The sequence below is a fragment of the Pontibacter sp. LHS2 genome (genome assembly GCF_058932845.1).
In genome coordinates, this window is sequence record NZ_JBZYWG010000001.1 from 230686 (window position 1) to 288356 (window position 57671).

Genomic DNA, 57671 nt, shown 5'->3' on the forward strand with positions numbered 1-57671 from the left:
TTGCTGTCGGAGGCCAGCCAGGTCTGGTAGTCGGCTTCGTAATGACCTGCCCCAACAATGAAAACTTTGCTGTTTGATCTTTTGGTTGGAAGCGCTAATGTAAGCAAGCCGGTCAGCTTACCATCTGTTCTCTCCTGTATCAGGATAGGGAGGTAGGACTTTTGGTAGAGACTGTACCAGGTGACTACAAATTCAGGACATTGAAAGACAGTAGCCCAATGGCAGGAATTATACAGCGACTCCCATTCAGATAAAAACGTGCTTTCTTCAATTAGGTGCAGTACTGCTTCACCGGCCAATAACTCAACTCTACTTTGGCTTTGGCCGATTTTTACATTCTCGTAGGTGATTTCTTCAATCATGATCTAGCTGGTCAAGGTCAGGGGATACTATATCATTGAAGTCGGTAGATCGGGCCACTGCCTGTTAGTACAGTAATTGCCCTATCTACCGTAGGCTGTTTATTTTTCGGTGAGCGATACGTTTGCAAAGCTCTGGGCTGGAACGGGCTCTACGTTCGGGTTATAGCGAAGTACCTGGTTAATCATAAAATCTGTTGTATCGATACACTCCGCTACAATTTGATTGCGCACCTGTTTGAATTTTTGCTGACTGGTTTCGTCCTTTAATATTTCAACTGCCTTGCGGATGGCACTTTGCTGATCACCTTCGCTTTCGCTGAAGTTGAACACAATGCCATACCTGCTCTCCTCTTCATCTGTATAGCCCCTGCCATCATTATCCATGAAAATGGAAGGGGTACCCAAAACCGCTGCCTCAGAGGCCATGGTGGCACTCTCTCCAAATAGCAGGCTGCTGTAATATATGGCGTCATGCATCTTGTCAACAGGTATGGAGATACGGTACTGCTCCAGGTCTTCCGGAAGCACCCCTTCGGATGTGATGAATACCCGAGCCAGCTTCGAAAGCTCCTGAACGGCTTTCCGTTTGTTGGCAAGTGACATACCTGTGTGGTCAAAGTCATGTGCGGCAGCCCAGGATACAAAGCGCACAATCACATATTTCTCACCCGCTGCAACCTGAAGTAATTCCAGTATGTCCGGGTTAGGGGTGAAGTAGGCAGGGTGTAGGTATGCCAACTCCATGTATCCCCTGAATCGCACTTGTTTTTCACCCAGGTCCGTGCGATAGCAAGCCGGTGTGAATACCCTGGTGGCAAATGGAACAGTTAGTTGGTGATGCAGGGTGGCGTGCTCGGTGTCACTGAATACCAGAGAGGGTTTACCCAATAATGCAGCTACCTGAGATGGGTACGGATGCAAAAAATTAAGAAATACATCGGGCTTAAATGATGCCGCAATTTGCAGCAGCCTATAGTCTGCATAGAGCAGGTATAGGAATTTACCGATTTTGCCATCCCTGCCTTTGCCTCTGTTGATGAATGGAATTTGATAGAGGTTCAACAGTTTCTGGGCCATTTCCTTGTCTCTCGAAACGAACAGTACAGCATGGCCATTTCCTTCCATGATCTTCGTGAAGTTTCGGAAATAATGCACGTGGGCAGGGTGGTTTATGTCGATTAGAACCTTCATATCAAGGGCGTTTTATCAAATGGATCGGGTGGATGTTACAGCCTGTGTATTGATGTTTCGGCTGATTGCAGGAGTAGGGTTGGTTAATGCTGCTTTGGGTAGTGGCACATGTTTTCTATAAATACTGATCACCTTCTGGGCGATTGTGTCTGCGTCAAGGCCTAATTCCTCAATGCGCTGTGCGCCAGCTGTTCTTCCTTTGTTCTGCGAAAATTCAAGAGCCAGACGAATTTTTTCTGCAAAGTCCTCCACTTCGAAGGAGGCCAGGAAGCAGCCTTCCGTATCGCCCATCACCCATTTTATATCTCCTACATCAGTAGCCACAATGGGGCAGTTACAGGCCATTGCCTCTTTGATCACGTTAGGCGAGCCTTCCATAAATGAGGGCACTACCAGCACGTCTGCTGAATTCATGTATTTAGGTATAGCATCGTGCGGAATAGGGAATGGGTTGATCAACTGAACATTTGGTAAGTTGAGTCGCTCCACGGCTTGTTGTGCCAGTGGAAAGTTCTTGCCAACTCTTTCCTGACTTCCCAGAAACAGGACCAGTTTTTTTGAAGTATCTAATCCAAGCTCTCTCCGGTAACCGTCGGGGTTATATGTGAAAGTACTGGTATCTATACCATTTGGTATGATGTAGGATTTGTGCTTTTGGTACACATACTTTTCAAGATTTGCAGATTTGGAAATAATGGCTTTGACGAAGGGTTGGATCAGAATAGAAGACAGAATAAAGAACCGACTGCTAAATCTGATCTTGTTCACACCTATGTAATCTCCCTGGGCGTCATCTCCCATGAGCGAAAGTATGACAGGTGTGTCACCGGCACCCAATACAGCGGACCATCCTGAAAGAGAGAAATGAGCGTGTATTAGATCGTAGCGGTTATGCTTCAGGTGCTGCCGTAACTGTCCACCAGCTTTTAAGTAACCACGCAGGCCTTTGCCCCGGATCGGGAAGTACTCTACGTTTATACCAGCTTTTTGCAATGACTCACCCTGCGCCTTTATAAAGGGCGCTATCTCAAAATTTTTAGAATTGCCGCTGCATACAAATAGTACTTTCATAAAATTGTAAGGAGGTAAAAAGAGCATTGGCATAATAGGCCATCACCCTTCTGGTTGAGTAATCAGTATAGTATTTCTGCCCGTCTGAGCTTAGGCGTTAAGTTCCAGCAGTGTCTCCTGCTCTACTGTTTCTTTTTCTTGAATTTCCGGTTCATCCGCGGGTCGGTAATACTTTATAGCGGAGAGCAGTAGCATCAGCAGCGGAGCATAAGTAAATGTGCCAATAAAGCGCCCTGGAATGAGCACCATGACAAACATGGCCAGGAGCGGATAATAGGCCTTCCGGTTTTCGGGTGTGATGCGGCCAATGCCTAGCAGGAAATAGCGAACAAAAAATAAGGTGAACAGCAGTAGCCCGAAAAAACCCGTGCTGTAAAATATCATATTGATGTCGCTGTGTATCGGTCGTTCCCTGCCAAAGTACTTAATGCCGAAGCTATGCGTGTCCCACAGCTTCACTCCAAATAGGAGTTCCAGTGCGTCCTCCCGCTTATCGTGATAATCTATGATGAAGAGGGTCTCCAGGTAGCGGCCTTCTTCTTCGTAGGTTTCCAGGTCCTGGATGCGTTCTCGCTTTTCGAGTTGTGCTGCTAATTTTGCCTCGTAAAGGGGATAGCTGAAAATGAGTGCGGCAACCAGGCAAAACACCAGAATCACCATTTTAAAAATCAACTGCCGGTTCAGCAGCATATAGACAAACAGCGCTCCGACTATCATGACAAGTGAAGTTCGTCTGGTAATCACGATCAGCAGCGCTATATTGAACAGGATCAAGCCAATATCAAATAGCTTGATCATAGCCCCTCTGTTCTTATTCGTGAATATGTAATGTACTCCCAAGAAAATCAGGATAGGAGCAATGTACATACGAGAAGTGCTTAGAAATCCTGTTGTAAAGGACTCCGCATAGGAGCGTCCAACGTTGAAAATGTTCGCATAAATAATATAGAGCGGAATCAGGATAAGCAGGTACCGGTTATACTTTTCAAACTCTTGCAAGAAATTTCTGTTTTCACCGATTTCTCTCCCGATTGGGATCATCAGTAAGGCGATAAGGATTGCCAGCGTTGTTTTGGCGGAAAGAATGATTTCACCCGGAATGTAGATAAGGAGTAACCCCAGGTATGCAATAAGTATGAGAAAAATACTGTCTGATTTGCGAAGGCCGCCATGCGCGAACAGATAGACGAGCATAAGCGAAAGCGGGATGAAATAGCGGATCGCAGCAAAGATCTGATCGTCTTTGTAAAAGCCATCAAACATATCAAACAAAAGAAAAAATACTGCCAGGCTAATAGGAAATAGCTTTTGGTTCACCAAAAAGACTAGTATCAGCAATATGCCCAGTGCGATCAGTATCATAATCAGATAGAAAAATAGCGTGGTCCAAAAAACCGGATAGTAACCAGCTTCTTATAGAGAAGCAGGATGTTCACGGCAAACTGAGGCGTTCTATTCAGGAAGAACAGGCGTATGAATCGCTTGTTGAAGTATTGGTCATTTAATCGCCTGGCAAAGTTCAGTTGACGCTCGATAAGCATGCTCTTACGCTTTTGTCCGGCCCAGGCATGGCGCAAACCGTTTTCTACGGCTTTATAGGCGATGAACTTATTCAGGTATGGGTCATGGTCACTGTACAGGTCCGACCAGGACTCTTTGCACGAATCAGGCTTTGCAATTCTGCTGTAGGCACCACTCATCATCATGTTATAAGTCGCCATGATCTTATGGGTATAAGCTACCGGATAGTGCATAGCGACCTTACACCACATAAACGAGTCCTCTCCACTGATCATGCCGACAGGGAACATGCCTGCAACTGCTGTGACCTCCTTCTTAATGATCGTGGCTGAAGTCCAGGAGATCATGTTGTCTAGCGTGAGCGTGGTTTTGAAATAATTCTGGATAACTCCATCAGGTATATTAGGACTCTCAATAATGATTCTGTCTCCTTTTACGCCTCTGTAGGCACAATTGTACATGCCGCATTCAGGGTATCGCTTGATGAGTTTGCTCATCTCTTCGAGGTAGTTACTGTCCCAGGCGTCATCTGCATCCAGAAAAGCGATGTATTCGTTGTTTGCTCTTTCAATACCATAATTGCGAGCATGGGATACCCCCCCGTTCTTCTTGGTGTATACTTTTATTCTGGTATCAGTGAAAGTCTGTACAATGGAAAGACTCCTGTCAGTTGAGCCGTCATCCACTACGATCACTTCAAAAGCCTTAAAGGTCTGAGCCAGCACAGTGTTCAACGTTTCAGCAACACTGGCCTCTTTATTATAGAGCGGTATGATGATGCTAAACATTTTGCTTGCTAGTAGTGACAAAGTGAGATAAAACAGCATTGTATTTTTCTATCTGCTGAACCGGTACCAAGGTTGTTTTGGTAAACTGTCTGGCCTCACCATAGATTCTATTGAGCGTGTAGATCATCCTGAGGAGGGTGGGTTCGGTATCCAGTCTTTCAGCCAGGGTGTAGAGATATTCCTGATCTCTGAGGATGGAAACTGTCCAACTTTCATTGTTCTTAATTGCTTCGGAAAAGTTGTGAAAATGGATGTAATCGGTGATGAAGCTACCATTACGATTATACATAGACCAGTCAATTATGTTGATCTGCTGATCGACCAGAATGATGTTCTCAATATGCAGGTCACCATGTGCACTGGTAATCGGCAACTTTAGGGGCCGCAACAGATCATGACACTGCTCAAGCAATCGCAGATCCAAGCCCTGTTTCCTAAGCTTTTGCAGCTTCATTAGTTTGTAGGTCATGTGGCACTGGTGCCGCTCCAATGTCAATGCCTCCTCCAGCTTGGAAGAAATATAATCTTCTACCAAGGCCAGGTTGGAGACAGGCACGGGTAAACCTTTCACCATCGCCAGACTAAGCGGATATGAATTCACCTGCATCACATTGCCAGACCAGAAGTTGGTCTTCAGGGCTTTTCGGTTGCCTTTTAGTTCCGCATTCTTTATAGTGCGGCCTAAAGGCGAGAAAAGTTTGTAGGTCGTGTCATTCCAGTGGAAAATGTAAGAGTAGCATCTCAATATCCGGGAAATTGAGTTCAAAGAGAATCGCATAGATTGTGTGGTTATAGAAGGAAGTTCTGATAGGAAGCCATACCAGTTCTGGCAGGTTCGTTGGATGTAGGAAAAGGCGAAGAATCCCCAATCCAATGAGTCGTTTATTCCCTCTTCCTGTTTCTTAAAGTTTGTCATTTAGTAAGGGTGAAATGTGTGGTCGGATCCTGCTTGTATAGCCTCCAGCTGGTAAGTGCCTCTGGATGTATGACACCTAGTTGGGCAGGTATACTGCTTAGCTGTAATACTTTGGCTATGGCCAGTCTGTGAATACCTCCTCCGCCGAATATTAATTGGTTTTGCCTTCCTATATGAATAAATATGCCACCCTCTTCATTGTAGCAGCGCGGGTTGAGCTCACGTTGGGTCTTCAGTTTGCCCGCTACCTTTGTGTCTTCAAACAGTTTGTCCAGTCGCTCATACCTCGCCAGAATATCGTCCAGCGTACTGCATTTGTCGACAGGTGCTTTGCGCTGCAGAATGAAGTCGAGCATAAACTCATATATGCCGGTTTCTGCCCAGGTCTTGTTCAGCTTCCAGCGCTCCATGCAGGCATTGTACTTGAAGCGAGAGTCTAGCAAGGTCAGATTCTCCTCTTGGTCCCAATCTCCTCCAACTATACGACCGGAGTCTCGCTGTTTCCAGGCAAACGAGTAATGGCTGACCTGCATAGGGTCGATATAGATCAGCTCTGCAAATGCCGGAGCGTCAGCTCCATACCTGATCTTGTTCAAAGCACTTCGTATGTATTTTTTCACCATGCTATAGGAGATAAGAACATATAGGTACTTTTCAGTACTTTTTGATCAGTTTTATGCCTTGCTTTAAATCATTTAAAAAGAAAAGTAAATAAACCAGCCCACCGATTATACCTGCCACAAGCAGCTCCACCAGCACGGCCATACCTGCCAGTGTGATCAGGTAAATGATAGCCAGCATGACGAGCGCTGCCAAGGTCGGATCTTTGAGCGCATAGAGCACTTCCCGGTCAGTTATATGAATATATTTTTTCATGAAGTGATGGAAGGCAATGCGGGAGGTAGTGTAATGTATACACACTGCGTATGCTACGCCTTCTATACCAAAGTACCTTTGGCCTATGTAAATGAGCGGTAAGGCTATCACGAAAGTATTGATGGTGTTGAGGTAAAAACTCACTGAAGGTTTCCCGATCCCTTTGAGTACTTCAGCAGGTGTACCGGAGATGGCAAAGATCATAGCAGCTACCGATAAAATACGCAGAGGAGCTGCCGCCTCCAGCCATTTGGCACCGAAAAAGAACAAAATGATTTCTTCAGCAAGCCCAATAAAAAGGACAGAAATTGGGAATGTGATGATCGCTGTCATACGCATGGTTTGCAGGTAATACATTTTTATCTTCTCTGGATCATCCTGGAGCTTGCTGTACACCGGAAAAAATACCTTGTTGAAGATCGAGTAAAGCTGCGACTTTAGCGTCAGGCTCAGCATAAAAGCCAAGGTATAGATACCAAGCAAATGGGGGCTTACCAGTTTACCAATGATCAGGTAATCCAGGTTTTTTCTCAAAAAATGAAGGATGTTGTTTAACTGTGTGTAGATGCTGTAGCCAGCAAGTTCCATCAGCACATCTTTGCGAAAAACCAATTTAGGTACCCAACCCACTTTCACCCAATAGGAAACCAGAATTACGCCGGAACCGGCAATGTATTTCGTAACCAGGCTCCACACTCCGAAACCCAGTAAAGCCATGATGGCTGCAGCCACTGAACTGAGGGCCGTACCCAGAAAGGTAATTGTAACCAGGGACTTGAAATTCAGTTTCCTTGTCAGAATGACCCGTGGTATGATCGATGAAATACTAAAGAACAGGTAGATGCTAAGTGCATTCAGTATGGGTACCAGTCGGGGTTCTTTGTAAAAAGCTGCTCCTGCCGGTGCAATGAATTGAAAAAAACAGAATACAAGTAATAGCGAAACAATAAAGAGGAACCACAGTGCGCTTGAATACCGAACATCTGTCAGTTCGTCTTCCTTTTTCTGGATAAGGGCATTATAGAGGCCCATATCCGATACCACCTCCAAAATACCAACCACTAACATAGCCATCCCTACAATGCCATACGCCTCGGGAACCAGGAGCCTGGCCAGGATCAGCATCACCAGAAAGTCAGTGCTCTTGGTTGCAATCACGCTAATCGTGTTCCACTTCAATCCGGATAGTACTTTCCCCCTCATGCCAGCAAATGCCATAGTCTAGTTGAATTGCGCTGTTAACAGATTGTCGTATACCTTGCGACTTTTATAAATTTCAGCAACGATCTTATCTGTCGCCTCACTGATAGAGAGCGTAGAGGTGTCGATGCCGATATACTGCCCTGCTGAAACGAGGTCAGCCACTTTTCTGAATTTTTCTATATCAATCCGACTTCTTTCCAGTGTGTTTTCAGTTGGTTTGCGCTGTACCAGTACCTCTGGTGAGGCATATAGAAAAAACACAAGGTCTGGTGTGGGTAGGATGGACCGGTAGAGCAGGTTTTTTCCGAATTTTTTGTCCATCAGAAAAGCCCCCGGCATTCGGTCTATCAGCACAATGCTATACCTGGATCTCAGTTTTACCGGTACCTGGCGCAGTATTAGTTCGGTAGGCATCACAACATAGGACTTCAGAAAGCTGAAAGCTTTATCAAGCACCTTGGGGCGTAGCCGCTGCTGGAAGATGGTCTTAACCCAGGGTGAACTCCAGCCGTTTTCACCCATCCCCAGGTATAGCTTGTTTGTTTTAAGGGTAAGTTTCTGCTCCACCGCTTCGATCAAAGTTGATTTACCTGCCCCATCTGTTCCCAGAAAAAGTACCTTCATGCCATATCCGTAGCGTCTGAATTTCACATCCCGCACCATTTTGTAACGCTGAGGTGTGAAAAAAGGCTTTATCAGCGCTTGGAGTTGATCCATGGCATCGGGGAATCTCTGATTTAGCCATTCCTGCAGAGCTGCTATTGTGTCTCTCTGCTGCTCCTGGAGCTCAACTTTGTATAAGCTTATGTACCGGCTCAGGTATACCTTATGCTTTGGTTCCAGCTTGCCTCTTTCTTTAAAAGCAAGATGAGCCGCATAGAGGACAATCGCGTTAATACCAGCTGGTCGATTAACTCCCTTTGCATTTAAGACAGCCTTTGCCTGCGCCTGGCTGGAATCAGAATAGGTATAGCACTGGTCGTGACCATCGGCAAAGGTTAAGGCATACTTTACATCCAGGTATAAATCAGATTGTGGGGAGAAGTAAAAATGGTGATTTGTGTGATAGCTCGGCTCCTTTCTTTTGAACCAGCCCAGTGTGCGCAATCTACTCTCAAAATCACTTTTGCTATCAGGCGCTACAAACAGATCGATATCACCTGATTCAAAGTCAGACTCAAAATCTGTAAGCAGAAAATAGCTGATGCCATCTTCGTGCAGCGTACGGAATAAAGTCTGTAAACTTGAGTTCATGGGATAAGAAGTGTTTTGAATAATTAAAATCGATTGATGTCAGACAAGTACTTTTGTGACGCTCGATTTTTCAAGGTCTGCATACATGACATAACCCAAAGAGGGGAGTGCCACACGCACTGTGTTGTTCTTGATAGCGACTACTGTGCCCTCTTTGTCCTGCAGAAAACCTTTGGAAACTTTTACAGCATCATTAATAGATAGCGATACTTTCTCAAGCTGGACGTTGCTATGGGCGTTTAGGAAGTCTCTGATGGCTTCTATTTCCGCATCCTTGATGATAGCAGGCTTCCCCAACCAGTGGACCAGGTTGATCACCCCGTCCAGTTTCTTCACTTCCCGAATCTGCTTGTCGGTAATATGTACAAAAACATAGGAGGTGAATAGTGGTTCGTGCAGCACTTTTTTTCTGTCGCTCCACTGACGTATCACTTTATTCAAAGGGCAGTAGCTCTGTATTTCGCGAAGCGTAAGCAATTCAGCTACTTTTTTCTCCCAACGAGGCTTGGTGTAAACAGCATACCATCTTTCTTCCATCGCAGCTTCTTCTTTTGAAATTTTCGATTTGGATACGGCTTCGCCTACCTCAGTCCCATTCGAGTGACCGGGAAAAATATTAAGCCATACTCTTATATCCAGGAGATGCTCTCCTTTATAAGATTGTTGTGCTTTAGATTATCAGTTTCCTGACAACCTTTATCGTTTTAGGCTTTAGTGCCGATAGATCTTGTTCTGTATACCTTGTCGCCGTACCTGTTTTCGTAGCCATAACCGTAGCCGTAGCCGTACTGGCCTTTCACGAATCCTCTGGCTTTCACTCCATTGAACACGATGGCGACATTGTGCAGTGTGCTTAGTTTGTTGTTCTGGGCCATACGCTGCACCAGGCTCTTAGGCGTATAGGCATGCCGCATTACCAGCAGTGTGATATCACAATACTGAGACAGCAGATAGGCATCTGAAACCAGGTCAACAGGCGGCGTGTCGATGATCACATAGTCGAATGCTTCTTCCAGATAAGAGAAAAAGAGCTCCAGTTTACCATTCAGCAAGTGCTCTGTGTGATCGCCCACATCTATACCTGCTGGCACGATGCTCAGGTTATCGATTGAAGTGCTTTTGATAATATCACCTGGCTTTAAGTCACTGATCAGATACTCAATGATGCCCGGATGCTTATAAGTGTCAAATAGCGCTGAAGTGGTGGGGTTTCTTAGGTCAAAGTCCAGGAGGGCTACCTTCTTGCCTGATGATGCCAGGCTGGAGGCCAGATTCGTACTCACAAAGCTTTTGCCTTCGCCCGGAATGCTGGACGTCACCATGATCTTTTTCTTAGTAAACGTTCTGCCGTAGAGCCCCATGGTAACCCGCATCTGACGGAATTGCTCTACATCGGCTGCTTCGGTAGGTTCGATGAACATCCCGTTGTGCTGCTGCTTCACACTTGACAGCTCAGCCACGATCGGTACACTGGTATATGCCTCGATCTCAGATCTGAATAATAGTTTGCTGTTGAGTATTTCTCTGCTGGCAACGATGCCGATTCCAATGATTAATGATAGCACAAAAGCCGACAGATAAGCTAATAATGGTCTGGGACTGATAGGGCCTCTGGAGGATTGTGCTAAGTCAACTATTCTGATATCTTCTGATGTAGGAGCGTAGGAGAGCACTGTTTCCTCGCGCTTTTGCAAGAGGAAACTATACGCATTATTCTTGATCAACTGCTGCCTGCTGATCTCAAGCAACTCCCTTTCCTGGTGTGGGATCGTCTGTAAAACCGAATTGTAGTTGTTATTGGTTGCCACCAGCCTCGCACGGCTTGTGATCAGGTTATCGCGCTGGTTGCGCAGGTTCTCCAGTATACCTGGTCTCAGGCTTGCTATTTCTTCCCTTACAGTAATGAGCATAGGGTTGTTTTCAGCGGTTGTTCTGCTAAGCTGCTGGTATTGAGTTTCCGCTACTTGCAATTTCTGAAGCAATTGTGACAGCACAGGATCGTTCACACCAAGTGTAGATGGTACAACTCCGGATATACCTTCCTTGGAAATCACGTATTGCTCAACCTTATCGAGTACTGCTAATTGTATGTTGATTTCGGAAATTCTCTTGTCATTATCGCCCACGCTTTGCAGAAACAGTCGTCCTTGCTCAGTCAGGTCAATGGCTCCTTTTGAGGAGCGGTACTTCACGATGCTGTTCTCCAGTTCTTCCAACTCACTTTCGATCAGACGGATCCTGTTTTCAACAAAATCAAGTGTTTGCGAAGCGAGCTTATTACGATCAGTCATAATGGCCTGCTGATAGGCATGGATAAGGGAGTTCAGAATGTCTTCTCCTCTTTCTGGGACTTCATCCTCAATGTAGAGCGTGATCACACTGGACATTTTGCCAGGAGTTTCAATGCTTACGGTTCTGAGCAGCTTGCTTACTTCTTTTTTGGGGCTTGTGATGGAGAAATAGAGCGGCGAACTTGCCACATCATTCTTTTTCTCATTCTCAGTGAAGAGCATCTCGCCATAAGGTGTTTTCACCCACTTATTGAGTGGATAGTCTACGTTTTCGATGTTCACCAGCGCTTTAGAATAGTCAAATGTGAAATATACAGCGGGCTGTTCGACTATATCATTTGGTGACTTAAGCTTGATAGTGATAGGGGAAGTAGTGTAAGCGGAAGTCGATTTAAATTTTCCCTCCTCATAAATAGAGGCATAGAGGTTCAGGTCTTTTACGACTTCATGCATCAACGCATGCGAGCTTAGGACGTTTATTTCGTTTTCAACAATTTTGTTGGTGGTAAAGGCATCGATAGATTCTGTCATCTTGGAGTCATTCACCCCTTTTTTCTCGTCCTTCACGATAACAGACGCAGATATTGCATAAGTAGGAACGGCATAGTAGCGCAGGTAAGCCCATGCCCCCAGAGAGCATACCACAAATAGCACCACGAATAATGGCCAGAATGGTAAGAACTTAAATACTAGGGCCGCCCCCAGGTTATCTTCATTATTTGACTTTTTATTCTCCATAAACAAGTTTTACAAATTACCTCGTTAAGCGATCGATACTCACTACTACAAAAGTCAGAGAACTAAGTACAAGCGGAAGCCACTGTCTGGTAGCGCTTGCACTCGCTATTTTTGCTCTGTTCGGCTCCACATAAATAATGTCGTTTGACCGGAGGTAATAGTAGGGGGACTTGAAGATTTCGTCTGATGTAAGGTCAAGCCTCACCAGTTTTTTTACACCCGCTTCTTCTCTGATCAACAGCACATTATGACGGCTCGCGAATATGGTTAGGTCACCGGCTAGACCGAGTGCCTCCAATAGTGTCAATTTCTCGTTTGGTACCGTAAGCACCGAAGGACGTGATACTTCTCCAAGGACTGATACCTTGTAGTTCAGGTACCTCACATCTACAATAGGGTCCTTCAGCAGTTTGCGGTCTTCTATCTCTTTTCTTATACCTTCCTGAAACTCCTTTTTTGTTAAGCCCGCAGCTTTGACCCTGCCTAGAAAGGGGAATTGTATATAACCCTCTGGATCTACCAGGTAGCCGGGTGACTGAGCAATGGTGTTTGTTGCGCTGGAAGCCCTGAAGTTATTTTCAGAAGAAGCATTGAATATTTCAGAAGCGGTCGGGTTGAGGCTACTGACAGAAATGTTAAGTAGGTCATTGGGCTGTAGAATGGGCTCCAAATTCTCTGCTTTACTTACGATCTCTGAAGTGGAAACATTATCAAAATACACAGCATGGTTTGTTCTGGCGCAGGATGAGAAAAACACACAGCATATCAAGATAAAAACAAATGCTTTTACTTTATAAGACTTCATAAGGGTTTATGGTGAAAAAGGGTGGTATTAAAGCTTCATGTACAGAAATATGTTTATTCTTTTGTTTTGATTGAAATAATTAAATTAAATAGTGTTCAATTACAATACGCAATCATTTAAACCAAGTTGCTAACTTGTGAAATTTGGTGAAAAAAATGTTTTTAATGGTTAACAGCCATATTTTGATGGTAATAATTATGGTTTATATTATATATTAAAATAATTATAATATTGAGTTTTGTATTACTTAAAATAATTTAAGTGATAATGTATATAGAATGTATTACGGTTAGCATTAGAAAAAAGCTATTTTATTTGCTTGATTTTAGTGAAAGTTTTTAATCGAAATTTAATATTGGGTTTGGTGTTAACCGATTGAAGCTTAAAGCACCCATAGTATGCTACAAGCTGTGGTCAAAGAAAAGCTAATTGACCCGGTGAGGGTGAGGCATGAAGTTTAGAAGCTAGCTGAAGGCTGAATATTCAATAGCCTGCCTGTTGGATACAGGTAGGCTATGTTCTGACGATGGTTTTTGTTTGATCATTTAGAAAGCATACGGCCCATACCTGATGCTGCTGCTTTTCCATTCTCTCGCACTACGTTCCCATTCACCAATATATACCTAAACCCGCTTGCCTCTTGGTGTGGATTTTCATAAGTAGCATTTTCACGGATTTCTTCAGGTCTGAAAAGCAGTAAGTCGGCTTTATAGCCTTGCTGTACAAATCCGCGGTCGCGAAGGCCAATAGTTTTGGCAGTCAGACCAGTCATTTTATGAACGGCTTGCTCAAAGGGCAATAATTGTTTCTGTACTACATAAGTCTCCAGTACGCGGGCAAAAGCACCATAGCTGCGGGGGTGCCGCATGGAGGGACTACCGTCTGTGCAAACCATAACATGGGGTGCTTTCAGGAAAGTCTCTTGCAGGGTTTCATCCATAATGAAATAAGCGCCATCTGCTCCGTAGGGACCAATGTCCTCCATCAATGCCAGTTCAAAAGGCTTATTGAGCTCCTCGGCTATCTGCTTCAGGTTTTTGCCTTTGTAAGGACCAGAACCCACTAGGGTCGCTTCCGGACCGTTGCGCTGAATGATCTTATTGCGCAGGAAAGTGGCAAGTTCCTGACGTCGGGTTTTCAACACTTCCTGATAGTCATAAGGCTTTTTGGCCCAGTCAGGAAACAGAATGGCGATGCCGGTATAGCTGGCAGTATAAGGATAAAAGTCGGCTGTCACCTGTATACCTTGCTGGCGGGCGGAGTCCAGCAGCTGCAGTACACGATTGGCCCGCTCTTCTCCTTTGCCATACACCACTTTAATGTGTGACACGTGTACCGGACAGTATTTGCCCTGCTCCAGTAGTTCCCTAATAGAGGCTTCTACAAAGGCATCGTCTTCGTTGCGCATGTGACTCATGATGATGCCTCCTTTTTTACCTACGATCTGAGCTAGTCTGTTTAGCTCGTCGCGGCGGGCATAATAACCTGGATTGTATTCAAGACCTGTAGTCATGCCAAAGCAGCCGGCATCGAGTGCGTCAGTAAGGAGTTGTTCCATGTTGGCCATACCCTGCGCAGATGGGATGGAGTCGTATTCTATACCGGAAAGCATGCGGACCGTATTGTGTCCGGCAAACATGGCCACGTTGACACCAAGCTCTTTCTGGCTCACTTCCTGCATCCATTGTTTCATATCCGCACGCTGCGGGCTAAAACCGTCCTGGCCCAGGCAGATCGTCGTGATGCCCATCGAAAGGAAATTGGAAAAAGCAGGCGTTTCCAGTGGATCACCGTGTGCGTGGGCGTCTATAAAGCCAGGAGTCAGGTATAAGCTGGAAGCATTTATTGTTCGATCTGCTGTATATGTTTTGGTGGTATCCCTATCGATCAATGCTATGGAGTCGCCGTTTATAAGGACCTGTGCTGCGTAGGCGGCGTCGCCTGTACCATCGACTACCATGGCATTGCGGATCAGTAGTTCGTATCGGGTCTGATCAGTAGCAACTTGTTGGCAAGAGGCGAATAAGATTAACGCAACTACAAACTTAGCAAGCAGGGCGGCGGGACGATACAGTTTTTCCATTCTTAAAGATAATTTATTAGCCCTAAAAAGCAATACAAGGTATTTTTACTTGCACCTTTTGCTCACCAAATGCCTACCATTTTAATTTTTTTTTAACACACCGATAATATTTTTTTGAAAGTTATCCTGTGATTGTATGTTATTGTATGTCAGTGTTTTGGATTTTGTGATACTTTTAGTTTTGAGTGGTTTTAATAGTTTTTATGTGAGCCAGTACGAATGAATTTTATTGCACTGGCACGCAACTTGTAAATAGTCCTGTCAAGAGTTTAATGTTTTTAACAAAACTGAAAGAGTTATGAAAAAGGTAAGCTATATCATGAGCCTGGCACTGATGGCATCAGTTGCTTTCGGTGGATCAGCTGAGGCGCAGGAAAAAAGAACAGGCTGGAGCCCTCAGGCGAAAGGCGCTGTAATCGGTGCCGGTACAGGTGCCGCAGCAGGTGCCATTATACATAAGCGTAACCGCGTAGTAGGCGGGGTAGTAGGTGGTGTTGCTGGTGGCGCAGTAGGTTACGGCGTAGGCAAGGTCATCGACAATAAGCAGAAGGAGCGCGAGGCCGAAGCGGCTCGTATTGCAGCTGCCGAGAGAGCAGCGGCGGCCCAGCGTGCAGCGGCAGCTGAGCGTGCGTCTGCTGCCAACAGAGCGACAGTCGCTAAAAACACACCGGCCCCAGCGCCAGCTAAGAGAGCATCTGCTCCACAGACAAGTCTTGTAGCAGCTACTCCGGCAGAAACTTCTGCAGCTAACTCATTGGCAATGATGTATGCCGCTGAAGATGGACCAACACCACAGATGGTATACGCTAACTTCCTGCCTAACCTTGATTATGGTGACCGCACGAAGCCTTACTATACTTCTGAGGTTCGCAGAAAAAGCTGGTAACACATTTACCCTTTACGCTCTCCTGGCCCGGTGCCGGGGAAGCGTATAAATCCAGCAGTGTTACTTTCACGTATTGCGACGTGATTTACTCACTAAATTTTAGAAATCATGAAAAACATACTTTATACCCTGTTTGCCCTGTTCTTCCTGGCTTCCTGTGCGAAGACGGAAGGTGAGTCAGTGGATGTGCGCGAATTAAACCAGGAGTTTATCAGTGCCTGGAACGCGCGGGATTCTGACAAAGCGATCGCTATGATGGCGGACGATGTGCAGTTTCTGCAGGGCGAAGTCATTTACAGAGGCAAGTCCGAAGTATCGGATAAGTGGGTACGCGAAACCATGGGTACCATCGCCGACCTGAAAACTTACCCTGTTAGCATCGGTACTGACACCCATATCGCCTACGAGGCCGGTACGTTTTCAGTAGATGTGTTACCAGTTAGTCCCGGTGAACCTCGTGGGCTTGGCGAAGGTAACTTTATGCTACTTTGGAAGAAGGACAGCGATGGTAACTGGAAGTTAAGTTATGCCCAGCTGGAAGGTCATCCAGTAGTTGCCCGCAACTAAACTATAATCAGATAAATGAAAAAAGCGGCTACTCTGGAAGGGGTAGCCGCTTTTTTGTATAGGTATGGCCAGTTCTAATGGAAGAACAGATAGGCAATAAAGATGGCGGCAATGGCTCCGGCTAAGTCAGCGAGCAGGCCGCAGGTAAGGGCATAGCGGGAACGCTTAATGCCGACAGAACCAAAGTATACCGCCAGAATGTAGAACGTCGTTTCAGTGGAGCCCTGGAAAGCGGAGGCCATGCGCCCTACAAAAGAGTCTACACCATAAGTGGTCATGGCTTCCACCATCAGACCGCGGGCACCGCTACCACTGAGCGGTTTCATAAAGGCTACTGGCAGGGCAGGAACAAAGTCTGTATTTACGCCGGTGAGAGCAATCAGGTAACCGATGCTATCTACGATCATATCCAAAGCACCCGAAGTACGAAACACGCCTATGGCCACCAGTATCGCTACCAAGTAAGGTATAATGGTAATAGCCACTGTAAAACCCTCTTTGGCACCTTCAATAAAAGCCTCGTACACATTCACTTTTCGGATGAGCGCCAGACCAACAAACGAAATGATGATCGAGAAAAGCATAACGTTACTAGCCACCTGTGAGATTACGCTGACCTGCTCCTGGGAAATGGTGCTGAAGTAGTAGATCAATCCGCCAATAAGCAACAGCAAAGTGCCTATATAAGCCATGATCACAGGGTTGAACAGGTTGATGCGCTGGTACAGGGCCACGGCGATCAGACCGACCATGGTTGAGAAGAATGTGGCCAGCAGGATAGGTATAAAAATGTCAGATGGATCAGCCGCACCCAGTTGCGCCCGGAATACCATGATGCTGATCGGGATGATGGTGAGGCCTGAGGTATTGAGAACCAGGAACATGATCTGTGCATTGGAAGCCCGGTCTTTGATCGGGTTGAGCTCCTGCATTTCTTTCATGGCTTTCAGTCCCAGCGGCGTAGCGGCATTGTCAAGTCCGAGCATGTTCGCCGAGAAGTTCATCAGAATCGATCCGAACACGGGGTGGTTTTTCGGAATCTCGGGGAAAAGCCGGTTAAAGAAAGGAGCCACTAATCGGGAAAAGATGGCGATGATACCGCCTCGTTCACCTACTTTCATCAAACCCAGCCAGAGTGTCATCACACCGGTCAGGCCGAGTGATATCTCAAAGCCGAGCTTGGCGTTGTCGAAGGTACTGGCTACTAGTTTCTGAAAAATCTCGACATCGCGAAAAACGATGAGTTGGAACAAGGCAATGGCAAAGGCGATCAGGAAGAAAGCCGCCCAAAGATAATTTAATACCATGAAGCTAAGGTTGGTCTGGAATCAGTCTGTAAGATACAAACTGATTCCAAAAGGGAGGACTTTGACAAATAAAATTATGCTCCCGCTTAATGCAGCAGCCCATGAAACAGTGTCGGTCGGTCACCATGAAGGTCGTATACGAAACCATTGAGTATAGCATACCTGGCTTGCCCCTGCTTATCTTTCAAAATGAAGTTAGCCGGCTCATCGAGCAGTAGCTGGTGATTGACGATGCTGGCTATACCTGTCACGTTGAGTGGGAGCGAAGTAGGGTCTGGCAGTACGCCAGGCAGGTGGCGCACCCGGATGGTGGTATAGCCCTGGCGCAGCAAGTCGGCTCCAAGTTGGTCAGTCAGTTCGTCCAGACTTTCGATGGAGGACTCGTATACCTTGCCCGGCATCAGGGTAAGGCCGTTAGCGTCGAGCTCTTCATAGCCATGGAACACACTCATGTCACCGATTTCCTCTACCGCACTGCTGTGGTAAAAGCCCAGGTGATTGGGGGCATCAACTTCCAGTCGGTTAATGCCGATATCCAGCATCGTGTTTCGGCCATTTTCGGTATAGCGTACGTTGCGCAGCACCAGATCAAATAGATGACGTTGGTTTTCAGGTATACGGTTATAGCCTTCCAATTCAAAAGCTTTGTAAGCTTCCTCTGCAATCAGGTATAGCCCCGAAAGAATCGCGGTGAAGTTGAGCTGGCGGATGTGCTGCTTTTCAGGATCTCCATGCTGTCCGCCTGACTCTAACAGAATCACACTGGTGCCCCATTTCTGGATGTTGTCGCCAAAAGCACGGGGCTCGTGTTCGTCGTTAAACTTGGCTACCTGCCCGGGTATAAACTGCTGCAGCACATGATCCATACCAGCGATGGTGCGCATGGCCCGCTCACGAACCGGGTTGATGTTGCGGTCAAAGTCATAGGCTGGGGCCAGAAAAGAAATAGTGGCTGGCCGTGCGGTATAGCCCGCCGTGTAGTAACGACTCTGGTCGTGCAGGTTGAAGCCAAAGGCAGGCTCCAACTGGTCACGCAGCTGTTTCAGCAACTCAGACTCCGGACTCTGCAGACGCAGCGCATCGCGGTTCATGTCTATACCTAGCGCATTGCGACGGGTATACATCTCGGCACCGTCCGGGTTGAGCATCGGCACCATGTAGAGTGTCAGGTGCTGGAGGATATGCTCCCGTATCGCATCCAGCTCGTCGGACTGGTTGAGAAAGTGCAGCAGGTCAAAAAGTGCCATGGTCGCAGTGGGCTCGTCGCCGTGCATCTGTGACCAGAGCATTACTTTTGTTTTGCCTGTACCTGCTTTTATCAAGTAGATGGAACGGCCCTGCACAGAATGGCCCGCCACCTGTACGTCAAATGAAGAGTGCTCCTGCAGCTTTTCGATAAGCGGCACAATGTCGCGGTGACGGAAACGCCGGTGCTGAAGGGCGGGTTCCTTATACCGGTTGTGACTGTTATAGAGTTGCCGGCCCAGTTCCTGCATAGCGGCGGCTGTGTCGCCGGTTGAATATGTCGTATCCATAATACTGATTTAAAAACTTCTCTAAAAAAAGTGCCTCCCGCTTCAGGGCTATACCTGAAAGGGGAGGCGCTGCCCGTTGCAGGGCTATACCTTGGTAGACTTAGTTACCAGGCCATGCACCCCACGGAATGCGAGCTAGCACCAGGATCAAAGCGATGGTATAGAAAATAGCAATGCTACTGAAACGCTTCTTGTTATCCTGCAGACGCTTGGCACGGGCATAACCCACCGTGATCAGTACAACAGCAATGATCATGGTAAGCGGATGCTCCAGCACATAAAGTCTGGAGGTCGAATCTTTCATGAAACCCTCCGTGGCCAGACTTAATCCCAGTGGTGATAAAAAGTAAAGTATCACACCGATCACCCACTGCAAGTGGGCAGGTATAAGACCCAGCAGACCCATCTTTCTGTCTTTGTCAGTAAATGGTTTGTTGCCAGACATGCCCATAAAGGCAAAAACGATACTGATAACAAGGCCTATTATTACCAGGTAGGCCATAAATGAATGAAGATGTTGTAATCCTGTATACATTTCAGAGATTGTGGTTAGTGTCAGCTGTAAATATAGGGATTTAATTATCAATCCAGATGCTGGAGCCCTATTTTAGGTGCTTAGGGAGCCCACAAAAGAAAACCCCGTACACACGAAGTGCACGGGGTTTTTTATCAGGTATAGAGGCAATTAGCGGCCTTTTCCTATTTTCTTATTTTCTGGAACAGTCCACAAATAGATTGTAGAACCATCAATTACTTGTGTCTCTTCCGGCTCCCAGTCGCCCATATCGAAGGCATGCGACACGATGCGTGTGCCAGGCTTTAACTGCTCCAGCAGCACCGGGCGAAGCTTCATGTTCACATTCGGCAGCAGGTATAGCGTCACCACAGAAGCTGGTCGGTAGTCCACTTTAAACAGATTCTGCTCAACAAACTTCACCTTATTAGTAACACCAGCCTCTTTTGCATTTTCATTGGCTTCTTTGATGCGCTCCGGGTTGATGTCAAAACCAGTACCAGTGGCTCCGTGTTCTTTCGCCGCTGTGATCACTATGCGACCATCGCCACATCCCAGATCATATACTACATCTCCATCCGACACATTGGCCAGCTTCAGCATGGCATCTACAACTTTCTGAGGAGTAGGAACATAAGGTACGTCCAGCTTAGGCGCAGTAGTGGTTTGGGCAAATGCTGCTGTTGCAACTAGTGTCAGTACGAGTGTACAAAGCGAATTTCTGATTGCTCTCATCTTGTTTTCATTAAGTTAGTAATCTGTTAAAGAAGGATATAAGGTATAAGGTGAGCAATGATGTAATGGCGTACCCGGATAAAGAGAGACGCGCACAGGCAGTATTTACGTGCAGTCAGGAGTAGTAGTTTTTATTTTTGGCATTATATAGATATTTTAGTAGGATTCATTTAAGTGTAGCGGTTTATTATGCCGCTCTTTCCTTTGGTTTGTGAATACGTGGCAATGCTAACAGTACCAACACCCCGATAACCAGCACTCCTATACCTACCAAGGCTCCCAGGCCGGTATACATCAGACTGGAGTAGAAAAGGTAAGCGCTTGTTAGACAGAATATCAGGGGTAGAACAGGGTATAGCGGCACTTTAAAAGGTCTTGGGCGCTCCGGCTCTTTGCGGCGGAGAACGAACAAGGCTATACCTACCAGTAACAGAAAAAACCAGAAAACCGGCGCTGTATACTCCACCATAGTCTCAAAACCACTTCGGGTGAACAGTGCCAATCCGACCAATGCCAGCGCAATGACTCCTTGCACTACATAGGCGTTGACTGGAGAGGATGACCTGGTATTCCACTGACCCAGGAAACTAAAGACCGGAAAGTCACGGCCGAGAGCATAATTGGTGCGGGCACCGGTAAGGATGGTAGCATTGGCAGAAGTAAGGGCGGCAAGTGTCACGATGATGCCAATCAGCACCATGCCCGTGTCCCCGAGTGTTACCCGCACGAGGTCGGCGGCTATTGCATCAGAGGCGGCCATACCCTCAAGTCCCAGCACACGCAGGTATGCCAGATTAATCAGCAGGTAGATCAGGGTGATGACGGCTATGCTGGCGATCAGGGCTGTGGCCATACCTCGACGCCCGCTCTTCAGCTCGGCCGAAATATAGGCAGCTTCGTTCCAGCCGCCAAAAGTGAGCAGCACAAACACCATGGCCAGTCCCATGGAAGTACCGTTGCCTGTACCTGCATTGCCTGCTGCTACTGCCTCATTCGGTGTGAACAAGAAGGCGGCTCCCAGCACGATCAGGATACCCAGCACTTCCAGAATGATTAGAAAGCGTTGCACACCTGTCCCGAAACTGACACCCACAATATTGATCATTGTCAGCAATGTGACGACCAGTGCGGCGTAGATGACAGAGGATAGTTCGCCGATGCTGTAAATCTGGGCCATGTAATCACCGATGATAAAAGAAAGCAAGGCGATCGAGCCTGTTTGGATAACACTCATGCGAGCCCAGGCAAACAGGAAAGCCAGCTTTTTGCCGAATGCTCTTGTCAGAAAGTGATAGTCGCCTCCGGCATGCGGAAAGGTGGTGGTAAGTTCTGCGTAGCAAAGAGCACCGATCAGCGATACCAATCCGCCCAGCACCCAGGTGGTCAGAAACATGGTGCCACTTTCGACGTTGGCAGCCACTAACGAAGGCGTTCTGAAAATACCGGCACCTACTACCACACCCACGATCACGGCGATGGCATCGAACATACTCAGGGCGGGCCTGGGCTCTGCCTTAAGTTTTTCTTCTGTTGGAACGGTGGTTTCGGTAGTAGCTAGGGTCGCATCTGTGGCAGGATAGTCTTCATTCAGGTTGCTCATAGTTTATTAGCTAGGTATAGGCTTAGAGGTCTTTGACCCACTGTTTACGTAAGGTGACAGGATTAAAGTCATAAACCATGTGCTTTTTTAAGGAGTATGGATAATTGAGAATGGCTTGATGCTATACCAGGTATAGCCTGACCATAAATGATTTACTCCCTTATTAAAAAAGCTATTATGGACTCAAATTCACCTTTCAGCCAACCCCATCGCATTTTTATCGGTAAAGCAAGTGATAAAGCAACTATATATATGGGAAAAGCTGTCGGCACCTTTTTGATCGCCCTTCTTTCCGCCGTGCTTGCCATTGTAGGGTATAGATTCTTCGAAAGCAGCCCGCAACAGCATGGGGACTCCAACAATCTCAATCAAGCGGCCGGACCGGTAGCCTCGTCAGTGGGCAACCCGGATTTTGTGCCGGCCTCTGCTAGCGTGACTCCAGCCGTCGTGCACATCAAAACGCTCTATAACGTCAACCAAGCCAGCCGCAACCCGATCTACGAGTTGTTCGGCATGCCGCAGCAATCCACGCCGGCAAGGGGATCGGGGTCGGGTGTATTGATTTCTAAAGACGGCTATATTGTGACCAATAACCACGTGATCGACCGTGCCTCAGGTATAGAGGTGGTGTTGCCTGACCGCCGTACCTTCGAGGCAAAGCTCATCGGGACGGACCCAAGCACGGATTTGGCGCTACTTAAAGTAGAGGCAAATAACCTGCCGATGGTGCCACTTGGTGACTCTGACAAGGTACAGGTAGGAGAATGGGTACTCGCTGTAGGTTATCCGCTTTCACTTAACTCAACTGTTACAGCCGGTATTGTCAGTGCCAAGGGCCGCAGCATCGGCATCCTCAACCGACCAGGGCAGGGTGGTTACGTTGATCCGGCACAGGTGGCCAATACCGCCATCGAATCTTTCATTCAGACGGATGCTGCCATCAACCCGGGTAACTCAGGTGGTGCCTTGGTGAACACCTCAGGACAATTGATCGGCATTAACACCGCCATCGCTTCACAAACGGGCAGCTATGCGGGCTATGGCTTTGCTATACCTGTCAACCTGATGCAGAAAGTGGTGGGTGATATACGGAAGTATGGCGAGGTGCGCCGTGGCTTTTTGGGGGTAAGCTTCCCGGTTCCGGCAGTGGAAGATCAGATGCTGCGGGCACGTGGTATTGATCCGGGGGAGGTGAGTGGTGTATATATTATGGGAGTACAGCCGGGTAGCGGGGCCGAAAAAGCCGGGCTAAAAGAAGGAGATATCATACAAGGTATAGACGGCATCGAAGTGAACACTTCTGCGGAACTCTCCGAACGCATTGCCCGCTATTACCCGGGTGATAAAGTTGAGCTGTCGCTGCTGCGGGATGGCAAACAACGTAAAGCTACCGTTACTTTGCAAGGCGAAGAAGAAGAGATGGTGACAGAAGGTGCTGCCAAAGGGTTGGAGGCCAGACTAGGTGCCACTTTTGCGCCGATCACCGACCGCATGAAGCAGCGGTACGGCCTGAGCGAGGGTGTATATGTCACCAAGATCCAGCCTGGCGGTTTCTTTGACTCAGCAGGTATACCGGAGGGCACTGTGATCGCGCGCGTGAATGGACGCCCTGTCAACAGTCTGGCCGACATCAGCAAATCGCTGGCCGCCTCCAGAAGTGGCATGGTGCGGTTGGATGGTATCACGCCGGATGGAACTGCCTTTGTGTTTAACTTCCCGCTGGGTGCCTGATCCGCTTTTATATCCGTACCAGGTCAGATGACACCTATTCCAAACTTATACATCGGCACGTCAGGGTGGAGCTACCGCTGGCGGGAAGTGCTGTATCCACCCGAGTTGAAATCGGCGGACTTTCTGCCCCACTATGCGACCCGTTTTAACTGCACGGAAATCAACAGTAGCTTTTACCATTTCACCATGGCCAAAACCATTGAGAAGTGGCTGGCACAGACGCCAGCCACTTTCCGGTTTGCCCCCAAACTGCACCAGGAAATTACCCACAAACGGAAGTTTCAGGATATAGAGGAACCATTGCAGAAGTTTATGTCACGCTATCAACTGATGGGGGAGCGGCTCGGCCCTGTGCTGGTGCAGATAGCCGGCAGCTTTCGTTTCGATAAAGGTATAGCCGGAGACTTTTACCATACCTTGCGGGAGCTATATCCGGAGCAACCCTTTGCGCTGGAGGCCCGCCATGTGTCCTGGTTTACAGAGGATTCCTTTGACTTGATGCGCGAGTTCAACATCACCACTGTTAATGCCAGTGCCGGCAAGCGCTTCCCTGGCACCGAAGTCACCACCACCGATATCGCCTACCTGCGGCTACACGGCGATGAAAAAATGTACTCCTCATCCTACTCTGACGAGAAGCTGGAGCGCTATGCCTATATGGTGAAAGACTGGCTGGAAGACGGCAAGGAGGTATGGGTGTTCTTTAATAATACCATTGTAGGCAATGCCGTGCTTAATGCAGACAGGCTGCGGGAGTTGGTGACCGAGCTGTAAGCCATATCAAAAGAAAATAAACCTAAGTGTTTAAACATCAATGAATTGGATTTGATGCTAACTCACTGAGAATGTATGCACTAAAAATATATAGTGATTTCAAAACATTTCAGATAAAAGAGTGTAATACTTGCGATATGATTTAGCCTTTCAACCATGCGCTTGCTCTTCTTTCTCTTATTGCTTTTGCCAACACTCAGCTTCGCTCAATCGGGTGTGATAACAGGTACCGTGCGTGATGCCAATACCAAGGAGGCCCTGATCGGGGTTTCGGTACAGGTAATGGGTGCGCAGTTGGGTACCGTCACCAACGAAAATGGGGCCTACCGGATCGATAACATTCCGCTGGGCAGCTATACCTTACAGAGTTCTTACATTGGCTATCAGCCCTTGAGTAAATTCAATGTGAACGTGACGTCGGGCAATGCCCAGATCATCAACTTTGAGCTGTTACCTGCTTCGAGTCAGTTAGGAGAGGTGGAAGTGGTGGCGAGGCGCCGGCAGAGCGCTGCCATCGCTGATATTGTGACGCCGCTATCGGTCCAGAGTTTGACTACAGAAGAGATTCGCAGCAACCCGGGAGGTAACTTCGACATCTCGAAAGTGGTGCAGGTGCTACCGGGGGTGGCTTCCAACGGCGGGGGTGGAGGAGGACGCAACGACCTGATCATACGGGGTGGGGCTCCGAGCGAAAACGTGTATTACCTTGATGGAATTGAGATTCCACTGATCAACCATTTCACCACACAGGGCAGTGCCGGAGGTGCGACAGGTATACTCAACGTGTCGTTTATCGAGGATCTGAAACTGAGCTCTTCTGCTTTCGACGCCCGTTATGACAATGCCCTGGCCTCGGTATTTGAATTCAGGCAGCGCTATGGCAATCCAGAGCGTTTTTCGGGCAACGTGCGCCTGAGCGGTTCAGAATTTGCCACCACACTGGAGGGGCCGCTTTCCTCTAAAACAACTTACCTTGTTTCAGCCCGTCGTAGTTATCTGCAGTTTCTGTTTAAACTGCTCGATCTGCCTATACGTCCTAATTACTGGGATTTCCAGTACAAAGTAGATCACAGGATCAACAGTAAAACGTCCCTTTCCTTTATCGGGGTAGGGGCCATTGATGAGTTTGCTTTTGGGGTGCCGCGTGAGAGCACGCCTGAAAGTGAGTACATCCTGCGCTCTATACCTTCCAATAACCAGTGGAACTACACGACCGGTGTAGCAATGAAACGACTGGTACAAGATGGCTATGTGAACCTGGCATTGAGCCGTAACGCTTTTAACATTGATCTGGAAAAGAAAGAGGCAGCACAGGAGGGGGGCGCTTCACAGCTTACGCTCAAATCGACTTCCCGTGAAACCGAAAACAAGCTGCGACTGGACGTGAACAAATACCAGAACGGTTTCAAGTATGCCTATGGTGTATCCGGCCAGTATGTCCAGTTCACGAACGACATCTTCAGCCTGATCCGAAGCGAGGTGCGCGACGGGAACGGCAATCTGGTGCAGCCTGCTATAACAGTTGACTATGATACCAACCTTGACTTTTTCAGGTATGGCGCCTTCGGGCAGGTGTCACGTACGGTGCTGAACAACCGGCTTGGTCTCTCGTTTGGCTTGCGCACCGACATGAATACCTTTACCGACGAAGGCCGAAATCCGCTCAAAACACTTTCTCCGCGCTTAGCTGCCTCTTACCTGCTCACCGACAAGTGGACGATCAACGGCTCGTGGGGTACTTATTATAAACTGCCTACCTATACCGTGCTGGGCTATCAGGAGAATAATAATTTCCTGAACCGCTCGGCTGACTACATTCAGTCCATCCATTATGTACTCGGTACTGAGTTTCTGCCACGTGAAGATCTGCGCTTTACGGTGGAGGGTTTCTACAAAGATTACAATAACTACCCGGTTTCCTTGCGTGACGGCATTTCCCTGGCCAATCAGGGAGGGGATTTCGGATCGATTGGCAACGAGGCTGTGAGTACCACTGGAAAGGGCAGAGCCTACGGAGCAGAGTTCTATGTGCAGAAAAAACTGACCGGAACGACCTTTGGCGTGCTTTCCTATACCTATGTGATCAGTGAGTTTGCAGGTACGGATGGTCGCTATGTGGCCAGTGCCTGGGACTACCGTCATCTGGCCTCAGGTTTGCTGGGCAAGAAGCTGCCCCGCAACTGGGAGTTTGGAGCCAAGTACCGCTTCGCCGGCGGAGCACCCACGACACCTTTCGATCTGGCGGCCTCACAACGCAACTATGCCTCGCTGGGCGTAGGTATACTGGACTTTAGCCGCCTCAACACAGAACGTCTGCAGCCGCTCAGCCAGTTGGATGTGCGCATCGACAAGAAATGGAATTTCAACCGTATCACACTTGATCTGTTTCTGGACATAGCCAATGTGCTGGCCAGTAAGACACCGGGCTTCGACCGCTATACCTTCCAGCGCAACGAGGATAATACTGGCTTTGCCACTACCGACGGTAACCCACTGCGCAACGATGGGGGCAATGCTATACCTGTCATTCTCAAAAACGACGATGGCAACCTGGTGCCTACCCTTGGGTTTATCGTGGAGTTCTAGTCAAGGAAATAAGACTTGCTGCTATGGCTTATCTCTAAAAAGCGTATCTTTGATATGTATGTCGTAACATCATAGCAAGAGCCAGCATGAGCCAGAAAAATTCCGCTTTATACAGCATCATCTTTAACAGGTGTCCGCGATGCCGCGAGGGCAAAATGTTTAAAAGTGGTCTCTATACCACTAAGTTTGCTGATATGCACCACAATTGCCCCTGCTGTGGTCAGGAGTTTGAGCCGGAACCCGGTTTTTACTACGGAGCCATGTATGTGAGTTTTGCTTTTAATGTGGCCATCTTCATAGTGTGCCTTTTTATCCTCTACCAGTTCGTGGAAGAGATTACCATGGCTATGATGATCGGCGTGGTGGCTGCCGTGGTGATTGGCTTGTTGCCTGTGATCTTCAGATGGTCTCGTTCACTTTACATCCACATATTTGTGCGCTACGAGGGGCCTTGCAGCCAGATACCGAAGAAGGTACGTTCCTAGCATTGCCAGTCTACCTTAGACGGCAACATTATCCTTGCTTATACCTTAAAATAACAAGAGCACCCTGGACGAACCAGGGTGCTCTTGTTGTCTACTGAATTGATGTCTTATCTGACAGAGAAGCCTTGCATGGTGTAGAGGATACCGAGGCCGAGTGACTGGTTGTACTGTACATCACTGTCCTGATCATAGTCATAAATGAAGTTGGCCATGATGTTCACATTAATATAGCGGTTTACTTTGGCTGACAGTGTCGAGTTAAGCATGTGGTCTATGCGCTTAGCAGTCAGTTCCTGGTAATTGATGTACGACATGTAGTTTAGCCTCAGGTTCACATTTGTGAAAATATCCCGGTTATAGCTTGCCTGCACCATGGCAGCTAGCCACTCTGTTCGCACACTTTTGCCTTCCGGCACACCGTATCGTTCATTAACTGCCACTGCATCATCCGCCAGAAATGTAAAACGAGGAGCAAAGGGGCTCAGGCGAAGTGAGAAATAGGGGTTCGGCTTATATTCCGCACCTAACGCAAAAGTCAGGAAGCCGGGCGACAGAAAGTTTGAGATCAGACGGTCATTGCCATCAGCGTCAATATCATATTCATAGCCCTTTGTGAACTGCGACAGAAAATTTGCCGACACAAAGGTGTTCCAGTCACTGGAGATCGCATACCCGTACTTGGAATCCAGGAAGATGCGGTCAATACTCTTTCGCTGCTCTTCGCCTTTGTTCTTTAGCAAACCATATTGCATTTGCATGGCATTGTCCCAGGACGTTTTTCCTGATTTATAGTCAGCACGTGCATCCAGGTGGGAATTAAAAGCGATCGAACTGACGCCACCCGCTTTCCAGTTGTCACTAAAGGCAGCCTGGTTTAAGTTAATGCCAGCCGAGAAAGTTCTTCGCCAGGTTGTGTCAGGTTCTACTTGTGCCGATGCGGTGGCTGCAGTCAGCAGCATGAGCAGGAGAGAAAGTAAAGTTTTTTGCATGGGTAAGCCTTGATTTACTAGATTGTCAGGTATAGCAAACACAGAAAAACATAGAATTATCGCTATGGTTCTGCGTTGCTATATAGTGCTTACGCAATTCTGCAGGTATAGGTATGGTTATTTACCATGTGGTCAATGTTGAGGTCTGGCCATTTATCTTCCAGGCAGGTATACGCTATCTCTGTCTCTCTCTTGTGAAGGGCACAAACACCACTGGCATCAGATTGCGGGTCACCGCTTTGCCTCGTTTCTTTTCAATAAGCTGGAGAGTTTGGGTCATATAAACCGGACCGACAGGAATGACCATACGGCCACCTTCTTTGAGCTGTTCAAGCAGGGGAGGGGGAACGGTTTCGGCACCGGCCGTTACCACAATGGCATCAAATGGAGTGTGTTCTTCCCAACCGGCATAGCCGTCCCCGATTTTAACTTCCACGTTGTCATAGCCTAATTTCTTCAGCTTTGCGGCGGCCATTTTCCCGTGCTCGGGAATGATCTCGATGGTGTATACTTTCTTTACGATTTCAGCCAGTACAGCAGCCTGATATCCAGAGCCAGTACCAATTTCCAGTACTTTCATAGTTGGCTTTGGCCTGATGACTTCAGTCATATAGGCAACCATGTAAGGCTGTGAGATTGTCTGTTTGAGTCCGATGGGGAGTGCGCTGTCATTATAAGCCCTGGAAGCGATAGCAGCAGGAACAAAGAGATGCCGCTGGACAGAGCGCATGGCATTGAGCACCGCCTCATCCCTTACACCACGGCCCTCGATCTGCCGTGTCACCATTTCTTCACGCTTTGCTTTGTAATGATCGTCCTGCACCGGTGAGATTAGCAGTAGCAATGAAAGCAATATGTAAACTGGCAAGACCATAACCTTTCGAATCTGGAGGAACGGGTTTACTTAATTATACTTCATGCTATAGATTATGTTATGGGACTTATGCCGGGTAAATACAAAATTCTTTAGGCAAGGGTGCTAGAAAAACCGATCACTTCTTTTATATTTAAAGCTCATTTCCCTTGTTGGTATATTTCAGGTATGGCTTTTAGTAACATTCATTTGCTTATCATCCGAAGCGTCGTAGCGTGCGCTTTGTTTCTGTCTTTCAGTGCCTGCTCTGGCTTCAAAAACGAAGAGCTTATTGTGGAGGAGGACTGTGAACTGCATGTGGAGGTGCCTGAAACCTTCACACCCGTTATTGCTACAAAACTAGGGAGACAGGTTGATTCCATTTTCACGTATTTGCACAAAAAAAAGGGTTTCAACGGGACAGTGCTTGTCACTAAATATGATCAGATCATTTACCGCGGTGCTTTTGGGTATGCTGATTTCAAAACAAAAGACACCTTGAGTACGCAATCCGTATTTCAGCTTGCCTCGGTGTCGAAGCAATTCACGGCCGTAGCTATTATGATGCTGAAGGAACAGGGCAAGCTCAACTACGACGACAGCCTGCAGGTATACATTCCCGACTTTCCTTACAAAGGCATCACAATAAAACAACTGCTTACGCATCGCTCTGGTCTGCCTAACTATACCTACTTCAGTGATGAACTCTGGGCTGACCGAAAAGTGGACCTGAGCAATGATGATGTGCTGAGCATGATGGCCGTGCACAAACCGAACATTTATTATCAGCCAGATCGTACCTTCAGTTACAGTAACACAGGCTATGCGCTGCTGGCGTCTGTAGTAGAAAAAGCCTCAGGGCAGTCCTTTGCTGAATTTATGCGCGAGCATATATTTGAGCCGCTTAAGATGCACAACACCTATACCTTCAACCACGAGTTAGTCGCCCAGACCGGTAAGGTTGCAGCAGGACACATCGGTGGACGTCGTAAGCGTTTGCCTGACTACCAGGATACCGTGTTAGGTGACAAAGGCCTGTACTCTACTGTAGATGATTTGTATAAGTGGGATCAGGCACTCTATACCCAAAAGCTGGTGAAGCGCGAGACGCTGGAAGAGGCTTTCTCACCGACTGGCAAAGTGAATAAGAGGGATGAATCCTACGGGTATGGCTGGCGCATCAAGCAGGTCGAAAGCGGTGACACAGTTGTGTACCACGGCGGACTGTGGCACGGCTACAATACCTACTTCCTCCGCAACCCCAATGACCACAGCTCCATCATTGTACTCAGCAACCTGACCAATGGAAGCCTGAACTACATGAAGGACGTGCGTAATTTCCTATACCCTGCCGGATCTAAGCATAAAAAGAAGCAAACACAGGTAGCGAGCGCCCGCTAATATACAGGTAAACCCTATGGAACAGCCCCAATTCCCCGCCGATTTTATTTCATATTTAGGATCTTCCACCTTAGCAGGTGTGAAAGGTGGCCTGGCACGTGAGACTTTCCTGAATATCTGGATGGTCGAAGTTGCGGGAAGAGTTTTTGCGCGAAGCTGGGCTAAAAGCAGCAAGAGCTGGTTTACGGCATTTGTAGACGAGGGAGTCGGCCAAATCCAGTATGGACAAAGTGTATTGAATGTAAGAGGGGTGCAGGTAACAGAAACTGACTTAAATCTATTAATCGACAAAGCCTACAAAGCCAAATACACGCAAGAACACAACTTGCCCTATGTAGCAGGCATTACGCAGCCTGAATATCATCAGTATACTATGGAGTTCCTTCTCAATGGTTAGTCGAGCCGGCTAATGTTGTTTTTCTCACAAACAGCTTATTTACAGCAATAGAAAGGGCTTTAGCAGTTTTGCCATAAACATTGTTAGATCATCCTCTAAAGTGCTGAGGCATCAACAGCACGCTCAGCTGAACCTTTATTGCCTCATCAAGGCTTCAGCTATTTTTATACATCTACCTGTAACTTGTTACGTAGTTAAAGGCACCCTCAAACGGTCCTGATACTTATGATTACAGCAATAGTTAGTTTTTTGGTGATGCTTAACCCTTTTGCACTCTTCCTATACCTGAAGCCCATTATGAAAGACCTGTCGGATGAAGACTTCCGATCTGTTTTCATCAAAGCCAGTGGTATTTCGTTTGGCATATACCTGGGTTTTCTGCTGTTGGGAGATCTGGTGTTTCAAAAAGTTTTTCGCATCAATTTTGAGTCGTTCCGCATATTCGGGGGCGTCGTGCTGTTCTCTTTCGCTTACATGTTTATCGTGCAGGGCAAGAAAGCATTCATCCAGATTAAGGGAGACCTGCATGATCTGGCCTCAGAGATTGCCTTACCGTTTATGGTGGGCGCAGGCACCATTTCACTGACTGTGCTGATGTCAGAGCAACTGGTTTTATGGCAGGGAGTTGTTTCATTGGTCAGCATCCTGCTGATCAATTTTGCTATCATCATGGGTTTGAAAAGCATACGCCGGGGAATGCGTTCCAAAAAAGTACAAGTCGCTTTCGATAAGAACATGGAACTGTTGCTGCGCATCAACGGCTTCTTCCTGGGCGCTATTGGCATCGATATGATCGTCTCAGGTATAAGGAACCTGGTAGTAACCGAAATGATGTAAAACATACCCACTGTAGGAATCCCACTTCCCGCGAACCGTATACCTGATATGTTTGGAGTTAACGATCTGCCTAAATTCTTTCTGGCTTTCTTTCTGGTGTTGCCTGTTATTTCTTTTGTGCACGAGGCCGGGCATGTATTCTTTGCCTGGTTAATGGGAGGCAAGAATATAAAAGTATCGATAGGCGCTGGTAAAGTGCTTTTTAGAATTGGAATGCTGGAAGTGCGAAAGTACTACTTTTGGTATGGCCTTTGCACTTTTGAAAACCTAAAGCGAAACGAGCGATTTGCCAACATCCTTATATTTTCGGGGGGAGCATTATTTAATACACTTGCAGCGCTTGTGGTAATTTACCTCATAGAAAACAAGATGCTGGAGCCAGGTATAATCACCTACCAATTCACTTACTTCTCGCTTTACTATGTATTCTTTGCGCTGCTCCCCATGCCATACCCAGATGGCAACGAGAGCGACGGTAAAGTGATACTTGACCTGATTCGAAACAAGGCGCAGTTTAAAACATACCGGGTGGAATGGAATGATGAGAAGAAGCAATGGTGCATAATGGATGATAACAAGGAACTGATACAATCCTTTGAAGATGAAGAACAGGCGCTGACGAAGGCACACGAAGTAGCGCAGTATAATCGCCCTAGTCGCCTCATGAGTAGCCAAAACGGTCAGGAGACAGAAGTAAAGAACTATCCGAAAATTCCACTATAAATAGTATTGCTTATTTTTGGTTTTTGCTGCACGGCACCAATGGCCATCAGAAGATGCTCAAGTTGCTCACTAACATCATTGGGCTCACAGACGAGCTAAACGAGATGTTGGGCAAGACCATACACATACCGGACACGCTGCTGTCCGAATACCCCCGCATATGTGACTACAAAAGCTCTTCAGAATTAACTGAAGAGTTTTTGTAGTCCTTACTTTTTTGTTCTTGAGTTTTAAGAGAGCTCTGCGCAAACTGAGTAAAGGCAGTTTATTTTTACTTAAATCCTTAGTAAGAATTTGGCAAAGTGTTAGACGGAGAGTACCACATCTATTAAACAAATAGCCATAATAGTTAGAATAGCCTTATGCACTTAGCTAGTTATACTTAGAGCAGCTTCTGCTATTGTTCAAGCTTTGTTTTTCAGGGTTCATCTATCAAATATCAGTGTTCATGCATGTTCTGTTGCTTTGGAGGTCTAATTGAAACCACCTTTGTACCATCAAAAGCGAAACAAAATAAAACCATGAAAAACTTATTAATTGGTCTGGCACTATCAGGCCTTGCAATACCAGGAGTTGCTTCAGGAATTAGAGCATCGTCCGGCTCAGGTATCCGTTGTCCCAGGCATCGGCACAAACGGCATTAAATCGAGTAATTACTACAATACTTTTTCTTTCAACTTGTTAGGCGGCTACAATGGCGGCGTGCAAGGCGTAGAGTTTGGTGGAATACTTAATATATCTTATTATTGAACCTTATACACAGGGATTTAGCTATTCTAGAAGCTTATCTGATAAAGAGGAGGGGTTGAATAACACATAGTTGCCGCTATCCTTAAATTATTTTAGCTTTCTCCTCTGGTTGATTTTTTCCAGGTTGCTTTTGCTGTTTCTAAGTGTAGAGGTGTCATTGGCAGCAGTGGCGAGTTCGATGGCCTTCCGGAACTGTTCTTCAGCCTGCTTCAGCTTTCCTTGCTTCAGCAATGCCTCTCCGTAGCTATCAAATGCATTGGCCGAGCTAGCATATGTAACCGTGTTATACCTGAAGATTAGCAGGGACACAGGCGCGTTGGCCGGGTTGTTGAGCTGCTGGTAGGCGATGGTGTTAATGGTGCGCTCGCCGAAGCCGGAATTCCTCAACCCATCAAACACCACTGCTTCAGCCTTCGGCTCTTTCTGCTGTTTCAGATAGTCTGCCGCCTGCACAAATCTACCGCCTAAGGCCGTCATTTTGGCTTCGTACTCCTGCCGCGCCTTTTCCTTCTCTGCCGCTTGCACCACCTGACTGATGGCGCTAATCACAAGTTCCGGTTCCTCTCTATGGATGTTATGGCCACTACTGGCTGTTATAACATGGGCGCCGCTGGTGAACTGAGTAAAAAACTCGCTATGCAGCGCTCGCCATACTTCCACACCTGTTGGCTCGTGTAGAAACAATTCTGGGTTTGCTCTTTTCTGCACCGAGGTAAGCACCACAGCCGGCACTTGCGGCAGCTTCCCGAAATCAGGCAAAGCAGCTTTTTCAAAGATGAGGTTTATCGCATCGTTCTCCTGCTTGAATTTATCCGGCACAAAGCTGTTTTGTAGTTCAATGTCCTTTGCCGCCTTGGCATGATCCGCCTTTTTCAGTTCCTGCATCATTTTCTCATGCGCCGGATCAACAAATACCAAGCCTTTTACTTTATCCGGGTGCTGCGCCGCATAAGCCCGGATGATGAAGGCGCCGTACGAATGGCCTACTAAAATGAACGGAGCTTTCAGGTTGGACAGTTCAATAAGGATATTTAAATCCTGTACAGCTGCCTCTAACGTTTGAGGTTTCAGGTTTGATTCTGATTTTCCTGTTCCGGCTCTAGAGTACAGCATGACCTGATTCGATTTTATCACTTCTGCAGCTACATTACCCCACACTTTGTAATCCGTCCCGAAGCCTGATTCAAAGATAATGGTGTAGGGTCCTGCGCCTACCTGTATCATCTCAAGGGAGTGATCCCCAACATTCACCATTTTCGTTGGCTGCGCGGCTGTCAGGGCCACGTTCATGAAGAAGGAAAGCAGCAATAAGATTGTTTTGATCGTCATAGTTTTAATTGTTTATAAAAGATGGATATTCACTGTGATTGTTATTTTGCTGCCAGGATACTGTAGTGAAGCAGGGATTCAAAGTTATGCATAGTACTTTGTTATGCAAGGTACTGATTAAAAAATTCTGTTTTTTTAGACCAACTGGCATATTCTGTCTTTCAACACTGGCTGGCTTAGGTTAATTGAAGCCTGATAGATGTAGATAATAAGGAGTTGCTGGACTTGTCGCTAACGTATTCTCAATTAGCGATGGCTTTATATGCTTCCTGAAGCGCTATGATAGGAGTGAGACTGCTTTGGTGTCAGAAGGGTATAAAAAAAGCCTCTCAGTGTTCACTGAGAGGCTTTTTAAGTAGTCCGTAGGGGAATCGAACCCCTGTTGCCAGAATGAAAATCTGGAGTCCTAACCCCTAGACGAACGGACCGTTCTACTGTATTGCGGGTGCAAATATACAAGCCGGATTTTAGGAAGCAAAATTATTTTTAAAAAATTTCTATGATCCTCTTCGGACGAAGCTTATCAAGCTTTCTGGCATACAGAGCAGGAGTTGGCTTGCCGGTTTTTATAAACTTCATCTTATCTTGTGTCGTTATACCTTCATCAATAAAAAATAGATAAATACTATGTCAAAAAGAGCATTATACTCTGGCGTAACGCCAGAAGCATACAACGAATTAAAAAGCAAACTGCAGACTTACGGCATGAACTTGCAGGGTAATAGCGGCCGCATCAATGAGAAGGGCGTCAATGCCAATTTCAATTATAACCCTGAGGCAAAGTCCCTCGAGATCAGCGACCTTTCGGTGGGATTCCCAGCTAGCATGATGATTAGCGAAGACAGCCTGATGCAACGCATGAGCGAGATGATAACCAAGTACGGAGGCCGTACAGAGGGCTAAGTCATATCCTGATACGGATAATGCCGTATAAGAAAATCACTTGAACTTAATACCTAAACGAAACCGAAAATAACTATGGAAAACGATAACAAGAGCAACCAGAATGCCGGTAATGGCGGTCAAAGCCAGGGCAAGAAGGAACAGAGCGCTCTCAAACTTTTGCAGCCACACGACATGTCGAAGACAGTGGAATCAGCGATGCATGTATTTCAAGGTAAGCACGATAAACTACCTGAACTGCTGCACGATGTAGGGAAACTGGTGCTACAGGGCGCTCGTCGCATGAGCACTACGCAGCTTATTCTGACAGCAGGTGCTGTAACGCTGGGTGCTGTACTGGTTGCTAAGTATGTAGCCGATCAGGATTTCGAGATGGAAGCCTAGTCATCGACTAACAGCAAGAGAAGCCCTTCACCTTAAATGTGAAGGGTTTTTTTATGCAGGTTCATTTCTGGTACGGCCTTTGTAATTGGTTCTATATAGTAAGTAGCTATATTTACCTGAGTGTTTCTAACCTTTTTTAATCAGAATTATGAAAAAAGTATCTTTTGTCGCCCTGCTGTTTTTGCTGGCTGGCTTGTTTCCGGCAATGGCGCAGCAACAGATTATGCCTCCGCTCATTAGTGTGAACGGAATAGGGGAAGTGAAGCTGGAACCGAACGAAGTTGTGGTAACGCTGGGGGTGGAAACACGTGAAAAGACCCTGGAGCAGGCACGAAAGCAAACCGATAAGCAGGCTGCCGCTATCATCGCCTATTTGCGTAAGCAGGGGGTGGATGCCAAGGACATACAGACCTCTTTTGTGAACCTGCAGCCCATTTACTCAGGTAACGAGTTCGGAAAAGCTCAACCCGAGTTTTACATGGCCCAGAAAACCATGACCATCGTAATTAAAAAAATAAACAGGTTCGATGAGCTGCTTTCCGGTTTGTATGACAATGGGGTGAATCGAATTGACAACATTTACTTCAGGGTGTCAGATATTGAAAAGCACCGGGCAGAGGCGCGTAAAAAAGCCGTAGCCGACGCAAAGCAGAAAGCCAATGCCTTGACAGCAGAGCTGGGAGCCAGAGTTGGTAAGGTATATTCCATCAACGAACATACTTCGAATGGCTCTCCGCGAGCAGGTTACGCTAAAATGTCTATGGACATGGAAATGGCGCAAAGTGGTGGCCCGTCCATTGCCGGTGGTGAAGTAGTTGTGACTTCTAATGTCAACGTTAGCTTTGTCATAGAACAATAAGCCAATAAGGTATACAAAAAGAGCTCCCTGGCCTCTGCCAGGGAGCTCTTTTCATTTAGTATCAGGTATAAAGGATGGCTACCTAATTCAGTTTTTGATAGCGTTCCATCGAATTAAAATTATTCTGAGCATCCAGTAGAAAGCTAAGCGGTCTACTTGGATCAGCCAGTATCTCTTTTTCACGGATGTTCCAAGGCTTCAGCATTTCCTCGAGCATGTGGGCATAGGCAGTCATTTCCCACGGGTTGAAGACTTCGTTCGTTACATCATCTATAATAGAGTCGAAAGTAATATGGGTGTCTTCAGGCTTAACAGGTCGCTCAAAATACTCCGGTACCACGTTGAAAATATAGGCAGCATAAAATACCCGCGCTTTAAACTCTGCTACCTGGATGGGGTGTAACTGTTGCCCTTGTGTGAGGCGGTATAACTTGCCGAGGGCTTTACCTATGATGCCATTGTCGAGCAAGGTGCTAACAAGCACAACCGGTCCGAGTTTGATGCTGAAAGCCATAGTTGTCAGCTCGTCCTGGTATTCGAACGGCAGATCGTCCTCTGTTGGGCTTACTTCCAGCATAAAAAGAGAAGAGGGAAGAAAATCAGAAAACTCGATAGGCACTCGAATGGACTGCAGCACTTTGAAGAACTCACGGAACTTACCCAGCATTTTCGGGTTTTCGCTTACCGGATTCTGCGGCATGATAAGAGGATCAGCTTCCTTGATAAGCTCAGTGATCAGTGTCCCGTAGTACATCTTGCCGATCCACTGAAACAATTTTTTAGGAGGCAGGGCCTGCAGACCAGCTATACCCTGCGCTGCCGCGGCAGCTATCTCTTCTTCCAGCGGAATGACATGCTGGGTATGGCAATGATCACAGCAGGGGATGGTCAGGTCGCCGTATGTGCTGACACTCTTATCGAGCATAAGCAGTTCTTTGTCACGTAACGTATATTTGTCCTGCAGCCATGTAGCAAAAACAGGAGTTCGGTTTTCGGGTTCGGTATGTGCCCCGCACAGAAAGCAGTAATTGTCACTGAACTGCATCCTTGGAAACGGGTCGTATAATTTCAACTCTGTCATCATCGGGTAGTTTGCGGCTGCAAAGATACAAAGAAGAGCTTGTCCGAATCAGGATTTTCAGGATTAAAGGATTCACAGGATTTCCGTAGACAATAATTTGCTCTTTCTCCTAGTAAGGATGAAATTATCAGTTGCTATACCTGCGACAGCAGCTACTTAAGCAAAAGGCCTATACAAAAAGCGGAATCTTTAGAAGAAAAGGAAAAAGGTTAACAGCAAGCCTATAAGCCGGGTTCTGTCGTCAGGCCAAAGCCCAACGTCTTATCATTTATCTAGGCCTGCACTCGCGCGCAGGCTCCATCGACCTACCCACTGACATCGGACGAGCAGCCCTTAGCCCCGCCGAAACGGGACGCTGTCAGCCTATTTGGTCTTTCAACTCCTAAGGTTTACCCAGCCGGACTGGTCACCCAGCCGCTGGTGCGCTCTTACCGCACCTTTTCACCCTTACCAGTTTTGCAACTGGCGGTAATTTTCTGTGGCACTGGCTGTAGCCTTTCCGTCTCCCGAAAGGCCCCTTCCCGTTAGGAAGTAGGATGCTCTGTGTTGCCCGGACTTTCCTCCCCTCCAAGCGGAGCGGCGATAAGACGGCTTGCTGTTAAGCTTTCTATACCTGCAAAGGTATGGTAAATTGTTGGATTGCTTAACTGTTAATTGTTATAAGCAGGTATAAGTTCCCTTCAAAATAGGCGGCTAAGTCGCGACTTGAACCTACAGGCTATACCTTGCTAACTCCTCATCTCAGTCTCACTAAGGTAGCACCATACCCAAACTTCTCTTTCTTGGCGTCTTCAAAGAAGCGAATGCCTGGGGTGCGGCTCAGGATCTTTTGTATCTCTTTGCGGAGCACACCATTGCCAGCACCGTGGATGAAGACAATTTCGTGCATGTTGGCTGCCATGGCGCGATCGAGCGCATCCTGAAAGCGGTCAAGCTGTAGCTTCAGCATGGCACTGTTGCTCATGCCGCTGTGGTCTTCCACCAGTTTTTCGATGTGCAGGTCTACTTCGTGCTCGGGTGCCTGCACCTTTGCGTTCTCTTGCGTAGCGGGCTTTTCAGAGAGCTGTTCTTTTATTTTGTCTGTATCAACTGCAACTGGCTTGGTATCAAGCTGGAAAAGATATGCCTCTTTGTTCAGTACCGGTGCCGTTTTCTTGCTCTTATAAAAGGAGTTGGCTCTGAACTGCACCTTCTTTGTCACTGGCTCAAACAAGCTCGGACTGCCGTTGCGATGCTGAAGGAACTGCACGATCAGGACAGGCCATTTCTCGAAGTCCTTCATGTGGTAATGGCTCACGACACGGGTTGCCTTCGGTGCCAGCTTGTCATTCTGAAGTCCGCGGTACTGGCTGTTGCGCTCTTCACCACTTGTAAAAAGCACGTCGTAATCTGTGTTATTCACAACAGTGGCGGCAAGCAGCTCGTCGGACTGGTGGACCATGGCCAGGTAAATACCTTTTTCGGCCAGCACGGGGGCAGGCGGCTCTTTGCGGGCAGCGGGTTTGGAATAGGCTTCAGGCTCGGTGTTGCGGAAAGCCTTGGCTTCTTCGGGTGCAATCAACACGATCTCCCGGCGTGAAACAGGTATCGTGAAGTCATTGTCAATGGCGACTTCCACAATGTTATTATCCATTATCCGGGTGATGATGCCCTCTTCCCGGCCTGACATCAGGCGCACGCGATCTCCTACGTTCATAGTCTTATTATTTTATACCCAAGGTATAGCGCTGCTGCCAGCAATACCCTGGTAATTGAGTACAGATTTATTTTACACAAAGATACGATATGTACGGCGGATTAATCGCCCCGACTTAGAAGTATACCGGATGGAAGCGCAGTCCATCCTTCGTGTTGTACTCCAGTGCAGGAGCGGGAATTTTGATGATGCTAAGCAGGTATAGCGTTGTGTTCAGCGCTTTGCTGCGGCCCTTGAAGTGCATGAGATTAAGGTCGGGGCTGAGGTAAAACTGACGACGTGCACTAAACCCACGGGCATTGTTCAATTCGGGGTCGTTGAAAACCATGCCTTCTGCACCGTAGCCTACCGCGATGCTTAGCCATTTGGGGTACTTGCTTTCCTCTTTGAGAAAACTCCCCACATTGACGGAGAGCCAATAAGTTTGTCCGTTGTAATCTTTTAGAACCTGTTCCGCCAGCGTGCTACCCAGTACGTTTGGTCGCTCTGCGGCATAGCGCGTCGTCTGGAACGAGAACTTGGGCATGATACGTACCTCCCGCCAGGCTAACTCCTGTGCTATAACTGCGGCAGAGCCCACTGTGTTGGCAATCGCATCCCCAACCGAGGCGCCATAGTCAGACTGAAAGCCATCGAAGATCTCAATAGGGGTTTGCAGGACAATGCCGGTCAGCCCACCGTATAGAATCGCTTTTTTGTCAGCAACTCCTGCCCAGCGCAGCAGATCTATACCTGCGCGGCTTTGGTGAAAGGCTCCCCAGAAGTGACCGGCCTTGTCCATCTGTTTCCATTGCCGGTTGTCGTTGAAGAAATGGAAGTTTGTACGCTCCTGATCTTTATACCATGCTTTGTTCAGCGAGACCAGCATGGCGGTATAGCCAACCGCGAAGCCAGTGCCGAGCAGTAGGAGTCTGTCTTTATTGATAGTCGTTGAATCCGAAGCGGTAGCCATGCCCTGCAACGGTTGAAGCAGGAGCAACAGGCAAAGCCAGAAGAGGAGCAGATAGCGGTACATCAGCCCAAATATACAGATACCTACCAAAAACAGCTTGTTCGATACCTCAGATTTAACGCTTTAATCTATTTCTAATCTACTTTTAATCTGTCTTTAATAGAGCTGCCCTACTTTCGTCCATATTTTGGTTTACCCTTTTATGAAACGGACTTTATTTCTCACAACCTTCATCTTTACACTATCACTTACAGGTTTCGCGCAGGAGAGTACCACAGCGGATTCCACCTATTATCAATCTAAAAAACCCCTGAAGCTTAACCACGCAGAGCCCCTGTACATTGACCTGATCCGGGATTTGGGTGCACACAAAGGAGAAAAGGAGTGGAACATCGGCGCAGGTATGACCGATAACCTCGGTTACGACCGCTACGAATTTCTGGTAGAGTACGAGTGGGCACCAATCGATCGGCTGGGTCTGGAGATCGAAGTGCCGGTTTCGGTTTACACGACTAACAGCAAAGACCGGCGTCCGGAGGTAAACCGCCCTTCCGATCGCATCGAGTCCCTGAAGCTGGCCGCACAGTATACCTTTTTGGTGAATGATCGCTTTAAAACTTCTATGGCCCTGGGTGGGATCACAGAGTTTGAATTGACGGACCTTAATCGTATTAGGCGCGATGATATGTTTCAGGGGATTCTGTTCAATCCCTTTTTAGTAGCAGCCAAAAAGTGGGGAAGTAATTTTCACTCACTGATCTATACAGGTCCGAGGATGTTCAATCACTTTGGTCACAGCGGACTCGAGACCAGTTACGAGATCAATACCAGTGCGCATTACATGATACCGAACAGCCGCAACTTCGTAGGCCTCGAAGTGAATAAAGAAATGCAGAGTGGTCACATGGATATGGTGCTGCGACCGCAAATGCGACTGGTGATCAACGAAGGCCTGATGATCGGCATTGTGACAGGTATACCAGTTACCAAAGAGCGGGAACGCATGAGTACCTTTTTCAGACTGATCTACGAGCCCGGGCATCGCAAGCACTAAGCAGTTACAGTTTCAGCGATTGACTTTTTGAAAGCTGTCACGGCACGGTCCCGGGCCATCGCATGATCAACCATGGGTTTAGGATAGTCAGGCGTGCCGTATTCAGGCACCCATTGCCGGATGTAGGCTTCATCTTTGTCGAATTTGGTTGCCTGGCTATCAGGGTTGAACACACGGAAGTAAGGTTGGGCGTCAGCTCCGGTTCCGGCGGCCCATTGCCAGTTTCCGACATTGCTTGCCATTTCATAGTCGAACAGCTTTTCGGCAAAGTAGGCCTCACCCCAGCGCCAATCGATCAGCAGGTCTTTTACCAGGAAGCTGGCTACGACCATGCGCACCCGGTTGTGCATAAAGCCAGTGGCATTTAATTGCCGCATGCCTGCATCTACGAGCGCAAAGCCCGTCTTCCCTTTGCACCATTTCTGAAATTCGGCCTCATTGTTGCGCCATCGGATATGCCTGAATTTGGGAGCATAACTTTCTATGGCCGATTCCGGGAAGTGATAAAGTAACTGCATGAAAAACTCACGCCAAATAAGCTCCTGAAGCCAGACTTTGCTGTGATCCAGTGCTTTGGCAACGGCCGCACGCACACTTATTAGACCAAAGCGCAGGTATGGACTGATGTGACTGGTGGCATCGAGCGCAGGTAAGTCGCGCCTGGCAGCATAGTTTTCCAGCAGGTCTGGGCTAAGAACGTGCTTTGGCACTTCTAACTCAGACTTCTCAAAGCCCATTTCTTCCAGAGTAGGTATAGCCGGGGTTTTGATTTTGGCTAATTTATCAAGGTGCCGTTTAGTGGGATAGGGGCTGATCCGATCTTTCTCAAACTTCTTGAGCCAGGCATTTTTGTAAGGCGTGTATACCTTATAAGGAGTGCCTGAACCAGTCATCAGGTCGTCACGCTCAAAAATCACCTGATCCTTGTAGGTATGGAAAGCGACATCCTGCTCCTGAAGGAAAGTAGCCACAGCGCGGTCGCGTTCCTGCGCATAGGGCTCATAATCGTGGTTGGTATAGACAGTAGCAATTTCATTAGCTTTCACCAACGCTTGAAACACCTGTAGCGGTTCGCCATATACTACGTGCAGGCTTCCGCCATTCGCTTCCAGTTCTTCTCTGAGCTGACTGACCGTTTCATAAAGGAAGGTTAGCCGTGCATCCTGCCTGTCATTGAGTTTGTCCAGTATCAATTTATCGAAAATGAAAACAGGCAATACCGGCTGTCCGCTGCGGAGGGCTTCATACAAACCAGCATTGTCCTCCAGGCGAAGATCGCGGCGGAACCAGAAAATGGAAAGCATTTGAATGAATTAAGAGTGGAGTTTTAAAGTAGTTTGATGGTGCTCATGCCACCATCTAAATGGAGCACTTGTCCGGTCACCCAGCTGGCATCGTCGCTGAGGAGGTAAGCGGCTGCCTTGGCCATGTCTTCGGGTTGGCCCACGCGACCAAGCGGATGGCGCTTGCCGGCAGCTTCGATTTTTTCCGGGGTGCTTAACAGGGATTGAGACAGGGGCGTGGCGGTGAGGGAGGGGGCTATGGCGTTAACCCGTATACCTGTGCTGGCAAATTCTGCCGCCAGTGAAACCGCCAACCCCTCGAGAGCCGCTTTGCTGGAAGCGATAGACGCATGAAAGGGCATGCCCAATCGGGCAGCCACGGTGCTGAAGAGGACAATGCTGGCGCTAGCTGATTTCTTGAGCAAAGGGAGCACCGCTTTTATACTCTGTATGGCACCCAGCACATTCAGCTCGTATTCCTGCCGGAAATCTTCTACTGCCATCCGTTCAAAAGGTCTGAGTTTAATGGAGCCCGGACAGTAAACCAGACCATGCAATTCGTTGGGCAAGCCTTTGGTGAAAGTTGAGTCAAAAGCCAGCACATCCAGTTCCAGATGTTCTATACCAAGCTCTTCTATTGCCTCAGAGGTTTTGCGGGAAGCCACAGTCACGTGTGCACCTTCCGCTTGCAACTGCCTGGCGATGGCCAATCCTATACCGGATGTGCCGCCTACGAGTAAAATATTCTTTTTGTCAAATCGCATGTCAATGTATACCTATCGCTTGCTGTAACAACTGGCAGAGTACCGCAATGTTCAGGAGGCTTTGCATTTTAAAGAATTATAGATTGTAAGAGGTTGATAATTAATAAGGTATAGGGTTTCGTTTATTCACTGAATTGCAATATAACCTTATCAGGCAAAAGCCTGTATTAAGGGGTGTTTTCTAAGAGGCAGGCACTTTCAATTCTCGCCTGCCGCCTTCTATACCTATTTTATCTTATGGCTTATACCTATGGCGCAACAGTGATCTCCTGTTAGCCTTTAATCGATAAAAACTATAGTGCAGCTATACCTTACATCTCACCTAATATGAAAATAAAAAAAGTACTCGTTGCTAACCGCGGCGAAATCGCTATCCGTGTGCTCCGGGCCTGTACCGAGCTTAACATCCAGACGGTGGCCATCTATACCTACGAAGACCGTTATTCCTTGCACCGCTACAAAGCCGACGAGGCCTACCAGATCGGCAAAGACAATCAGCCGCTGCAGCCCTACCTCGACATCGATGGCATTATCCGCATAGCCAAGGAAAACGGTGTAGACGCCATCCACCCGGGTTACGGTTTCCTGTCTGAAAACCAGCACTTCTCCCGCAAATGCGCTGAAAACGGCATCATCTTCATTGGTCCACGGCCAGAGGTAATGGGCTCGTTGGGCGACAAAGTATCAGCGAAGAAAGTGGCGGTAAGCTGCGATGTACCGATCATCCAGAGCAATGACCTCGACCTGAATACCTTTGACACCGCCTTGGAAGAGGCGCATCGCATTGGCTATCCGCTGATGCTGAAGGCAGCTGCCGGCGGCGGCGGTCGCGGCATGCGTGTGATCCGGGACGACGAGCAATTGGAGAAAGGCTTTTTTGAGGCGAAGAACGAGGCCCTGAAAGCCTTCGGTGACGACACACTTTTCCTGGAGAAATATGTCGAGAATCCGAAGCACATCGAGGTGCAGATCGTGGCCGACAACTACGGCAACATCACGCACCTGTTCGAGCGCGACTGTTCTGTGCAGCGCCGTTTCCAAAAGGTAGTGGAGGTGGCCCCGGCCATCAGCCTGACCGAGGAAACACGCCAGCAACTTTATGACTACGCCATTCGCATTTGCAAGGCCGTGAACTACAACAACGTGGGCACAGTGGAGTTTTTGGTGGAGCCGCATAATAATAACATCTACTTCATAGAGGTGAATCCGCGCATACAGGTGGAGCACACGGTGACGGAGATGATTACCGGCATCGACCTGATCAAAACGCAGATCTTTATCGCCGACGGCTATACCTTGGACCACGAGGAAGTGCTCCTCGGGCCACAGCATACTGTGCGGGCCAATGGCGTGGCCATCCAGTGCCGCATCACAACTGAAGACCCGGAAAACGATTTCAAACCAGACTATGGCACCATCATCGCCTACCGCAGCGCGGGTGGTTTCGGTATTCGTCTGGACCAAGGCAGTGTGTACCAAGGCGCCAAGATTAGTCCGTTCTTCGACTCACTTCTGGTAAAAGTATCAGCACAGGCACCGACCTTGCGTCATGCCGCCATGAAGATGTCGCGCACGCTGGACGAGTTCCGAATCCGTGGGGTGAAGCAGAACATCCAGTTTCTGCAAAACATCATCACCCACCCGGTTTTTGTTTCGGGAGATGCCACGGTGGATTTTGTGAAGAACCACTCCGAGCTTTTTGTTTTCCGCAAGAGCAAAGACCGCGCAACCAAACTCCTCAGCTTCCTGGCTGATGTAATTGTGAACGGCCACCCGGACGTGAAGAAACCCGATCCGGACAAAGTGCTCTCCAAACCGGATTTCACAGGCTTCAACCTGAATAAACCATACGAACGTGGTACCAAAGACCTCTTGACAGAACTCGGTCCGGAGGAGTTCTCGAAATGGCTGCGCAACGACAAACAGATCCACTATACCGACACCACGTTCCGCGATGCGCATCAGTCGCTATTGGCGACCCGCATGCGCTCTTTTGACATGCTCAAAATAGCCGAGGCATACGCCAAGGATCATCCGCAGACCTTCAGTATGGAGGTATGGGGCGGTGCGACCTTCGACGTGTGCCTGCGCTTCCTGCACGAAGACCCGTGGCGACGACTGGCCGAGATCCGGGAGGCTGTGCCGAATATCTTGCTGCAAATGCTCATCCGCGGCTCAAACGGGGTAGGGTACAAGGCCTATCCGGACAACCTGATCGAATCTTTTGTGGAGAAGTCTTGGGAGACGGGCGTGGACATTTTCCGCATTTTCGACTCGCTCAACTGGATGAAGAGCATGGAGCCCTGCATCAACTTCGTGCGTAAGCGCACCGGCGGTCTGGCAGAGGGTACGCTTTGTTATACCGGCGACATCCTAAATCCGAAGAAAACCAAGTATAACCTGGAGTACTATCTGCAACTGGCCAAGCAACTCGAAGATGCCGGGGCGCACATTCTGGCCATCAAAGACATGGCCGGTTTGCTCAAACCATACGCTGCTACGGTGTTGGTGGAAGCGCTTCGCGATACCGTGAAGCTGCCGATCCACCTGCATACGCACGACACCTCAGGTATACAATCCGCTACTTACCTCAAGGCGATTGAGTCTGGGGTAGATGTGGTGGACGTGGCCTTGGGTTCTATGTCGGGACTCACCTCACAGCCGAACTTTAATAGTATGGTAGAGGCGATGCGCTTCCAGGAGCGCCACCGTGAGTTCGACCAGAAGAGCCTCAACCGCCATTCCAACTACTGGGAAACGGTGCGTGAGTACTATTATCCGTTTGAGTCTGGTTTGAAAGCAGGCACGGCCGAGGTATACCACCACGAGATTCCGGGTGGGCAGTATTCTAACCTGCGTCCGCAGGCCAATGCACTGGGCTTGGGCGACAAGTGGGAGCTGATCAAGGAGACTTATGCGGAAGTGAATCAGCTCTTCGGTGACCTCGTGAAAGTAACGCCAAGCTCCAAAGTTGTGGGCGACATGGCGCTATACCTTGTCTCCAATGGTCTGACTACGGTAGATGTACTCGAGCGCGGCGACCAGATCTCATTCCCTGAGTCGGTGCAGTCGCTGTTTCGCGGCGACCTTGGTCAGCCGGCAGGCGGCTTCCCGAAAAAGTTGCAGGCCATCGTGCTCAAAGACGAACAGCCTTACGACGGACGTCCGAACGAGCACTTGGAGCCGATCAATCTGGATCAGGAGTTTAGGGAGTTTCAGAAGAAATTCGGGGAGCACACCAAGTATACCGACTTTCTGTCGTACCAGCTTTACCCGAAGGTATACGAGGCCTACCACAAGCACTACGAACAATATGGCAATGTCTCTAAAATCCCGACGCGCCTGTTCTTCTACGGCATGAAACAAGGCGAGGAGGCCATCATTGACATTGCCCGTGGCAAATCCATTGTAATCAAATACCAGTCGCTGGGACACGTGGACGAAGACGGCATGCGCACCGTGTTCTTCAAACTCAATGGCCAGACGCGAAACATCGAAGTACGTGACAAATCCGTAAAAGTGGAGCGGGTGCAGCACCAGAAAGTAGACAAAGGCAATCCAAAACACATCGGGGCGCCGCTGCAGGGCTTGCTGTCAAAGATTCTGGTGGAGAAAGATCAGGAAGTGAAGAAAAATACGCCGCTGTTTGTGATCGAGGCCATGAAAATGGAGACCACCATTACCGCCTCGGAAGCAAGCAAGGTAGGCGATCTGCACTTGCCTGAAGGCTCACTGGTGAATACCGACGATCTGGTGTTGAGTTTATCATAATTTTATACCATATTTAAATTTTTTAAAGCCACCGTACTGGGTAACAGCGGTGGCTTTATTCATACTCACGCTACCTTAATTATGCTCAATTACCAACACCACAAGGTTGATCTCTCCAACTGCGACAATGAACCAATACACCATATAGGCCGAATCCAGGCCCACGGTTTCCTCCTGATCATCCATGCGGATTCTTTTGAAATTGAGCAGTCAAGCGCGAACATAGGTGAGTTTTTGAAAATGCCGGTCAGCGCCTTGGAAGGTATAAGCTGGCAGGACTTTAATGATGAAAAGGTACTGGAGCAGCTTCGGCCTTACCTTGCCAAAGAGTTAAAAGAGCCCGAAGTGTTTTTGCTTGAGCTGCAGCAACGTCAGTTTCTGAGCTTTCTGCATCGGGCCGAGGGAAAGTTGGTGCTGGAATGTGAACCCTACGAGCACATCACGGATGAACAGGAACATCTGAACCTGTCGCTTGGCCTGATCCGCTTTACAAAAGAGCTGGAGCAGCAAGTCACCCTATCTGAAAAAGCAGACCTGACCGTGCGCTTTGTGCGGCAGCTACTGGCCTACGATCATGTGATGCTGTATCGTTTTGACGAGGACTGGCATGGCGAAGTGATCGGGGAAGATACGCAGTCAGGTGAGCAGGTATACTTGCACCACCATTTTCCGGCCTCTGACATACCTGCGCAGGCACGTCAGTTGCTTGTAGAAAAGCCCATCCGGCAGATTGCCAACGTAGGGGCCGAAGCCGTGAACATCAGGCCATACTTAAACCCTGGCACCGGGCAGCCAACTTTTCTACTAAGATCCGAACTGCGCAACCCTTCCGAGATCCACCTCGAGTACCTGCAAAACATGGGCGTACAAGCTTCGTTATCAGTGTCGTTGGTGGTAAAAGGCAAACTGTGGGGGATTATCGCCTGCCATCACAAAAGCCCGATCTGGATCAATTATTGGAAAAGGCAGGTGTGTTTGCATGTGGCGCAGGTCTTCAGCAGCAGTATCATTGCCATGGAGGAGCAGCGTGACCTGCAGGAACTGGCCGAATTGCGGAAGCGGGAGAAAACTTTGGCAAAGCAACTGTTGAGCAGCGAGCACCTGTACAACGAATTGCAAAATCAGAGCGAAGCACTGTTAAAGCTAACGGGTGCCACAGGGATGGCGCTACAGCTCGGAGGTAAGCTGTATCTTGCCGGCACCACACCGGACGAGCAGGCAATAAGAGAATTGGCCGGCTGGTTGCGCTCTAATGTCAAAGAGCCCCAGTTCCAAACCCGAGAGCTCTCCAAGGTATACCCGGCTGCCGAAGCGATACGCCCTATCGCCAGCGGCTTGTTGGCGACCGAAATCTCTAAGCGGGACAATGAGTACTTGCTTTTCTTTAAACCTGAAATTTCAGAAAAGCGCATTTGGGCGGGCAATCCGGATAAGCCCATGAAACAGGGGCAATTTCACATACACCCCCGGGAGTCCTTTGAGCATTGGGCCGAGCAGATCAGGGGGAAGTCCTTGCCTTGGTCGCTCAATGAACAGGATATCGCCCAAACGGTTGTTAAGTCGCTTATTTCCGTGGTACTCAGCCTTCAGAAAAGCGATTTGCTGGCCCTGAACAACAAGCTGCAGCAGACCTCAGAGCTCCTGCAATCCAAAAACGACCGGCTCGAAGATTTCACCCAGATCATCGCCCACAACCTGCGCTCACCGCTGTCTAACATGCAGGGCCTTGCCCAAATGTATGTCGATGAACCAGAACTGGGTGCACAGCTGATGGATATGATGGGCACAGTGATCCAGAACATGAAAACCACATTGGACGAGTTGAACATGATTTTGGAGTCGGAGTTAAAGCTGCCAGTGAGCGAGCCAGTATACCTGCCTGCGGTGGTGGAGAAAGAGCTGCAGAACCTGCAGGCAGTTCTACTCGAGAGTGGGGCGCAGGTAGAGTTAGATCTGGAGGTGGAGACCCTGCAGGTGCCGCGGGTATACCTTGAAAGTATTGCCCATAATTTAATGTCGAACGCGTTGAAATACCGATCGTCGCTGAGGCAGCCGCGCATTCTTATCCGGTCCTGGCAAGAAAAGGAAGGCGTTTGTTTCTCAGTGACCGACAACGGCTTAGGTTTGGATATGGCCAAGTACGGCAACAAGCTTTTCAGCCTCTACAAGACCTTCCATGGCAACAAAGACGCCAAAGGCCTCGGGCTATACCTGACCAAAATTCAGGCCGAGGCACTGGGAGGCTTCGTGCAGGTGGAGAGCAAGCCTGATGAATACACCACATTTAAAGTCTGCTTCGGAATGGCTTTCCGGCAAACAAACGATTAAGGCAACTGTTTTAATTCAAAACAGGTATACTTGCAAATGTGCTGCATGCATACTATTTTTGAAGCAGTACCCTGAGGGGGATCGACAGCTGGTTAATCGTCCTCGTAATCCAGACCCATGAATTTGTTGTAAGCCTGTTGCAGTTCGGCGAAGGCGTGCATATTACCTTCCTGGCGGCTCACGAGCATACCTTTCTTGTAAGTTTGTTCGGCCATATCGTTTTGTCCAAGTTCTGCGTACAGACTGGCAGCATGGTAGTAAGTACCAACGTAGCGCTCATGGTCGGCCAACAGCTTCTCGTAATATTCCATGGCTTTTTGCGGCTCCGTGTTACGCAATTCAGTCGCAATGGCGTATAGCGTGAACGGATCATTCGGGTCTTCTTCCAGAAACTTATAGAGTTGTTCTAATCTGTTTTGAGACATTTCTATTTGGCTATATTTTAACTAACTTCGCACAAATCTAATTTTAAATAAGCTAACATTTCTAATCATGAAAATATTAGTTTGCATCAGTAACGTTCCGGATACCACATCCAAGATCAACTTTACTGGAGATAACAAAGAGTTCGACAAGAACGGGGTGCAGTACGTAATCAACCCTTGGGATGAATACGCCCTGACCCGCGCCATTGAGCTGAAAGAGGCCAAAGGCGGCAGCGTAACCGTACTGAACGTAGGTGAGGCTGACGCTGAACCGAACATCCGCAAGGCACTGGCCATTGGTGCCGATGATGCCATCCGCGTGAACGCACACCCGAAAGACGCTTTCTTCGTGGCGCAGCAGATTACTGCTATCGCCAAGGAGGGCGGTTACGATATGATCCTGATGGGCAAGGAGTCCATCGACTACAACGGCTTCCAGGTACACAACATGGTGGGCGAGATGATGGGCATTCCATCTGTAACGCCAGCCTTTAAACTGGACATGGTAGACGATAGCACGGCCCGTCTGGAGCGTGAGATCGAGGGCGGCAAAGAAGTGGTGGAAGTGAAACTGCCTTTCGTAGCCAGTGCCCAGCAGCCGATGTGCGAGCCCCGCATCCCGAACATGCGCGGCATTATGACAGCCCGCACCAAGCCACTCAAAGTAGTGGAGCCAACGGATGGCGCAGCCAAGTCGGAGTACGTGAACTACAGCAAGCCCGAGAAAAAGAGCGGCGTGAAGCTGATCGACGCGGACAATGCCGGCGAATTGATTAAACTATTGAGAAACGAAGCTAAAGTACTGTAATATGTCTGTATTAGTATTTGTAGAAGGTCTGAACGGAGAGATCAAGAAGTCCTCACTCGAGGCAGCATCATACGGCAGCCAGGTGGCACAGGCCATGGGCACAACCGCCACGGCGGTAGCCATCGGTGAGGTACACGAGGATGCGCTTGCCAGACTAGGCGAGCAGGGTATTAGCAAAGTATTGTACGACGCGGATGACCGTCTGAAGCAATTCGTAGCTGACGCGTACGTGAAAGTGATCGCAACAGCGGCCCAGCAGGAAAGCGCCAAAGTACTGGTGTTCTCCAACTCTAACATCGGTGCAGCGGTAGGTTCTAAGCTGGCTGTTCGTCTGAACGGCTCACTGGCTACCAACGTAACTGAACTGCCTAAAACGGACGGCGGTAACTTCACTGTGACACGTGGTGTGTTCTCAGGTAAAGCGTTTGCGCAGGTAAACCTGACCTCTGACGTGAAGATCATTGCCGTGAAGAAAAACAGCACGGATATCATCAGCAACGCTGGTAACACAGCTACGGTAGAGAAGTTGTCTGCTGATCTGGCTGAGTCTGATTTTGCTGCGGCTCCTAAAGAAACCGTGATGCAGGAAACAGACGGTGGCGTATTGCTGCCGGAAGCTGAGATCGTGGTATCTGGTGGTCGTGGTATGAAAGGCCCTGAAAACTGGCACCTGATAGAAGGACTTGCAAAAGAATTGGGTGCGGCTACAGCTTGTTCCAAGCCTGTTTCTGATATCGGCTGGCGCCCTCACCATGAGCACGTTGGCCAGACGGGTATCACCGTAAGCCCTAACCTGTACATCGCAGCTGGTATTTCTGGTGCAATTCAGCACCTGGCAGGGGTTAACTCTTCTAAAGTGATTGTCGTTATTAATAAGGATCCGGAAGCGCCGTTCTTCAAAGCCGCTGATTATGGCATAGTTGGCGATGCGCTCGAGGTACTTCCTAAATTAATAGAAGCTGCAAAAGCTTTAGACAAATAGAACAAGAAGCGCTTAATTGTGAAAAAAATACAGCTAGAGATACTCGGGCTCTCCTCCAGCCAATCGCAGACGGGATCGTTTGCGCTGGTGTTGGGCGAGCGTGATGGAAACCGCAGGCTGCCGATCATCATCGGTATGTTCGAGGCACAGTCCATCGCCATACAGATAGAAAAAATCAATCCAAACCGTCCGCTCACGCACGATCTTTTCAAGACCTTTGCTGAGCAGATGAGCGTGAACATCACTGAGATCCTGATCTCTGACCTGAAGGAGGGCGTGTTCTATTCCAAGATCATGTGCACCGACGGCGAGAAGGAGTTCGAGTTGGATGCGCGTCCGTCCGACGCCATTGCGATCGGTCTGCGGTTCGGGGTGCCTATCTACACAGTGGAAAGTGTGCTCTCGGAGGCTGGCATTATTTTGAGTGATCTGGAAGAAGAGGAGGATGAAAGCGAAGAAATGACTGTGAAAAGTAGTTCATCGACGACAGCCTCCAGCTCCAAAGAGCCGCTCAATCAGACATCGGTTGATGACCTGAACAAGATGCTCAACGAGGCCCTCGAAAAGGAGGACTACGAGCGTGCAGCCAAGATCCGGGACGAGTTGAACAAGCGAAACTAGCATAACATACGCTATACTTTAAAAGTCCTGCGCCTATATGGTGCAGGACTTTTTGTTTTAACAGATATTCGGCTTACTTTTGGCCAAATTTTGTCCCATAGCATGTTCGATATTTTCAGAGGGCTTCTTGGCCTCCTCGCCATTATTGCCATTGCCTTTGCGTTCTCTAAAAGCCGTAAAAACATAGATTGGAGACTCGTCGGCTACGGCGTTTGCCTCCAGATTCTATTTGGCGTATTGGTTACCCAGGTACCCGTCGTGGCAAAGGGCTTTGCCTATGTGAGCGAAGGCTTCGTTACCTTTCTGGATTTCTCTCAGGCGGGTGCGCAGTTTCTTTTCGGCAACCTGGCTGACCCATCCAAGAACAGCGGACTGGGCTTTATTTTCGCCTTCTCGGTTCTTCCAACTATTATCTTCTTCTCCACGGTATCGGCTGGCCTGTATTACCTCGGTGTGCTTCAGAAGATCGTGTACGGCATTGCCTGGGTGATGTCGAAGGTGATGCGCCTGTCAGGTCCTGAGAGCTTGTCTGCCGCTGGCAACATCTTTTTAGGGCAGACGGAAGCGCCCTTGCTCGTGCGCCCCTTCATTGCCCGCATGACGCGCTCCGAACTGATGTGCTTGATGACAGGCGGTATGGCGACGCTGGCCGGTGGTGTACTGGCGGCCTACGTGTCCTTCTTGGGCGGTACCGACCCAGCCCAGAAAGCCATCTTTGCAGCTCACCTCCTCACGGCCTCCATCATGAATGCGCCGGCAGGAATCGTACTGGCTAAAATACTTGTGCCTGAAACAGAGCACGAGGAGATATCCAACAAGCTGGAAGTAAACGAAGAGCAGTTGGGTGTAAACTTGATTGATGCTCTCTCAAGAGGAGCGGGGGATGGTCTGCGCCTTGCCGCTAACGTGGGTGGTATGTTGCTTGCCTTTATTGCTGTAATCGCTTTGGTTAACTATATCCTGACCGATATGATCGGTGTTTGGACCGGTCTGAATGAAATGGTGGTTGCCAGTACAAATGGTCAGTTCAACGGTTTCTCTCTGCAGTATATTCTGGGGCAGATCTTCCGCATCTTTGCTTTTATCATGGGCGTGCCTTGGGCGGATACCTTGCAGGTAGGTAGCTTGCTCGGCCAGAAAACTGCCATCAACGAGTTTGTGGCTTACCTCGACCTGGCTAATATGAAAGATGCTGGTACGCTTGGCCCCAAGGCCCTGGTGATGTCAACCTATGCCCTGGCTGGTTTCTCTAACTTCAGCTCCATCGCCATCCAGATCGGTGGTATCGGCAGTATGGCACCTAATCAGCAGGGGCAGCTGTCTAAACTTGGCTTTATTGCCTTGCTGGGTGCCTCCCTGGCCTGTATGATGACGGCTACGGTAGCAGGTATGCTGTTCGGATTGAATTTCTAAATTAAATCAAATCAATAGTCATAAAAAAAGGCTCCCGCTAAGGTATAGCGGGAGCCTTTTTTAGATCTAAGCGGTATGGCTATACCTTGTCCTTGCCAGTTTGAGTAGTTGCTGTTGGGCCTTCCGGATTCCCGGGTCGGGGTTCGTCGCGTGTTACAACGGCCTCTTCAGCAGGGGCCTTAGCATTGCCACCCTGGGCAGCGACTTGCTGTTCATCATGCAGACGTTCTTCCTCTTCCTCACGCTCCTCTTCTTCCACTTTCTTCGCATCACGCATCAGGCGGTTAGAGAAAATGAATTCGTTGAGCTCTTTGATGTCCGTATCCATGATCTCGTCGCGGGTACCTTCCCATAGTTTTTTACCCTCGTACAGGAAAAAGATCTTATCACCGATCTCGATCACAGAGTTCATGTCGTGTGTTACGATGATGGTGGTGATGTTATACTCCTCTGTTATTTCTTTGATCAGTTCGTCGATCTTAAGTGCCGTTTGTGGGTCAAGACCCGAGTTGGGTTCGTCACAGAAAAGGTAGGTACAGTGTGGGGCGATGGCACGGGCTATACCTACACGTTTCTTCATACCACCACTGATCTCAGACGGCATTTTTTTGTTAGCCCCTTCCAGTCCTACACGCTTCAAACAGAAATTCACGCGTTCCATGCGTTCTTCCTTGTTCATGTCGGTTAGCATTTTGAGCGGAAACTCTACGTTCTTCTCCACTGTCATGGAGTCGAACAAGGCTGACCCCTGAAAGAGCATACCGATCTTGCGACGGATTTCCTGACGGATATCCAGTTTGTTGTTGGTGAAATAAGTGCCATCGAAGGTTACGCTGCCCAGGTCAGGTTTAATAAGTCCCACAATGCACTTGAGGAGCACGCTTTTGCCGGTACCGCTGGCGCCAAGCAAGAGGTTTGTCTTACCAGTCTCGAAGACGCCGCTCACCCCGTCCAGCACTTTCTTGCCGTCAAAAGCTTTATGTATGTTGTGTATTTCAATCATTTTCGTTCAGTGATTTTGGTCGCAGGTATACTGAGCGACCAACTTAAAGTAGTAAGTAGGCCAGCAAAAAGTCGCCGATCAGGATCGCGATCACGCTGTTGGTAACGGCAGCTGTACTCGCGGCACCTACCTCCAATGCACCACCAGCGGTATGGTAGCCGCGGAAAGAGGAAATAGAGGAGATCAGGAACGCAAATACCACCGATTTGATAAGCGCAAAAGTGATGTTGTAAGGGATGAACTGATCCCGTATACCTGTGATATACTCCTGTGCCGTCACTTCACCTGACAGCGTACCTGCAAAGTAACCGCCGAGTATAGAAAGAAACATGGCCAGGATGACCAGCATCGGGAATACGATAATGGCTGCCACCACTTTAGGCAGCACCAGGTAGGAGGCTGAGTTGATGCCCATTACTTCGAGTGCATCTACCTGCTCTGTGATCTGCATCGTGCCTAGTCCGCCCGCGATGCTGGAGCCCACTTTGCCGGCAAGTACAATGGAGGTGATGGTCGGTGCCAACTCCAGGATGGTCATTTCGCGTACCATAAAACCAATGGTAGAGCGCGGGATGAACGCATTGTCAAGGTTATAGGCCACCTGCACACAGGTTACCGCTCCGATAAACGTAGAGACGATAGCAACAATGAGGATAGAGTTAATTCCGATAAGAATAGCCTCGTCTATGGTACGACCAAAAAGAATTTTTGCGGACTCCTTTCGGGTGAAAAGGCTCAGCATAAAAAGTATGTATTTCCCTAGGGACTGTAGCATAAAGGCTTTGCGTGTTAAACCAAGGTATTAAACGTGAATCAGAACAAAAATACTGTTTAAATGCCTATATTACGGTTAAATTTTGAAAACGTATTATCTTATATCTATATAGAAGCAAATGCAACGATACATTTTGGTAACAGGCGGTACAAAAGGAATCGGAAGAGCCGTAATTGAACAATTCGCAAAAGAAGGTTTCCACATCATTACCTGTTCCCGAAACGAGAAAGACCTGAAGAAGTTGAAACTGGAGATAGAAGAGCGCTATACTTTCTCTAAAGTATTCTTCCAGGAGGCTGACCTGAGTGAGTTGGACTCTGTTAAAAACTTCATCAAGTACGTGAATGGCCTTCAGGTAAAAGTGGAGGTGCTCGTGAACAACAGTGGTCTTTTCATACCGGGTATGATACACGAAGAGGATGACAACGCCCTTCCTTTCATGATCAATACGAACCTATACAGTGCTTACTACCTGACCAAGGCTGTGTTGCCTGGTATGATGAAGCGCAAAAACGGCCATATCTTCAACATGTGCTCCACGGCCAGCATTACCCCTTATACCAATGGTGGCTCCTACTGCATTTCAAAATATGCGCTTTATGGGATGACCAAAGTGCTGCGTGAAGAAATGAAAACCCATAACGTGCGTGTTACGGCCATTCTCCCGGGAGCTACCCTTACGGCCAGTTGGGAAGGAGTAGACCTCCCGCCCGAACGCTTCATGCGTTCCGAAGACATAGCCATGGCTATTTACGGAGCTTATACCATGTCTCCGAACAGTGTGGTAGAAGAGATTCTTATCCGTCCGCAGCTGGGAGATATCTAAGTTCGCAAGTTTAGAAGTTAGAAAGTAACAAAGTAGGGGAGGGTTGTGAAGTAGGAGCAGATTACGAAACAAACTTATACCTATATGAAAAAAGTATACCTCTTACTACTCACGCTAGGAAGCGCGACGCTGTCTTTTTGACAGAAAATGGAGTATAGCGCACAGCTGAATTCTGGACTGTCTAGTTTTACGGGCGAATCGGCAACACGCAACACTGTAATCATGGTTCATGGCCCTTTGCAGGAATTTGCACATACGGCCAACCCTTACGGCAGCAGGTATAACACAACCTTTGGAGCCAGTTTGCAAAGCCAGTATGTGACTGATGGCGGTTTCCTGCTAGGGACACAGGTTGGCTATGAATTACTGCGCAGCCAAGCTGAAATCAAGAGTGTATACGGGTACCGGTCATATAGCTCGTCCACGCATTATCCTGCCGATGGGAAAGCGGTGATAGTGGCGAACAACATCAACCTGCAGCCTTACATCGGTTGGCGGGTTTTGCGAGCTGCAGTGGATCTGGACCTGACACTTGGCTCGGATATAGCACTTAATCATCGTTTAAAGGAGAAATCGAAAGCGACAATTGAGGATGGGAGTGAGTTTAAGGTTAATCAAGAGTATGGCGTCCTTTACACCGACTTC

Annotated in this window: 52 protein-coding genes, 1 tRNA gene, 1 other RNA gene and 1 pseudogene (2 of these 55 only partly in view); 24 read left to right on the forward strand and 31 right to left on the reverse strand. The window is 48.1% G+C overall.

Features of this window, described 5'->3' with window-relative positions; genetic code table 11:
* The 13 genes from AC5FX6_RS00920 to AC5FX6_RS00980 all read right to left on the reverse strand — a co-directional run.
* A protein-coding gene (locus tag AC5FX6_RS00920; protein WP_493595149.1) for a GNAT family N-acetyltransferase crosses the window boundary here: on the reverse strand, positions 1 to 362 show its 5' portion. The gene continues 1303 nt to the left of window position 1, outside the view; the window shows 362 of its 1665 coding nt (coding positions 1-362); its start codon is at positions 360 to 362; the stop codon falls past the left edge of the window.
* Between the two features lie 99 nt (positions 363 to 461).
* On the reverse strand, positions 462 to 1553 hold the full coding sequence (locus tag AC5FX6_RS00925) for a DUF354 domain-containing protein (RefSeq protein WP_493595150.1): 1092 nt from the start codon (positions 1551 to 1553) through the stop codon (positions 462 to 464).
* Between the two features lie 15 nt (positions 1554 to 1568).
* A complete protein-coding gene (locus AC5FX6_RS00930) occupies positions 1569 to 2624 on the reverse strand; it encodes a glycosyltransferase (RefSeq protein ID WP_493595151.1) in 1056 nt (351 codons plus the stop codon).
* 90 nt (positions 2625 to 2714) lie between these two features.
* Positions 2715 to 3986, reverse strand: a complete 1272-nt coding sequence (locus AC5FX6_RS00935) for a hypothetical protein (RefSeq protein WP_493595152.1) — start codon at positions 3984 to 3986, stop codon at positions 2715 to 2717.
* 2 nt (positions 3987 to 3988) lie between these two features.
* Positions 3989 to 4933, reverse strand: a complete 945-nt coding sequence (locus AC5FX6_RS00940; RefSeq protein ID WP_493595153.1) for a glycosyltransferase family 2 protein — start codon at positions 4931 to 4933, stop codon at positions 3989 to 3991.
* On the reverse strand, positions 4926 to 5849 hold the full coding sequence (locus tag AC5FX6_RS00945; RefSeq protein WP_493595154.1) for a BUD32 family EKC/KEOPS complex subunit: 924 nt from the start codon (positions 5847 to 5849) through the stop codon (positions 4926 to 4928). Before AC5FX6_RS00945 ends, AC5FX6_RS00940 begins: the two co-directional genes overlap by 8 nt.
* Complete coding sequence (locus AC5FX6_RS00950) at positions 5846 to 6472, reverse strand: hypothetical protein (protein ID WP_493595155.1); 627 nt, start codon at positions 6470 to 6472, stop codon at positions 5846 to 5848. Before AC5FX6_RS00950 ends, AC5FX6_RS00945 begins: the two co-directional genes overlap by 4 nt.
* Positions 6473 to 6503: 31 nt before the next feature.
* A complete protein-coding gene (locus tag AC5FX6_RS00955) occupies positions 6504 to 7943 on the reverse strand; it encodes a lipopolysaccharide biosynthesis protein (protein WP_493595156.1) in 1440 nt (479 codons plus the stop codon).
* A 3-nt stretch (positions 7944 to 7946) separates the two neighbouring features.
* A complete protein-coding gene (locus tag AC5FX6_RS00960; RefSeq protein WP_493595157.1) occupies positions 7947 to 9182 on the reverse strand; it encodes a nucleoside/nucleotide kinase family protein in 1236 nt (411 codons plus the stop codon).
* Between the two features lie 39 nt (positions 9183 to 9221).
* The gene (locus tag AC5FX6_RS00965; RefSeq protein ID WP_493595158.1) at positions 9222 to 9719 is read right to left on the reverse strand and encodes a UpxY family transcription antiterminator; all 498 of its coding nucleotides are present in this window, start codon (positions 9717 to 9719) and stop codon (positions 9222 to 9224) included.
* 167 nt (positions 9720 to 9886) lie between these two features.
* Entirely contained in the window at positions 9887 to 12211 is a 2325-nt protein-coding gene (locus AC5FX6_RS00970) for a GumC family protein (protein WP_493595159.1), read from the reverse strand.
* Positions 12212 to 12227: 16 nt separating this feature from the next.
* Positions 12228 to 12881 (reverse strand): polysaccharide biosynthesis/export family protein, encoded by a 654-nt coding sequence (locus AC5FX6_RS00975; protein WP_493595160.1) that lies wholly within the window; start codon positions 12879 to 12881, stop codon positions 12228 to 12230.
* A gap of 676 nt (positions 12882 to 13557) precedes the next feature.
* Entirely contained in the window at positions 13558 to 15099 is a 1542-nt protein-coding gene (locus tag AC5FX6_RS00980; protein WP_493595161.1) for an N-acyl-D-amino-acid deacylase family protein, read from the reverse strand.
* Positions 15100 to 15397: 298 nt separating this feature from the next.
* Here AC5FX6_RS00980 and AC5FX6_RS00985 point away from each other — a divergent pair, with 298 nt between their 5' ends.
* Positions 15398 to 15985 (forward strand): YMGG-like glycine zipper-containing protein, encoded by a 588-nt coding sequence (locus AC5FX6_RS00985; protein ID WP_493595162.1) that lies wholly within the window; start codon positions 15398 to 15400, stop codon positions 15983 to 15985.
* Positions 15986 to 16093: 108 nt separating this feature from the next.
* Complete coding sequence (locus AC5FX6_RS00990) at positions 16094 to 16552, forward strand: YybH family protein (protein ID WP_493595163.1); 459 nt, start codon at positions 16094 to 16096, stop codon at positions 16550 to 16552.
* A 74-nt stretch (positions 16553 to 16626) separates the two neighbouring features.
* Here AC5FX6_RS00990 and AC5FX6_RS00995 read toward each other — a convergent pair whose 3' ends face one another.
* The 5 genes from AC5FX6_RS00995 to AC5FX6_RS01015 all read right to left on the reverse strand — a co-directional run bounded on the left by AC5FX6_RS00995 (position 16627) and on the right by AC5FX6_RS01015 (position 22243).
* A complete protein-coding gene (locus tag AC5FX6_RS00995; protein WP_493595164.1) occupies positions 16627 to 17859 on the reverse strand; it encodes a nucleoside recognition domain-containing protein in 1233 nt (410 codons plus the stop codon).
* 86 nt (positions 17860 to 17945) lie between these two features.
* Positions 17946 to 19394, reverse strand: coding sequence for a M14 family metallopeptidase (locus tag AC5FX6_RS01000; protein WP_493595165.1), 1449 nt, complete (start codon positions 19392 to 19394; stop codon positions 17946 to 17948).
* A gap of 100 nt (positions 19395 to 19494) precedes the next feature.
* Entirely contained in the window at positions 19495 to 19929 is a 435-nt protein-coding gene (locus AC5FX6_RS01005) for a hypothetical protein (protein WP_493595166.1), read from the reverse strand.
* A gap of 150 nt (positions 19930 to 20079) precedes the next feature.
* On the reverse strand, positions 20080 to 20643 hold the full coding sequence (locus tag AC5FX6_RS01010) for an SAM-dependent methyltransferase (RefSeq protein ID WP_493595167.1): 564 nt from the start codon (positions 20641 to 20643) through the stop codon (positions 20080 to 20082).
* 187 nt (positions 20644 to 20830) lie between these two features.
* Complete coding sequence (locus AC5FX6_RS01015; protein ID WP_493595168.1) at positions 20831 to 22243, reverse strand: APC family permease; 1413 nt, start codon at positions 22241 to 22243, stop codon at positions 20831 to 20833.
* 252 nt (positions 22244 to 22495) lie between these two features.
* Between AC5FX6_RS01015 and AC5FX6_RS01020 the strand changes: the two genes are divergently transcribed.
* The 4 genes from AC5FX6_RS01020 (at position 22496) to AC5FX6_RS01035 (ending at position 27819) form a co-directional block, all read left to right on the forward strand.
* A complete protein-coding gene (locus tag AC5FX6_RS01020) occupies positions 22496 to 23974 on the forward strand; it encodes a Do family serine endopeptidase (RefSeq protein ID WP_493595169.1) in 1479 nt (492 codons plus the stop codon).
* 27 nt (positions 23975 to 24001) lie between these two features.
* Positions 24002 to 24748: a DUF72 domain-containing protein gene (locus AC5FX6_RS01025; protein WP_493595170.1), complete on the forward strand. Its 747-nt coding sequence runs from the start codon at positions 24002 to 24004 to the stop codon at positions 24746 to 24748.
* Between the two features lie 156 nt (positions 24749 to 24904).
* Positions 24905 to 27334, forward strand: a complete 2430-nt coding sequence (locus tag AC5FX6_RS01030; RefSeq protein ID WP_493595171.1) for a TonB-dependent receptor — start codon at positions 24905 to 24907, stop codon at positions 27332 to 27334.
* Between the two features lie 86 nt (positions 27335 to 27420).
* Positions 27421 to 27819 carry a DUF983 domain-containing protein gene (locus AC5FX6_RS01035; RefSeq protein WP_493595172.1) on the forward strand — a complete coding sequence of 133 codons (399 nt, stop codon included), beginning with the start codon at positions 27421 to 27423 and terminating at the stop codon, positions 27817 to 27819.
* A 107-nt stretch (positions 27820 to 27926) separates the two neighbouring features.
* Here AC5FX6_RS01035 and AC5FX6_RS01040 read toward each other — a convergent pair whose 3' ends face one another.
* Positions 27927 to 28808: a DUF3078 domain-containing protein gene (locus AC5FX6_RS01040; RefSeq protein ID WP_493595173.1), complete on the reverse strand. Its 882-nt coding sequence runs from the start codon at positions 28806 to 28808 to the stop codon at positions 27927 to 27929.
* A 175-nt stretch (positions 28809 to 28983) separates the two neighbouring features.
* A complete protein-coding gene (locus AC5FX6_RS01045) occupies positions 28984 to 29682 on the reverse strand; it encodes a protein-L-isoaspartate(D-aspartate) O-methyltransferase (protein WP_493595174.1) in 699 nt (232 codons plus the stop codon).
* Between the two features lie 168 nt (positions 29683 to 29850).
* On the opposite strand from AC5FX6_RS01045, the gene AC5FX6_RS01050 reads away from it, so the two are divergent.
* From AC5FX6_RS01050 to AC5FX6_RS01075, 6 genes are all read left to right on the forward strand, one after another.
* Entirely contained in the window at positions 29851 to 31062 is a 1212-nt protein-coding gene (locus AC5FX6_RS01050; RefSeq protein WP_493595175.1) for a serine hydrolase domain-containing protein, read from the forward strand.
* A 16-nt stretch (positions 31063 to 31078) separates the two neighbouring features.
* Positions 31079 to 31459, forward strand: coding sequence for a DUF2255 family protein (locus AC5FX6_RS01055; RefSeq protein ID WP_493595176.1), 381 nt, complete (start codon positions 31079 to 31081; stop codon positions 31457 to 31459).
* 225 nt (positions 31460 to 31684) lie between these two features.
* Positions 31685 to 32296 (forward strand): MarC family protein, encoded by a 612-nt coding sequence (locus AC5FX6_RS01060; RefSeq protein ID WP_493595177.1) that lies wholly within the window; start codon positions 31685 to 31687, stop codon positions 32294 to 32296.
* Positions 32297 to 32344: 48 nt separating this feature from the next.
* A complete protein-coding gene (locus AC5FX6_RS01065; protein WP_493595178.1) occupies positions 32345 to 33019 on the forward strand; it encodes a site-2 protease family protein in 675 nt (224 codons plus the stop codon).
* A 23-nt stretch (positions 33020 to 33042) separates the two neighbouring features.
* Positions 33043 to 33225, forward strand: a complete 183-nt coding sequence (locus AC5FX6_RS01070; RefSeq protein ID WP_493595179.1) for a hypothetical protein — start codon at positions 33043 to 33045, stop codon at positions 33223 to 33225.
* 331 nt (positions 33226 to 33556) lie between these two features.
* Positions 33557 to 33769 carry a hypothetical protein gene (locus tag AC5FX6_RS01075; protein WP_493595180.1) on the forward strand — a complete coding sequence of 71 codons (213 nt, stop codon included), beginning with the start codon at positions 33557 to 33559 and terminating at the stop codon, positions 33767 to 33769.
* A gap of 87 nt (positions 33770 to 33856) precedes the next feature.
* On the opposite strand, the gene AC5FX6_RS01080 is transcribed toward AC5FX6_RS01075, so the two are convergent.
* Entirely contained in the window at positions 33857 to 35098 is a 1242-nt protein-coding gene (locus AC5FX6_RS01080) for an alpha/beta fold hydrolase (RefSeq protein ID WP_493595181.1), read from the reverse strand.
* A 356-nt stretch (positions 35099 to 35454) separates the two neighbouring features.
* Positions 35455 to 35526 (reverse strand) — tRNA-Glu (locus AC5FX6_RS01085).
* 199 nt (positions 35527 to 35725) lie between these two features.
* Between AC5FX6_RS01085 and AC5FX6_RS01090 the strand changes: the two genes are divergently transcribed.
* The 3 genes from AC5FX6_RS01090 to AC5FX6_RS01100 all read left to right on the forward strand — a co-directional run bounded on the left by AC5FX6_RS01090 (position 35726) and on the right by AC5FX6_RS01100 (position 37244).
* Positions 35726 to 36001, forward strand: a complete 276-nt coding sequence (locus AC5FX6_RS01090) for a hypothetical protein (protein WP_493595182.1) — start codon at positions 35726 to 35728, stop codon at positions 35999 to 36001.
* A gap of 75 nt (positions 36002 to 36076) precedes the next feature.
* Positions 36077 to 36385, forward strand: coding sequence for a hypothetical protein (locus tag AC5FX6_RS01095; protein WP_493595183.1), 309 nt, complete (start codon positions 36077 to 36079; stop codon positions 36383 to 36385).
* 148 nt (positions 36386 to 36533) lie between these two features.
* Positions 36534 to 37244 carry an SIMPL domain-containing protein gene (locus AC5FX6_RS01100; protein WP_493595184.1) on the forward strand — a complete coding sequence of 237 codons (711 nt, stop codon included), beginning with the start codon at positions 36534 to 36536 and terminating at the stop codon, positions 37242 to 37244.
* Between the two features lie 82 nt (positions 37245 to 37326).
* Here AC5FX6_RS01100 and AC5FX6_RS01105 read toward each other — a convergent pair whose 3' ends face one another.
* From AC5FX6_RS01105 to AC5FX6_RS01120, 4 genes are all read right to left on the reverse strand, one after another.
* Positions 37327 to 38328: a hypothetical protein gene (locus tag AC5FX6_RS01105; protein ID WP_493595185.1), complete on the reverse strand. Its 1002-nt coding sequence runs from the start codon at positions 38326 to 38328 to the stop codon at positions 37327 to 37329.
* A gap of 205 nt (positions 38329 to 38533) precedes the next feature.
* Positions 38534 to 38924: RNase P RNA component class A (gene rnpB / locus AC5FX6_RS01110), an RNA gene on the reverse strand.
* 137 nt (positions 38925 to 39061) lie between these two features.
* A complete protein-coding gene (locus tag AC5FX6_RS01115) occupies positions 39062 to 40021 on the reverse strand; it encodes a DUF2027 domain-containing protein (protein ID WP_493595186.1) in 960 nt (319 codons plus the stop codon).
* Between the two features lie 115 nt (positions 40022 to 40136).
* Positions 40137 to 40973: a DUF2279 domain-containing protein gene (locus tag AC5FX6_RS01120; RefSeq protein WP_493595187.1), complete on the reverse strand. Its 837-nt coding sequence runs from the start codon at positions 40971 to 40973 to the stop codon at positions 40137 to 40139.
* A gap of 202 nt (positions 40974 to 41175) precedes the next feature.
* On the opposite strand from AC5FX6_RS01120, the gene AC5FX6_RS01125 reads away from it, so the two are divergent.
* Entirely contained in the window at positions 41176 to 42027 is an 852-nt protein-coding gene (locus AC5FX6_RS01125) for an HAEPLYID family protein (RefSeq protein WP_493595188.1), read from the forward strand.
* On the opposite strand, the gene AC5FX6_RS01130 is transcribed toward AC5FX6_RS01125, so the two are convergent.
* Both AC5FX6_RS01130 and AC5FX6_RS01135 read right to left on the reverse strand, forming a co-directional pair.
* Complete coding sequence (locus tag AC5FX6_RS01130) at positions 42024 to 43331, reverse strand: cryptochrome/photolyase family protein (protein ID WP_493595189.1); 1308 nt, start codon at positions 43329 to 43331, stop codon at positions 42024 to 42026. The two genes, AC5FX6_RS01125 and AC5FX6_RS01130, sit on opposite strands and share 4 nt — an antisense overlap.
* 23 nt (positions 43332 to 43354) lie before the next feature.
* The gene (locus tag AC5FX6_RS01135; RefSeq protein WP_493595190.1) at positions 43355 to 44074 is read right to left on the reverse strand and encodes an SDR family NAD(P)-dependent oxidoreductase; all 720 of its coding nucleotides are present in this window, start codon (positions 44072 to 44074) and stop codon (positions 43355 to 43357) included.
* Positions 44075 to 44401: 327 nt separating this feature from the next.
* Between AC5FX6_RS01135 and AC5FX6_RS01140 the strand changes: the two genes are divergently transcribed.
* Positions 44402 to 47845: a pyruvate carboxylase gene (locus AC5FX6_RS01140; protein ID WP_493595191.1), complete on the forward strand. Its 3444-nt coding sequence runs from the start codon at positions 44402 to 44404 to the stop codon at positions 47843 to 47845.
* Positions 47846 to 47926: 81 nt separating this feature from the next.
* A complete protein-coding gene (locus AC5FX6_RS01145) occupies positions 47927 to 50173 on the forward strand; it encodes a GAF domain-containing protein (protein ID WP_493595192.1) in 2247 nt (748 codons plus the stop codon).
* Positions 50174 to 50265: 92 nt separating this feature from the next.
* Here the strand turns inward: AC5FX6_RS01145 and AC5FX6_RS01150 are convergent, their stop codons facing one another.
* A complete protein-coding gene (locus tag AC5FX6_RS01150) occupies positions 50266 to 50598 on the reverse strand; it encodes a tetratricopeptide repeat protein (RefSeq protein WP_493595193.1) in 333 nt (110 codons plus the stop codon).
* Positions 50599 to 50665: 67 nt separating this feature from the next.
* On the opposite strand from AC5FX6_RS01150, the gene AC5FX6_RS01155 reads away from it, so the two are divergent.
* The 4 genes from AC5FX6_RS01155 to AC5FX6_RS01170 all read left to right on the forward strand — a co-directional run bounded on the left by AC5FX6_RS01155 (position 50666) and on the right by AC5FX6_RS01170 (position 54422).
* On the forward strand, positions 50666 to 51406 hold the full coding sequence (locus tag AC5FX6_RS01155; protein ID WP_493595194.1) for an electron transfer flavoprotein subunit beta/FixA family protein: 741 nt from the start codon (positions 50666 to 50668) through the stop codon (positions 51404 to 51406).
* Between the two features lies 1 nt (position 51407).
* Positions 51408 to 52388 (forward strand): electron transfer flavoprotein subunit alpha/FixB family protein, encoded by a 981-nt coding sequence (locus AC5FX6_RS01160; RefSeq protein WP_493595195.1) that lies wholly within the window; start codon positions 51408 to 51410, stop codon positions 52386 to 52388.
* Between the two features lie 18 nt (positions 52389 to 52406).
* On the forward strand, positions 52407 to 53009 hold the full coding sequence (locus AC5FX6_RS01165) for a bifunctional nuclease family protein (RefSeq protein ID WP_493595196.1): 603 nt from the start codon (positions 52407 to 52409) through the stop codon (positions 53007 to 53009).
* Positions 53010 to 53111: 102 nt separating this feature from the next.
* On the forward strand, positions 53112 to 54422 hold the full coding sequence (locus AC5FX6_RS01170) for a NupC/NupG family nucleoside CNT transporter (protein WP_493595197.1): 1311 nt from the start codon (positions 53112 to 53114) through the stop codon (positions 54420 to 54422).
* A gap of 259 nt (positions 54423 to 54681) precedes the next feature.
* Here AC5FX6_RS01170 and AC5FX6_RS01175 read toward each other — a convergent pair.
* A pseudogene (locus tag AC5FX6_RS01175) lies at positions 54682 to 55425 on the reverse strand (ABC transporter ATP-binding protein); the annotation flags it as partial.
* Positions 55426 to 55468: 43 nt separating this feature from the next.
* Positions 55469 to 56200, reverse strand: coding sequence for an MlaE family ABC transporter permease (locus AC5FX6_RS01180; protein WP_493595198.1), 732 nt, complete (start codon positions 56198 to 56200; stop codon positions 55469 to 55471).
* A 118-nt stretch (positions 56201 to 56318) separates the two neighbouring features.
* On the opposite strand from AC5FX6_RS01180, the gene AC5FX6_RS01185 reads away from it, so the two are divergent.
* Both AC5FX6_RS01185 and AC5FX6_RS01190 read left to right on the forward strand, forming a co-directional pair.
* Positions 56319 to 57026 carry an SDR family oxidoreductase gene (locus AC5FX6_RS01185; RefSeq protein WP_493595199.1) on the forward strand — a complete coding sequence of 236 codons (708 nt, stop codon included), beginning with the start codon at positions 56319 to 56321 and terminating at the stop codon, positions 57024 to 57026.
* A gap of 222 nt (positions 57027 to 57248) precedes the next feature.
* A protein-coding gene (locus AC5FX6_RS01190) for a hypothetical protein (RefSeq protein ID WP_493595200.1) crosses the window boundary here: on the forward strand, positions 57249 to 57671 show its 5' portion. 153 nt of this gene lie beyond the right edge of the window; the window shows 423 of its 576 coding nt (coding positions 1-423); the start codon lies at positions 57249 to 57251; its stop codon lies off the right edge, out of view.

What these genes read in the sequence shown, in the direction of transcription:
- AC5FX6_RS00925 (WP_493595150.1), bottom strand. Translation starts at nt 1,553, where the DNA reads ATGAAGGTTCTAATCGACATAAACCACCCTGCCCACGTGCATTATTTC.
- AC5FX6_RS00930 (WP_493595151.1), bottom strand. Translation starts at nt 2,624, where the DNA reads ATGAAAGTACTATTTGTATGCAGCGGCAATTCTAAAAATTTTGAGATA.
- AC5FX6_RS00935 (WP_493595152.1), bottom strand. Translation starts at nt 3,986, where the DNA reads ATGATACTGATCGCACTGGGCATATTGCTGATACTAGTCTTTTTGGTG.
- AC5FX6_RS00940 (WP_493595153.1), bottom strand. Translation starts at nt 4,933, where the DNA reads ATGTTTAGCATCATCATACCGCTCTATAATAAAGAGGCCAGTGTTGCT.
- AC5FX6_RS00945 (WP_493595154.1), bottom strand. Translation starts at nt 5,849, where the DNA reads ATGACAAACTTTAAGAAACAGGAAGAGGGAATAAACGACTCATTGGAT.
- AC5FX6_RS00950 (WP_493595155.1), bottom strand. Translation starts at nt 6,472, where the DNA reads ATGGTGAAAAAATACATACGAAGTGCTTTGAACAAGATCAGGTATGGA.
- AC5FX6_RS00955 (WP_493595156.1), bottom strand. Translation starts at nt 7,943, where the DNA reads ATGGCATTTGCTGGCATGAGGGGGAAAGTACTATCCGGATTGAAGTGG.
- AC5FX6_RS00960 (WP_493595157.1), bottom strand. Translation starts at nt 9,182, where the DNA reads ATGAACTCAAGTTTACAGACTTTATTCCGTACGCTGCACGAAGATGGC.
- AC5FX6_RS00965 (WP_493595158.1), bottom strand. Translation starts at nt 9,719, where the DNA reads ATGGAAGAAAGATGGTATGCTGTTTACACCAAGCCTCGTTGGGAGAAA.
- AC5FX6_RS00970 (WP_493595159.1), bottom strand. Translation starts at nt 12,211, where the DNA reads ATGGAGAATAAAAAGTCAAATAATGAAGATAACCTGGGGGCGGCCCTA.
- AC5FX6_RS00980 (WP_493595161.1), bottom strand. Translation starts at nt 15,099, where the DNA reads ATGGAAAAACTGTATCGTCCCGCCGCCCTGCTTGCTAAGTTTGTAGTT.
- AC5FX6_RS00985 (WP_493595162.1), top strand. Translation starts at nt 15,398, where the DNA reads ATGAAAAAGGTAAGCTATATCATGAGCCTGGCACTGATGGCATCAGTT.
- AC5FX6_RS00990 (WP_493595163.1), top strand. Translation starts at nt 16,094, where the DNA reads ATGAAAAACATACTTTATACCCTGTTTGCCCTGTTCTTCCTGGCTTCC.
- AC5FX6_RS00995 (WP_493595164.1), bottom strand. Translation starts at nt 17,859, where the DNA reads ATGGTATTAAATTATCTTTGGGCGGCTTTCTTCCTGATCGCCTTTGCC.
- AC5FX6_RS01000 (WP_493595165.1), bottom strand. Translation starts at nt 19,394, where the DNA reads ATGGATACGACATATTCAACCGGCGACACAGCCGCCGCTATGCAGGAA.
- AC5FX6_RS01005 (WP_493595166.1), bottom strand. Translation starts at nt 19,929, where the DNA reads ATGTATACAGGATTACAACATCTTCATTCATTTATGGCCTACCTGGTA.
- AC5FX6_RS01010 (WP_493595167.1), bottom strand. Translation starts at nt 20,643, where the DNA reads ATGAGAGCAATCAGAAATTCGCTTTGTACACTCGTACTGACACTAGTT.
- AC5FX6_RS01015 (WP_493595168.1), bottom strand. Translation starts at nt 22,243, where the DNA reads ATGAGCAACCTGAATGAAGACTATCCTGCCACAGATGCGACCCTAGCT.
- AC5FX6_RS01020 (WP_493595169.1), top strand. Translation starts at nt 22,496, where the DNA reads ATGGGAAAAGCTGTCGGCACCTTTTTGATCGCCCTTCTTTCCGCCGTG.
- AC5FX6_RS01025 (WP_493595170.1), top strand. Translation starts at nt 24,002, where the DNA reads ATGACACCTATTCCAAACTTATACATCGGCACGTCAGGGTGGAGCTAC.
- AC5FX6_RS01030 (WP_493595171.1), top strand. Translation starts at nt 24,905, where the DNA reads ATGCGCTTGCTCTTCTTTCTCTTATTGCTTTTGCCAACACTCAGCTTC.
- AC5FX6_RS01035 (WP_493595172.1), top strand. Translation starts at nt 27,421, where the DNA reads ATGAGCCAGAAAAATTCCGCTTTATACAGCATCATCTTTAACAGGTGT.
- AC5FX6_RS01040 (WP_493595173.1), bottom strand. Translation starts at nt 28,808, where the DNA reads ATGCAAAAAACTTTACTTTCTCTCCTGCTCATGCTGCTGACTGCAGCC.
- AC5FX6_RS01045 (WP_493595174.1), bottom strand. Translation starts at nt 29,682, where the DNA reads ATGGTCTTGCCAGTTTACATATTGCTTTCATTGCTACTGCTAATCTCA.
- AC5FX6_RS01050 (WP_493595175.1), top strand. Translation starts at nt 29,851, where the DNA reads ATGGCTTTTAGTAACATTCATTTGCTTATCATCCGAAGCGTCGTAGCG.
- AC5FX6_RS01055 (WP_493595176.1), top strand. Translation starts at nt 31,079, where the DNA reads ATGGAACAGCCCCAATTCCCCGCCGATTTTATTTCATATTTAGGATCT.
- AC5FX6_RS01060 (WP_493595177.1), top strand. Translation starts at nt 31,685, where the DNA reads ATGATTACAGCAATAGTTAGTTTTTTGGTGATGCTTAACCCTTTTGCA.
- AC5FX6_RS01065 (WP_493595178.1), top strand. Translation starts at nt 32,345, where the DNA reads ATGTTTGGAGTTAACGATCTGCCTAAATTCTTTCTGGCTTTCTTTCTG.
- AC5FX6_RS01080 (WP_493595181.1), bottom strand. Translation starts at nt 35,098, where the DNA reads ATGACGATCAAAACAATCTTATTGCTGCTTTCCTTCTTCATGAACGTG.
- AC5FX6_RS01090 (WP_493595182.1), top strand. Translation starts at nt 35,726, where the DNA reads ATGTCAAAAAGAGCATTATACTCTGGCGTAACGCCAGAAGCATACAAC.
- AC5FX6_RS01095 (WP_493595183.1), top strand. Translation starts at nt 36,077, where the DNA reads ATGGAAAACGATAACAAGAGCAACCAGAATGCCGGTAATGGCGGTCAA.
- AC5FX6_RS01100 (WP_493595184.1), top strand. Translation starts at nt 36,534, where the DNA reads ATGAAAAAAGTATCTTTTGTCGCCCTGCTGTTTTTGCTGGCTGGCTTG.
- AC5FX6_RS01105 (WP_493595185.1), bottom strand. Translation starts at nt 38,328, where the DNA reads ATGATGACAGAGTTGAAATTATACGACCCGTTTCCAAGGATGCAGTTC.
- AC5FX6_RS01115 (WP_493595186.1), bottom strand. Translation starts at nt 40,021, where the DNA reads ATGAACGTAGGAGATCGCGTGCGCCTGATGTCAGGCCGGGAAGAGGGC.
- AC5FX6_RS01120 (WP_493595187.1), bottom strand. Translation starts at nt 40,973, where the DNA reads ATGGCTACCGCTTCGGATTCAACGACTATCAATAAAGACAGACTCCTA.
- AC5FX6_RS01125 (WP_493595188.1), top strand. Translation starts at nt 41,176, where the DNA reads ATGAAACGGACTTTATTTCTCACAACCTTCATCTTTACACTATCACTT.
- AC5FX6_RS01130 (WP_493595189.1), bottom strand. Translation starts at nt 43,331, where the DNA reads ATGCTTTCCATTTTCTGGTTCCGCCGCGATCTTCGCCTGGAGGACAAT.
- AC5FX6_RS01135 (WP_493595190.1), bottom strand. Translation starts at nt 44,074, where the DNA reads ATGCGATTTGACAAAAAGAATATTTTACTCGTAGGCGGCACATCCGGT.
- AC5FX6_RS01140 (WP_493595191.1), top strand. Translation starts at nt 44,402, where the DNA reads ATGAAAATAAAAAAAGTACTCGTTGCTAACCGCGGCGAAATCGCTATC.
- AC5FX6_RS01145 (WP_493595192.1), top strand. Translation starts at nt 47,927, where the DNA reads ATGCTCAATTACCAACACCACAAGGTTGATCTCTCCAACTGCGACAAT.
- AC5FX6_RS01150 (WP_493595193.1), bottom strand. Translation starts at nt 50,598, where the DNA reads ATGTCTCAAAACAGATTAGAACAACTCTATAAGTTTCTGGAAGAAGAC.
- AC5FX6_RS01155 (WP_493595194.1), top strand. Translation starts at nt 50,666, where the DNA reads ATGAAAATATTAGTTTGCATCAGTAACGTTCCGGATACCACATCCAAG.
- AC5FX6_RS01160 (WP_493595195.1), top strand. Translation starts at nt 51,408, where the DNA reads ATGTCTGTATTAGTATTTGTAGAAGGTCTGAACGGAGAGATCAAGAAG.
- AC5FX6_RS01170 (WP_493595197.1), top strand. Translation starts at nt 53,112, where the DNA reads ATGTTCGATATTTTCAGAGGGCTTCTTGGCCTCCTCGCCATTATTGCC.
- AC5FX6_RS01180 (WP_493595198.1), bottom strand. Translation starts at nt 56,200, where the DNA reads ATGCTACAGTCCCTAGGGAAATACATACTTTTTATGCTGAGCCTTTTC.
- AC5FX6_RS01185 (WP_493595199.1), top strand. Translation starts at nt 56,319, where the DNA reads ATGCAACGATACATTTTGGTAACAGGCGGTACAAAAGGAATCGGAAGA.